Source organism: Kocuria sp. MNB10, assembly GCF_054073685.1.
Map to the genome: position 1 here is coordinate 2,294,472 of NZ_CM133411.1, position 56,329 is coordinate 2,350,800.

50 protein-coding genes and 1 tRNA gene (2 of these 51 only partly in view) are annotated in these 56,329 nt (G+C 69.6%); 37 read left to right on the forward strand and 14 right to left on the reverse strand.

Annotation, left to right across the window (positions count from 1 at the left end):
* On the forward strand, positions 1–659 hold the 3' portion of the coding sequence (locus ACW9PK_RS10450) for a LacI family DNA-binding transcriptional regulator (RefSeq protein WP_260850548.1). The gene continues 382 nt to the left of window position 1, outside the view; the window shows 659 of its 1,041 coding nt (coding positions 383–1,041); its start codon lies beyond the left edge, outside the window; the stop codon is at positions 657–659.
* A 38-nt stretch (positions 660–697) separates the two neighbouring features.
* Here ACW9PK_RS10450 and ACW9PK_RS10455 read toward each other — a convergent pair whose 3' ends face one another.
* The gene (locus tag ACW9PK_RS10455) at positions 698–1,576 is read right to left on the reverse strand and encodes a hypothetical protein (protein WP_457015799.1); all 879 of its coding nucleotides are present in this window, start codon (positions 1,574–1,576) and stop codon (positions 698–700) included.
* Between the two features lie 176 nt (positions 1,577–1,752).
* On the opposite strand from ACW9PK_RS10455, the gene ACW9PK_RS10460 reads away from it, so the two are divergent.
* Entirely contained in the window at positions 1,753–2,289 is a 537-nt protein-coding gene (locus tag ACW9PK_RS10460; RefSeq protein WP_457015801.1) for a M48 metallopeptidase family protein, read from the forward strand.
* A gap of 161 nt (positions 2,290–2,450) precedes the next feature.
* Here ACW9PK_RS10460 and ACW9PK_RS10465 read toward each other — a convergent pair whose 3' ends face one another.
* A complete protein-coding gene (locus ACW9PK_RS10465) occupies positions 2,451–3,950 on the reverse strand; it encodes a zinc-dependent metalloprotease (protein WP_457015802.1) in 1,500 nt (499 codons plus the stop codon).
* Between the two features lie 275 nt (positions 3,951–4,225).
* Between ACW9PK_RS10465 and ACW9PK_RS10470 the strand changes: the two genes are divergently transcribed.
* The 3 genes from ACW9PK_RS10470 to ACW9PK_RS10480 all read left to right on the forward strand — a co-directional run bounded on the left by ACW9PK_RS10470 (position 4,226) and on the right by ACW9PK_RS10480 (position 8,660).
* Entirely contained in the window at positions 4,226–5,308 is a 1,083-nt protein-coding gene (locus tag ACW9PK_RS10470) for a YlbL family protein (protein WP_457015804.1), read from the forward strand.
* 106 nt (positions 5,309–5,414) lie between these two features.
* The gene (locus ACW9PK_RS10475; protein ID WP_368844335.1) at positions 5,415–8,393 is read left to right on the forward strand and encodes a UPF0182 family membrane protein; all 2,979 of its coding nucleotides are present in this window, start codon (positions 5,415–5,417) and stop codon (positions 8,391–8,393) included.
* Positions 8,394–8,583: 190 nt separating this feature from the next.
* Positions 8,584–8,660 (forward strand) — tRNA-Met (locus ACW9PK_RS10480).
* Positions 8,661–8,861: 201 nt separating this feature from the next.
* Here the strand turns inward: ACW9PK_RS10480 and ACW9PK_RS10485 are convergent.
* Together ACW9PK_RS10485 and ACW9PK_RS10490 are read right to left on the reverse strand one after the other, a co-directional pair.
* Positions 8,862–9,617, reverse strand: coding sequence for a PspA/IM30 family protein (locus tag ACW9PK_RS10485; RefSeq protein WP_144930634.1), 756 nt, complete (start codon positions 9,615–9,617; stop codon positions 8,862–8,864).
* Positions 9,618–9,696: 79 nt separating this feature from the next.
* Complete coding sequence (locus ACW9PK_RS10490) at positions 9,697–11,712, reverse strand: TPM domain-containing protein (RefSeq protein WP_457015806.1); 2,016 nt, start codon at positions 11,710–11,712, stop codon at positions 9,697–9,699.
* A 285-nt stretch (positions 11,713–11,997) separates the two neighbouring features.
* Here ACW9PK_RS10490 and ACW9PK_RS10495 point away from each other — a divergent pair, with 285 nt between their 5' ends.
* Positions 11,998–13,467: a S1C family serine protease gene (locus ACW9PK_RS10495; protein ID WP_457015808.1), complete on the forward strand. Its 1,470-nt coding sequence runs from the start codon at positions 11,998–12,000 to the stop codon at positions 13,465–13,467.
* 96 nt (positions 13,468–13,563) lie between these two features.
* On the opposite strand, the gene ACW9PK_RS10500 is transcribed toward ACW9PK_RS10495, so the two are convergent.
* Entirely contained in the window at positions 13,564–14,028 is a 465-nt protein-coding gene (locus tag ACW9PK_RS10500) for a tRNA (cytidine(34)-2'-O)-methyltransferase (RefSeq protein WP_035965296.1), read from the reverse strand.
* A 186-nt stretch (positions 14,029–14,214) separates the two neighbouring features.
* On the opposite strand from ACW9PK_RS10500, the gene ACW9PK_RS10505 reads away from it, so the two are divergent.
* The 10 genes from ACW9PK_RS10505 to secA all read left to right on the forward strand — a co-directional run bounded on the left by ACW9PK_RS10505 (position 14,215) and on the right by secA (position 27,443).
* Positions 14,215–15,444: a cysteine desulfurase family protein gene (locus tag ACW9PK_RS10505; RefSeq protein ID WP_085107629.1), complete on the forward strand. Its 1,230-nt coding sequence runs from the start codon at positions 14,215–14,217 to the stop codon at positions 15,442–15,444.
* Between the two features lie 159 nt (positions 15,445–15,603).
* Positions 15,604–16,758 carry a tRNA 2-thiouridine(34) synthase MnmA gene (mnmA, locus tag ACW9PK_RS10510; protein ID WP_085107627.1) on the forward strand — a complete coding sequence of 385 codons (1,155 nt, stop codon included), beginning with the start codon at positions 15,604–15,606 and terminating at the stop codon, positions 16,756–16,758.
* 68 nt (positions 16,759–16,826) lie between these two features.
* Entirely contained in the window at positions 16,827–17,213 is a 387-nt protein-coding gene (locus ACW9PK_RS10515; protein WP_064845803.1) for a chorismate mutase, read from the forward strand.
* Entirely contained in the window at positions 17,210–18,220 is a 1,011-nt protein-coding gene (locus ACW9PK_RS10520) for a hypothetical protein (protein ID WP_144997998.1), read from the forward strand. Before ACW9PK_RS10515 ends, ACW9PK_RS10520 begins: the two co-directional genes overlap by 4 nt.
* Before the next feature lie 85 nt (positions 18,221–18,305).
* Complete coding sequence (mtrA, locus tag ACW9PK_RS10525) at positions 18,306–18,977, forward strand: MtrAB system response regulator MtrA (RefSeq protein ID WP_457015811.1); 672 nt, start codon at positions 18,306–18,308, stop codon at positions 18,975–18,977.
* Positions 18,974–20,839, forward strand: a complete 1,866-nt coding sequence (gene mtrB / locus ACW9PK_RS10530; RefSeq protein WP_368844340.1) for an MtrAB system histidine kinase MtrB — start codon at positions 18,974–18,976, stop codon at positions 20,837–20,839. The genes mtrA and mtrB overlap by 4 nt, the downstream gene beginning before the upstream one ends.
* Positions 20,836–22,626 carry an LpqB family beta-propeller domain-containing protein gene (locus tag ACW9PK_RS10535; RefSeq protein ID WP_368844341.1) on the forward strand — a complete coding sequence of 597 codons (1,791 nt, stop codon included), beginning with the start codon at positions 20,836–20,838 and terminating at the stop codon, positions 22,624–22,626. Before mtrB ends, ACW9PK_RS10535 begins: the two co-directional genes overlap by 4 nt.
* Before the next feature lie 94 nt (positions 22,627–22,720).
* Positions 22,721–23,608, forward strand: a complete 888-nt coding sequence (locus ACW9PK_RS10540) for a ComF family protein (protein WP_368844342.1) — start codon at positions 22,721–22,723, stop codon at positions 23,606–23,608.
* A gap of 82 nt (positions 23,609–23,690) precedes the next feature.
* Positions 23,691–24,395, forward strand: a complete 705-nt coding sequence (hpf, locus tag ACW9PK_RS10545; RefSeq protein ID WP_035965286.1) for a ribosome hibernation-promoting factor, HPF/YfiA family — start codon at positions 23,691–23,693, stop codon at positions 24,393–24,395.
* A 267-nt stretch (positions 24,396–24,662) separates the two neighbouring features.
* A complete protein-coding gene (secA, locus tag ACW9PK_RS10550) occupies positions 24,663–27,443 on the forward strand; it encodes a preprotein translocase subunit SecA (RefSeq protein ID WP_368844343.1) in 2,781 nt (926 codons plus the stop codon).
* 22 nt (positions 27,444–27,465) lie between these two features.
* Here secA and ACW9PK_RS10555 read toward each other — a convergent pair whose 3' ends face one another.
* A complete protein-coding gene (locus ACW9PK_RS10555; RefSeq protein WP_144998001.1) occupies positions 27,466–27,915 on the reverse strand; it encodes an Rv3235 family protein in 450 nt (149 codons plus the stop codon).
* A 179-nt stretch (positions 27,916–28,094) separates the two neighbouring features.
* Positions 28,095–28,922, reverse strand: coding sequence for a LysM peptidoglycan-binding domain-containing protein (locus tag ACW9PK_RS10560; protein WP_457015813.1), 828 nt, complete (start codon positions 28,920–28,922; stop codon positions 28,095–28,097).
* A gap of 178 nt (positions 28,923–29,100) precedes the next feature.
* Between ACW9PK_RS10560 and ACW9PK_RS10565 the strand changes: the two genes are divergently transcribed.
* The gene (locus tag ACW9PK_RS10565) at positions 29,101–29,667 is read left to right on the forward strand and encodes a hypothetical protein (RefSeq protein ID WP_085107607.1); all 567 of its coding nucleotides are present in this window, start codon (positions 29,101–29,103) and stop codon (positions 29,665–29,667) included.
* 24 nt (positions 29,668–29,691) lie between these two features.
* Here ACW9PK_RS10565 and ACW9PK_RS10570 read toward each other — a convergent pair whose 3' ends face one another.
* Positions 29,692–29,907 carry a helix-turn-helix domain-containing protein gene (locus ACW9PK_RS10570; RefSeq protein ID WP_085107605.1) on the reverse strand — a complete coding sequence of 72 codons (216 nt, stop codon included), beginning with the start codon at positions 29,905–29,907 and terminating at the stop codon, positions 29,692–29,694.
* A 227-nt stretch (positions 29,908–30,134) separates the two neighbouring features.
* Here ACW9PK_RS10570 and ACW9PK_RS10575 point away from each other — a divergent pair, with 227 nt between their 5' ends.
* From ACW9PK_RS10575 to ACW9PK_RS10585, 3 genes are read left to right on the forward strand one after another with little or no spacing between them, the layout of a single operon-like run.
* The gene (locus tag ACW9PK_RS10575) at positions 30,135–30,797 is read left to right on the forward strand and encodes an SAF domain-containing protein (protein WP_121544362.1); all 663 of its coding nucleotides are present in this window, start codon (positions 30,135–30,137) and stop codon (positions 30,795–30,797) included.
* On the forward strand, positions 30,794–32,383 hold the full coding sequence (locus ACW9PK_RS10580) for an AAA family ATPase (protein ID WP_368844345.1): 1,590 nt from the start codon (positions 30,794–30,796) through the stop codon (positions 32,381–32,383). The genes ACW9PK_RS10575 and ACW9PK_RS10580 overlap by 4 nt, the downstream gene beginning before the upstream one ends.
* A gap of 21 nt (positions 32,384–32,404) precedes the next feature.
* Positions 32,405–33,988, forward strand: coding sequence for a sensor histidine kinase (locus ACW9PK_RS10585; protein WP_457015815.1), 1,584 nt, complete (start codon positions 32,405–32,407; stop codon positions 33,986–33,988).
* A 79-nt stretch (positions 33,989–34,067) separates the two neighbouring features.
* On the opposite strand, the gene ACW9PK_RS10590 is transcribed toward ACW9PK_RS10585, so the two are convergent.
* Positions 34,068–34,316, reverse strand: a complete 249-nt coding sequence (locus ACW9PK_RS10590; RefSeq protein WP_019309413.1) for a WhiB family transcriptional regulator — start codon at positions 34,314–34,316, stop codon at positions 34,068–34,070.
* A gap of 510 nt (positions 34,317–34,826) precedes the next feature.
* Between ACW9PK_RS10590 and ACW9PK_RS10595 the strand changes: the two genes are divergently transcribed.
* Positions 34,827–35,258 (forward strand): hypothetical protein, encoded by a 432-nt coding sequence (locus ACW9PK_RS10595; protein ID WP_085107598.1) that lies wholly within the window; start codon positions 34,827–34,829, stop codon positions 35,256–35,258.
* A gap of 150 nt (positions 35,259–35,408) precedes the next feature.
* On the opposite strand, the gene ACW9PK_RS10600 is transcribed toward ACW9PK_RS10595, so the two are convergent.
* Positions 35,409–39,785 carry an FtsK/SpoIIIE domain-containing protein gene (locus ACW9PK_RS10600; RefSeq protein WP_368844347.1) on the reverse strand — a complete coding sequence of 1,459 codons (4,377 nt, stop codon included), beginning with the start codon at positions 39,783–39,785 and terminating at the stop codon, positions 35,409–35,411.
* On the opposite strand from ACW9PK_RS10600, the gene ACW9PK_RS10605 reads away from it, so the two are divergent.
* From ACW9PK_RS10605 to ACW9PK_RS10630, 6 genes are all read left to right on the forward strand, one after another.
* The gene (locus ACW9PK_RS10605) at positions 39,784–39,957 is read left to right on the forward strand and encodes a hypothetical protein (RefSeq protein ID WP_368844348.1); all 174 of its coding nucleotides are present in this window, start codon (positions 39,784–39,786) and stop codon (positions 39,955–39,957) included. The genes ACW9PK_RS10600 and ACW9PK_RS10605 overlap by 2 nt on opposite strands.
* Positions 39,958–39,977: 20 nt before the next feature.
* On the forward strand, positions 39,978–41,159 hold the full coding sequence (locus tag ACW9PK_RS10610; RefSeq protein WP_368844349.1) for a glycosyltransferase family 4 protein: 1,182 nt from the start codon (positions 39,978–39,980) through the stop codon (positions 41,157–41,159).
* Positions 41,160–41,273: 114 nt separating this feature from the next.
* A complete protein-coding gene (gene glf, locus ACW9PK_RS10615; RefSeq protein WP_131332640.1) occupies positions 41,274–42,461 on the forward strand; it encodes a UDP-galactopyranose mutase in 1,188 nt (395 codons plus the stop codon).
* On the forward strand, positions 42,458–44,488 hold the full coding sequence (locus ACW9PK_RS10620) for a glycosyltransferase (protein ID WP_457015818.1): 2,031 nt from the start codon (positions 42,458–42,460) through the stop codon (positions 44,486–44,488). The genes glf and ACW9PK_RS10620 overlap by 4 nt, the downstream gene beginning before the upstream one ends.
* Before the next feature lie 98 nt (positions 44,489–44,586).
* Complete coding sequence (locus ACW9PK_RS10625) at positions 44,587–45,459, forward strand: ABC transporter permease (RefSeq protein WP_085107590.1); 873 nt, start codon at positions 44,587–44,589, stop codon at positions 45,457–45,459.
* A 3-nt stretch (positions 45,460–45,462) separates the two neighbouring features.
* Positions 45,463–46,389, forward strand: a complete 927-nt coding sequence (locus ACW9PK_RS10630; protein ID WP_167318330.1) for an ABC transporter ATP-binding protein — start codon at positions 45,463–45,465, stop codon at positions 46,387–46,389.
* Positions 46,390–46,471: 82 nt separating this feature from the next.
* On the opposite strand, the gene ACW9PK_RS10635 is transcribed toward ACW9PK_RS10630, so the two are convergent.
* Positions 46,472–48,505: a DUF6541 family protein gene (locus tag ACW9PK_RS10635; RefSeq protein WP_457015820.1), complete on the reverse strand. Its 2,034-nt coding sequence runs from the start codon at positions 48,503–48,505 to the stop codon at positions 46,472–46,474.
* Between the two features lie 202 nt (positions 48,506–48,707).
* On the opposite strand from ACW9PK_RS10635, the gene ACW9PK_RS10640 reads away from it, so the two are divergent.
* Together ACW9PK_RS10640 and ACW9PK_RS10645 are read left to right on the forward strand one after the other, a co-directional pair.
* Positions 48,708–49,373, forward strand: coding sequence for a glycosyltransferase family 2 protein (locus tag ACW9PK_RS10640; RefSeq protein WP_183085827.1), 666 nt, complete (start codon positions 48,708–48,710; stop codon positions 49,371–49,373).
* Between the two features lie 13 nt (positions 49,374–49,386).
* Positions 49,387–49,878 (forward strand): DUF2304 domain-containing protein, encoded by a 492-nt coding sequence (locus tag ACW9PK_RS10645; protein ID WP_131332643.1) that lies wholly within the window; start codon positions 49,387–49,389, stop codon positions 49,876–49,878.
* 211 nt (positions 49,879–50,089) lie between these two features.
* Here ACW9PK_RS10645 and ACW9PK_RS10650 read toward each other — a convergent pair whose 3' ends face one another.
* Positions 50,090–50,467: a hypothetical protein gene (locus ACW9PK_RS10650; RefSeq protein ID WP_144930665.1), complete on the reverse strand. Its 378-nt coding sequence runs from the start codon at positions 50,465–50,467 to the stop codon at positions 50,090–50,092.
* Positions 50,468–50,828: 361 nt separating this feature from the next.
* On the opposite strand from ACW9PK_RS10650, the gene ACW9PK_RS10655 reads away from it, so the two are divergent.
* The 8 genes from ACW9PK_RS10655 to ACW9PK_RS10690 all read left to right on the forward strand — a co-directional run bounded on the left by ACW9PK_RS10655 (position 50,829) and on the right by ACW9PK_RS10690 (position 55,859).
* Complete coding sequence (locus ACW9PK_RS10655) at positions 50,829–52,154, forward strand: CpaF family protein (RefSeq protein WP_240919105.1); 1,326 nt, start codon at positions 50,829–50,831, stop codon at positions 52,152–52,154.
* Positions 52,151–53,008: a type II secretion system F family protein gene (locus tag ACW9PK_RS10660; protein WP_085107572.1), complete on the forward strand. Its 858-nt coding sequence runs from the start codon at positions 52,151–52,153 to the stop codon at positions 53,006–53,008. The genes ACW9PK_RS10655 and ACW9PK_RS10660 overlap by 4 nt, the downstream gene beginning before the upstream one ends.
* Complete coding sequence (locus tag ACW9PK_RS10665; protein ID WP_457015821.1) at positions 53,005–53,949, forward strand: type II secretion system F family protein; 945 nt, start codon at positions 53,005–53,007, stop codon at positions 53,947–53,949. The genes ACW9PK_RS10660 and ACW9PK_RS10665 overlap by 4 nt, the downstream gene beginning before the upstream one ends.
* A 42-nt stretch (positions 53,950–53,991) precedes the next feature.
* Complete coding sequence (locus ACW9PK_RS10670; RefSeq protein ID WP_131332647.1) at positions 53,992–54,216, forward strand: hypothetical protein; 225 nt, start codon at positions 53,992–53,994, stop codon at positions 54,214–54,216.
* Complete coding sequence (locus ACW9PK_RS10675; RefSeq protein WP_457015822.1) at positions 54,188–54,598, forward strand: TadE/TadG family type IV pilus assembly protein; 411 nt, start codon at positions 54,188–54,190, stop codon at positions 54,596–54,598. Before ACW9PK_RS10670 ends, ACW9PK_RS10675 begins: the two co-directional genes overlap by 29 nt.
* Positions 54,576–55,034, forward strand: a complete 459-nt coding sequence (locus ACW9PK_RS10680) for a hypothetical protein (protein ID WP_231885499.1) — start codon at positions 54,576–54,578, stop codon at positions 55,032–55,034. Before ACW9PK_RS10675 ends, ACW9PK_RS10680 begins: the two co-directional genes overlap by 23 nt.
* An 8-nt stretch (positions 55,035–55,042) precedes the next feature.
* Positions 55,043–55,615, forward strand: a complete 573-nt coding sequence (locus ACW9PK_RS10685) for a pilus assembly protein TadG-related protein (protein WP_457015824.1) — start codon at positions 55,043–55,045, stop codon at positions 55,613–55,615.
* Positions 55,616–55,721: 106 nt separating this feature from the next.
* Positions 55,722–55,859, forward strand: coding sequence for a hypothetical protein (locus tag ACW9PK_RS10690; RefSeq protein ID WP_206398948.1), 138 nt, complete (start codon positions 55,722–55,724; stop codon positions 55,857–55,859).
* Between the two features lie 192 nt (positions 55,860–56,051).
* On the opposite strand, the gene ACW9PK_RS10695 is transcribed toward ACW9PK_RS10690, so the two are convergent.
* Positions 56,052–56,213 carry a hypothetical protein gene (locus ACW9PK_RS10695; RefSeq protein ID WP_156523380.1) on the reverse strand — a complete coding sequence of 54 codons (162 nt, stop codon included), beginning with the start codon at positions 56,211–56,213 and terminating at the stop codon, positions 56,052–56,054.
* A 27-nt stretch (positions 56,214–56,240) separates the two neighbouring features.
* Positions 56,241–56,329, reverse strand: partial view of a glucose-1-phosphate adenylyltransferase family protein gene (locus tag ACW9PK_RS10700; protein ID WP_457015827.1) — the 3' end only. 1,084 nt of this gene lie beyond the right edge of the window; 89 of the gene's 1,173 nt are visible here — the last part of the coding sequence; its start codon lies beyond the right edge, outside the window; the stop codon is at positions 56,241–56,243.

Consider the following 56,329-nt stretch of genomic DNA (forward strand, 5'->3'; position numbering starts at 1 on the left):
AGGTCTGGTCCTCCGTGACGCCGGCCGCCGTGCTCGCGTGGGACCTCGCGGAGGACGACGCCGAGCGCATGCGTCGAAGTGGCGTGCGCGGCGTCCTCTCCTGGACCGGTTCGGACGACATGGGGCGGTGGATCACGGGTCTCCGTGAGCGGGACATCGCCAGGGTGCAGGTGCAGCGGCTCGTGGCCGCGGGCCATACGCACCTGGGCTATGCGATCACGGGCGGGGAGCACATGCACGGCGTCTCCCAGTGGCGCTTCGAGGTGCTGCAGCGCGAGTGCGCGGCCCGTGGCCTGCCTCGCCCGAGCGCTCTTCCCCTTCCTGCGGATCCCCGCGGGGCGGCCGATGTGCTGCTGCAGTGGCGCGAACGGCACCCGGGGGCGTCCGGGGTGTGCGCCCACGACACCACCGCCGCGCTCGCCGTGCTCTGCGGGATGCGGCGGCTCGGCTGGAAAGCGCCCGCGGACCTCGCGATCGTGGGGGTCAACGACTCCCCGGCGGCGGCGCTGGCCGACCCTCCGCTGACCATGGTGGCGCTGGACCCGGAGGTCACGGCCCGGCACATCGTGGCCGTGATCAACGCCCTGGTGCGGGACGAGCCCGCACCCTCGCCCCCGGACACGGCGGGGGCCTTCACGGTGGACCGCGACTCCGTCTGAGCGGGCACGGGTGGTACGGCGCACTCCGCACGCACGGTTCACAGCCCGGTGAACGCGAGGGAGCACAGGCACCTCGGATCCGGGGCCAACGGCAGAACCGTCAGCCCCCGGCGCAGCACGAGGCACGCGTCCGGACCGGCAGGTGACTGCGTTCCGGACGGGGGCCGGGCCGGCGGTGGGCCGGACGGTGCCGTTCCGGTGCCGGCAGGTGGCACGTCCGGGGGAGCGTCGTGTGGCGGGTCGGACGGTGCCGCCCGCGGAGCGGCGTCGTCCCGCAGCACGTGGGACAGCAGGCGACCCGCGATCTCCCCGGTGGCCACCGTGCGCGTCAGCACGGCCACCGTCCCGTCCTGACGCGGAAGCAGAGGCTCGCCGGGCGTGGGTGGGGACCCACGGAACGCGCGTCGCGCTTCACGGACCGCACTCGCCACACAGGCCCGGCACGGGCGATGCGCCCAGTCGGTGAGGGGCCAGACAACCACGGACCCGCCGTCGCGGACCACGCTCAGGGTGGGCAGCGCCGGGTCCAGCTCCGGGGAGGGAGCCGTGGCGAGGTCCGCCACGAGATCACCGGGCACGGACCACGTGTGGAGCACCACGGCGGTGGGCACCGCCGCCGACGGGAAGAGCTCGGGTGCGCTGAGCGGGGCGCAGCGCGGGGATCTGCGCCGCAGCAGGGTCCTCAGCACCAGTTCACGTGGCTGGCCCTGGAACTCCGCGGGATACGGGCCGTGGCGGACGTCCGCGGTCCCGACGGGTGCAGGATCCCGGACGTTGAGCAGGCAGACCCCGGCCTCCGCGAGCGCGAGGCACACGGCGGCGGTGAGGGGGTCGAGCCCGAGCGCGAGAACGCGCAGCTCGTCGAGCGCCGGGGGAGCGCAGGGTTCCTCGGGGGCGGTTGGGCAACGGTGGGTCATGGCACCAGGGTTGCCGAAGCGGGGCGCTCCCGCGGCTGGCGCGGGGCAATCCACAGGACGGGTGCCGCGGGCACCGTGCTCCCCTTCTGCGTCCCGGTTCGTGCCCCGCCCGGGCGGGGTGGTGAACTGGGGGCATGCCCCCACCACGAGCCAGAATCGTCGAACCACCGGAGGAGATGCCGGAGATCGTCGTCAAGCGCAGTGCCCGCCGCACCAAGACCGTCAACGCCCACTTCAGCGGGGATGCCGTGGTGCTCTCGGTGCCGCAACGGGCCACCCGTGCCCAGATCGCGCATTGGAGTGCAACTCTCGTTCCCAGGGTCGTGGCCAAGCGGCGCGCGGCGGAGGCGGCCTCGCGCACGCGGCACTCCGACACGGCGCTGGAGGAGATGGCGCAGCGGCTGTCCCGGACCTACCTGGAGGGTCGTGCCCGGCCCACGAGCATCACGTGGTCCGCCCGCCAGCACACACGGTGGGGCTCGGCGACCCCCGCCACGGGTGCCATTCGGATCTCACGGCGACTCGCGGACGCACCCGAGTGGGTTCTGGAGACCGTGGTGCTGCACGAGCTCGTGCACCTGCTCGAGGCTCACCACAACGAGCGGTTCTGGGAGATGGCACGGCGCCACCCCAGGGCGCACGACGCCGCCCAGTTCCTGGACGGCGCCGCGTGGGCGGAGCGGAACCCCGCGCAGGTCACGGGCCGGGAGTGAGGAACCCGAGGGGCCAGCCCGGCGAGCCGGGTCGGCGAGGGGCCGGTACGAGGTCCGCACGAGCCTTGGTGCGAGTGGCTCCGGGCCGTTCGCACGGGCCCGGCCGCGAACCCTGAAGTCCGTACGACGGGCCTACTACACGGAGGCCCAGCCGCCCACGATCAGTCCTCGTCCCGCGTGGTGTCGGGATCGTCCTGGTCGTCGTCGCCGGCAGTGCCCGTGCTCTCACCCGGCTCGCGTCCACGCGACGTCTCCCCGGACGCACCCTGCTTCGCGTCCGCGGAGGCCTGGCCGGTGGAACTCGCGCCCCCCGGGGCCTGCCGACCGTCCTCGTACCCGCCGGCCAGCAGCTTCTCCAGGGCGGCGTCCATCTCCTCGTCGCTGGCCGTGAGCAGCCCGCGGCGCTCCTCGAAGCCCTGGGGATCGTCGAGGTCCTCGTTGGTGGGCAGCAACTCGGGGGACTCCCAGAGGCTGTCGCGCTCGGTGATCCCGCGCTGTTCCTCCACGTAGCCCCAGAAGGTCGCTGCCTCACGCAATCGGCGGGGGCGCAGTTCGAGACCCACGAGGGAACCGAAGGTGCGCTCGGCGGGCCCGCCCTCGGCGCGGCGGCGGGCCATCATCTCGGTGAGGGCGGCGGCGGAGGGGATGTTGGCGGTGGAGGCCACGGTGACGCGGTTGACCCAACCCTCCACGAGCGCGAGGACCGTCTCGAGCTTGGCGAGTGTGGCCTCCTGGCGCGGGGTCATCTCGGGGCTGAACACGCCGGAGGCCAGCGCGTCCTGGATGCCCGAGGGGTCGGAGGGGTCGAGTTCCTGGGCGATGGACTCGATCCGGTCCATGTCGATGTGGATCTCGGACGCGAACGCCGTGATCAGGTCCAGCACGTACTGGCGCAACCACGGCACACCGTGGAACAAACGCGTGTGGGCGGCCTCGCGGATGGCCAGGTACAGCATCACGTCCGAGGCCGGCAGGTCCAGCCCCTCGCTGAACTCGGCCACGTTGGACGGCACGAGCGCGCAGCGGTCCTTGGCCAGGGGGATGCCCACGTCCGTGGAGGACAGCACCTCGCACGAGAGCGCACCCACGGCCTGTCCCAGCTGCATCCCGAACATCATGGAGCCCGCGCCGGAGAGCATCCCGGACAGGTCCGCCCCGCCCATGGCCTGGGAGAGCTCGGGGGGCAACTGCTGGGTCAGGGCGTCGGACATGGCCTTGGACACGGAGGTGGCCACCGGGGTGGTCATCTCCTTCCAGGTCTCCCACGTGGCCTCGATCCACTCGGTGCGCGCCCACGCGGACGGCAGCACGGGGGCTTCGCCGAACGCGGTGTTGTCCGTGAGCCACAGGTCCGCGAGCTTCATGGCGTCGTTCACGGCGCCCTTCTGCTTCGCCGAAACGGACGCGTCGCCCTTCTGCGCGGCCACCTGACGGGCGTGCTGGTTGGCGAGCTCCCAGTTGATGGGCTCCCCCGAGGAGGTCGAACTCATCATGGACTGGATCTGCTGGAACATCATGGACATGGCCTGCGGGTCCATGGGCATACCGGCCGGCATGTCACCGGGCTTCATGTTCCCGGAGCCCAGCAGACGCTCGAACATCTCCTGGAACGGGTCCTTGGGGTTCTCGCCGTTCTCGTCGTACGGAGGGTTCGAAGGCATGGGACCGCCAATCGTCGTGGAGGATCTAGGACTGCTCAAACCCTAGCCGTCCGCCCCGGGCCCGAACCACCGCGTGCGCCCCCAGTTCGCTGATGGCTCAGGTACCCTCCGGGCGCCCGTTCACCGGGAGCGGGCGACGCCGCCGTCCCCGGCCGTGCGGCGTCTTCGAACCTTCCACGAGGGCGTGCGACGTACGCCCCAGACGGTGCGCGGGACCTTCCCAGGGTGGGCCGAGTACGCTGGGACGGTCCTGGAGGCCGTGGAGAGGAAGCGACGTGACGGGTGAGCAGAAGGGGGCGCGGCGCGGATTCCTCCGCCGCCGGTCGTTGCCGTCGGTCGCGCTCGCGGGGACCACGGTGCTGCTGCTCGCGGGCGTGGTGCTGCCCGCGCCGTACGTCGTGGAATCCGCCGGACCCACGTTCAACACCGTGGGCAGTCACGACGACAAGCAGCTTGTCAAGATCACGGGCGCCCCGACCTTCCCGAGCGACGGCCGGTTGGACCTGACCACCGTGTACGTCACGGGCGGACCCTCCGGGCGGCTCAACTCCATCAACGCGCTGCTGGGCTGGATGGATCCCTCCGATGCCGTGATCCCGGAGGACACCCTTTACCCGCCGGACACCACGGGCCAGCAGGTGGACGAGTCCAACGCCGCGGCCATGGTCACCTCCCAGGAGGACTCCGTGGCGGCCGCGCTGAACCACCTGGGCAAGCCGTTCACGACCACCCTGACCGTGCACGCCGTGACCCCCGGCGGCGCCGCGGACGGTGTCCTGCGGGCCGGGGACCGGATCCTCTCCGTGAACGGCACGCAGGTCACCTCGCTCGAGCTGTTGCGCGAGCAACTCGACGCCGCGGGGGAGCGGGGAGCGGACGTCGTCGTGCGCCGGGACGGCAGGACGGTCACCGAACACGTGAAGCTGACCCGGGACGAGGACTCGCAGCGGTGGCAGCTCGGCGTGTACCTCGTACCGAAATACGAGTTCCCCGTGGACGTGGACTTCCAACTGGACCAGGTGGGTGGACCCAGCGCCGGGATGATGTTCGCGCTGGGGATCATCGAGGAACTGACCCCCGGATCGATGGCGGGCGACGAACACATCGCGGGTACCGGAACGATCTCGGCGGACGGGAAGGTCGGTCCCATCGGCGGGATCCGACAGAAATTGCAGGGCGCAGCGGAGTCCGGTGCCACGTACTTCCTGGCGCCCTCGGACAATTGCGGTGAGGTGGCCGGGCACGTCCCGGATGGTCTCACGGTGATCGAGGTGAAGACACTGGGAGATGCTGTGGAAGGGGTCGAAAAAGCGGCGTCCGGATCGGTCGTGGAGCTGCCTTCCTGCGGCACCCGGTGACATCCGAGGCGGTGAAATTGCATGCCGCCACGGGGTCCAGCACAATAGGGTGGACACTGATCATTGACAGATCATCATCCGTGCCCAGGAAATTCAGAGGTATTCAGTGACCGCCGGATCCACATCCCCACGTCCATCCAGCGGGTCCGCAGCGGGCCGCAAGAAACACGGGGCCCTGTTGCCCACGGTGATCGCGGTGGTGGTCCTCATCGCCCTGTTCGTGGGGTTCACCCAGGTCTACACGAACATCCTCTGGTTCGAGCAGCTCGGCTACCTGCGGGTGTTCGTCACCCGTAACCTCGCGATGATCGGTCTGTTCATCATCTCCGCCGTGATCGTGGCCACGCTCATGTTCCTGAGCCTGTGGCTCGCGTACCGCAACCGCCCCCGGGACACCGGCCAGGTCAGCGACAACATGCAGAAGTACCAGCAGGCGCTGGACCCCGTGCGCAAGATCGTCATGGTGGCCGTCCCGGTGATCTTCGGGCTGTTCGCCGCCTCCACGATCACGTCCCAGTGGCAGACCGTGCTGCTGTTCCTCAACCAGGAACCCTTCGGGCAGACCGACCCCCAGTTCGACCTGGACCTGGGCTTCTACGTGTTCACCCTCCCGTTCCTGCGGCTGCTGATCGGCTTCCTGGTCACCGCCCTGCTGCTCGCCGGTGTGGCCGGGCTGCTCATGCACTACGTCTACGGCGGGATCCGCATCCATGAACGCGGGATCGCCACGACCCGTTCCGCCCGCGTGCACCTGGGCTCCATCGTGGCCGCGTTCCTCGCGCTGCAGGCCGTGAACTTCTGGCTGGACCGCTACGCGACCCTGACCTCCAACTCGGGCAAGTGGACAGGTGCGCTGTACACCGACGTCAACGCCGTGATCCCCACCAAGGGCATCCTGGCGATCGCCGCCGTCCTGGTGGCCATCCTGTTCGTGGTGGCCGGGTTCATCGGCCGTTGGAAGCTGCCCCTGATCGGTGCCGCGATGCTCGTGGTCGTGGCCGTGGTGGCCGGTGGGCTCTACCCGTGGGCCATCCAGCGCTTCCAGGTGACCCCCACGGAGCAGGCGCTCGAGAACGAGTACATCCAGCGCAACATCACCATGACCCGGCAGGCCTACGGTCTGGACAACACCGAGGTCACCCCGTACGACGCCACGACCCAGACCGAACAGGGTGCACTGCGCCAGGACACGGAGACCACCTCCAACATCCGTCTGCTGGACCCCAACGTGGTCTCCTCCGCGTTCGCCCAGCTGCAGCAGTTCCGGCCGTACTACCAGTTCTCCGACATGCTCAACGTGGACCGCTACACGATCGACGGCCAGACCCAGGACACGGTCATCGCGACCCGTGAACTGAACCCGGACCAGATCCAGGGCTGGTACAACCAGTCGGTGGTCTACACCCACGGCTACGGCGTGGTGGCCGCGTACGGCTCCCGCGTGCAGTCGGACGGCAAGCCCCAATTCATGCAGGCCGGGATCCCGTCCCGCGGTGAGATCTCCAACGACTACGAGCCGCGGATCTACTTCGGGGAGAACTCGCCCGAGTACTCGATCGTGGGTGGCTCCCCGGAGGACCCGCCGCTTGAGCTGGACCGCCCCCAGACCAACGACGGGGACGCCCAGGACGCCAAGACCACGTTCGCCGGCAACGGCGGCCCCACCGTGGGCAACTGGTTTAACAAGCTGTCCTACTCCATCAAGTTCCAGTCCACGGACATGCTGCTCTCGGACGCGGTGCGCCCGGAGTCCCAGATCCTCTACGACCGCAACCCGCGTGAGCGGGTGGAGAAGGTGGCCCCCTACCTCACGGTGGACGGCAACCCGTACCCGGCGATCGTGGACAACAAGGTCGTGTGGATCGTGGACGCCTACACCACGGCGGCGTCCTACCCGTACTCCACGCCGTCCGTGCTCCAGGACGCCACCCAGGACACCCAGACCGCGCAGGGCACCGCCGCTGCGTTGCCGCCCGAGCGTGTGAACTACATCCGTAACTCGGTCAAGGCCACGGTCAACGCCTACGACGGTTCCGTGGATCTCTACGCGTGGGACGACCAGGACCCCGTCCTGAAGTCGTGGCAGAAGGTCTTCCCGAACACGCTCAAGCCGTACTCGGAGATGTCCGCGGACCTCATGGCCCACGTGCGCTACCCCGAAGACATGTTCAAGGTCCAGCGTGAGCTGCTCAACCGCTACCACGTCACGGACGCGAACAGCTTCTACGCGAGCGACGACGTGTGGTCCGTGCCCAACGACCCCACCCAGCAGAACCAGGACGTCCCGCAGCCGCCGTACTACCTCTCCATGCGCATGCCGGGTGAGGACAAGGCGAACTTCTCGCTCACCTCGTCCTTCATCCCGCAGCAGAACGAGTCCGGCAACACCCGTAACGTGATGTACGGGTACCTCTCCGCCAACGCGGACGCCGGGACCGGTGAGGACGGCGTCAAGAGCGAGGACTACGGCAAACTGAGGCTGCTCGAACTGCCGCGCTCCTCGGTGGTGCCCGGTCCGGGCCAGGCGCAGAACCTGTTCAACTCGGACACGGATGTGTCCCAGGAGCTGAACCTGCTGCGTCAGGGTGCGTCCGAGGTCATCAACGGCAACCTGCTGACACTGCCCGCGGGCGGGGGCATGCTCTACGTCCAGCCCGTGTACGTGCAGTCCTCCGGCGATGCCGCCTACCCCACCCTGCGCCGCGTCCTCGTGGGCTTCGGTGAGAAGGTCGGATTCGCCCCCACGCTCGACGGCGCTCTGGATGAGGTTTTCAGCGGTAACTCCGGTGCCACCACGGATACCGGGGCCGGCGTGAACGACCAGGCCGCGGAGGCCGCCCAGGGCGGCGACGGGCGCACCGGCGCGGTGGACGACGGCGCGTCGGCCAGCCCCTCGCCGCAGCCCTCCGGGACCCCGTCGCCGCGCTCCACGTCCCTGCAGCAGGCTCTGGACAACGCCAACCAGGCCATGCAGGAAGCGGATCGGGCACGCCGGGACGGTGACTGGACGCAGTACGGCGAGGCCCAGGACCGGCTGAAGCAGGCCATCGACGAGGCCATGCGTCAGGACGGTGCCACCCCGTAATCCAGGGGATACGCCCGAAGGGCGGTGATCGGGTTCTCCCGGTCACCGCCCTTCGCCATCACCGTCCCCCCTTGCCGCCGCCCCTGTCCTCACCGCCCCTCGCCATCGGGGCGCTGTCCCGTGCGGATCCGCGCCGGGGGATACCCGATTTGCACGATCCGTTCACCCTCCGTATAGTTGAGGACGTCGCCGCGGGGTGGAGCAGTTCGGTAGCTCGCTGGGCTCATAACCCAGAGGTCGCAAGTTCAAATCTTGCCCCCGCAACCACGAAGAAGCCCGGTTTCCCAGGAAACCGGGCTTCTGGCATGTCCGGACACATGTCCGGGGCTACGTCGCGACAAGCAGTGGAGCAAACGCAGCAGGCGATGCCGCGTTTGCTCCACGTCAGCTCACGCCGGGGGTGTCTGCTCAGCCGCGGGATGAGGCCCTGAATGCTGCGGCCACCGCACCGGCAGTCCCGGAAGTGACTCAGACTTCCTCGGAGGACACAATCTTCTCGCCGTCCGTGGTGGCGTTGCCGGCCTTGAGCGCCGCGAGCCGCGCCTCGATCTCGGTTTGCTGACCCATGTCCTCGAGCGCCTCGAACTGGCGGTCCAGGGAGGAATCGGCGAGCTCCTGCTGGCCGGCCACGCGAGCCTCCTCGCGGCGGATCTTGTCCTCGAACCGGGAGACCTCGCTCGTGGGGTCCATGACGTCGAACGCCTTGAGAGAGTCCTGCACCTGGGCCTGGGCCTGGACGGTCTTCTGGCGAGCGGCCAGCTCGTCACGCTTGGCGGAGAGCTCCTGGAGCTTGCCACGCATGGTGTTGAGCCCGTCCTTGAGCTTCTCCACGACCTCGGTCTGGGACGCGATCTGGGGTTCGACCCCGCGGGCCTCGCTCTCGGACTGGATCTGACGTTGCAGCGCGACCTTGGCGAGGTTGTCGAACTTCTGGGCCTCGCTCTCCTTGCCGGACGAACGGAACTCCTCCGCCTTGTTGGACGCGGCCAGTGCCTTGTTACCCCACTGGGCGGCCTCCTGGACGTCCTCGGCGTGGTCCTTCTCGAGCAAGCGGAGGTTACCGATGGTCTGGGCCACGGCGGACTCCGCCTCGCGGATGTTCTCGGTGTAGTCGCGGACCATCTGGTCCAGCATCTTCTGGGGGTCCTCCGCGGAATCGATCATCGCGTTGATGTTCGCCTTGGCCAGCTGAGCGATCCGCCCGAAAATGGACTGTTTGGACATGGTGTTCTCCTCTTCTCGTATCTCGGACAAAACTGAAATCTGTCACGGGGCGGCGGGTGCGTCGCTCACCCGGAGGGGGTCAGAAGTTCCCGCCCACACCGCCGTCGAAGCCACCGAAATCGCCGCCTCCGCCGCCGAAACCGCCGCCGAAGTCACCGCCTCCGCCGCCGTAGTGGCCCCCGCCGATGCCGCCGTTGAGGATCCCGCCCAGCAGGATCCCGCCGAGCATGGCACCACCGAGGCCGTTGCTGCGCCGGCCGTAACCCATGCCGCCGTAGCCCATGGGGGAGTTGTAGAACTCGTCCACGTCCGTCTGTGCGGAGCGCTGTGCGGAGTCCGCGAGGCGGATGGATTGGTTGGCCTCGTTGAGTGCCCGCTCGGGATCAGAGTTCTGCAGTTGCTGCGCGATCTCCAGGTGGCGTTCGGCCTCCGCGAGTTCCGTGCGCGCGCGGGCGCCCACACCGCCGCGGCGCGCCCACACGTAGTCGGACGCGGTGGTCAGGCTCGCCTGCGCGCTCACGAGCGCGTGGGACAGGGTCTCGCGCGCGGAGCGGGCGCGGTCGTTCGCGCTACGGACGTCGTCCAGGCCCTTGTCGAGCTCGGCCTTGGCCTGCGCGAGCCGGCGGGCGGAGCCCATGGGGTCGTAGCGCCCGGAACGCATGTTCTGGGTCACGGTCTGCAGCACGGAGCGCACCCCGGCGGCGGCACCCGCGAGCTCGGGACGGGAGCCCTGCTGGACCAGTCCCTCGGCCTCGGCGACGTCCCGTTGGGCGATGCTCACGGCGTCCTTGAGGGACTCCTCGGCCTTGGCCAGTTCCCGGCGGGCGTTCTCCACCGAGGTGATCAGACCCTTGGCCTGGCCCTGCGCCTCCTCGGCGGCTCGGATGTTGAGCACGGCCTGGGAAACCTGTCCCGCGTCCAGGTGCTGTTGGGCCTGGGCGATCGCGGATTCGGCGAACTCGAGGCGTTCGCGTGCCTGCTCGCCGTTGTCCCGCACGGGGGCCAGAGCGGCATCGTCGTACGTTGCGTGCAGCGAGACGAGCAAGGACTCGGCGTCCTGCAGGCGCGGCTGGACACCGGCCACGGCGTGGCGCACGTCCTCGAGGGCCTCGGGGGCGCGGGTCTCGAGTTGACGCAACTGCGAGAAGTTCTGTTCCTGTTCCGCAAGGGAGCCGCGCGCCTGGTTGGAGCGCTCGATGATTTCCCCGAGCCACGCGCGCTGGTCCGCCTCGGTGTCCGGGATGTGGTCCTCGAGCTTCTGCTGCAGCTCGAAGGACGCGCGCATGTGCTCCTTGGCCCGCGCGAGCGCGTGCTCGAACGGCTGGGTCTGCTCGCGGCCGTACTGCAGCTGCGCGAAGGTGAGTTCCTGCTCGGAGTGCTGGATCGCGTTGTCCGCCTCCACGAGCGCCGAACCCGCGCGCTTGTGCAGCTCGGGCAGGGGCACGAGCGGTCGCTGCGGCGCGCTGCTGCCGTTGTGCGGTTCCGGGGCCTGGGGTGCATTCGCACGACGACGCCGCCCGCGCATGAGCGACGCGACGCCCACGCCCGCGGCCGCGAGCCCGCCGAGCACCACGACCCCGCCGACCACACCGCCGGCCCCGTTCAGGCTCACCCCGCCGAGTTTCGAGTCGATCCCCTCCACGGCACCCTGGGCGGCGGCGTCCCAGTTGCCGTTGCGCAGGGCGGGGACGATGTTCTCGTTGTAGATCTCCTGGGTGTCGGAACGGGACAGGGGACCCGCCGAATTGGCCACGAACCGCGCCTGGCGGGTCTCGGTGGCCACGGCGAGCACGGCGTCATTGGTCCCGAAACCGTTGTTCCGGGCGAAGTCCTGGACCCACTGACCGGGATCGGTGGGGTTCGTGAACCGGTCCACGTACACCACGTAGAGCGTGATGTTGTGTTCGCTGGCGACCTTGTTGATCCCGTCCTGCAACTGCGACGTGTTGCCCAGGACGTTCGCCGAATCCACGATCCGCGTGCCCGGGTCCACCTGCTGAGGCGGCTCGGCCAGGGCGGCGGGTGCCGCGAACAAGCACACTCCCGAGAGTACGGTCGCGGAAACAGCGCGGCGCCAAACGGTGTGTGAACTCATGACCCTCGTTCCAATCGATCTCAGCCCGGAGGACGCCCGCCCGGGGGTCTCCCCGGGACGCGATGGTCGTCCGAGTCACAGACTACGCTGAACGGACAACGCGGTCACGAAATCAGCGAGCGTCCCGGAGATCGCCAGACAACGTGCAGGAATCGGCCAGTTCTCACAGCCGCGGCTCAGTACGCCCGGGCATACTGGGTCACCGGAAGCCGCCGGGCCGGTCCCGGCATCCGCGTCCAGACACACGATCCCTCGACGTCCTGTCACAGTCCTGAAGGAGACAACATGGCCGATTCCCATGACCCCCGTGCGGGCGGCGATCCCCAGCGTCCCGTGCCCCGGTACGGCCAGTACGGCTCCGGGACGGAGGGCGCTGGCCAGGGTTCGCCGTGGCACGCGCAGGACACCCAGCCCATCCCGCCCGCGGGCGAACACCCCGGCGCCACCGGGGGTTACCGGTACGGCACCTATTCCGGTGGTCCGGACGGCTACGCCGCGGCGTCGCAACCGGCCGGGGGTGCCGCGACCGCCACGACGCCCAAGCGGAAGTTCTCGGCGGGTGCGCTGGTCACCGGCATGGTGCTCGCGGGGCTGATCGGTGCGGGGACCGCGGTGGGGACCGGCGCCCTCGCCGAGAACAACGGCGTGTCCGCGGCGGGCAACAGCTCCCCGGTGATCGTGAACAACACGGAGTCGGTCAACCAGATCACGGGGGCCACCCACAAGGCCTCCCCGTCCGTGGTGACCATCTCCGCGTCCGCCGGGGGCCGGGCGGGCACGGGCTCCGGTGTGATCCTGGACGATCAGGGGCACATCCTCACCAACACCCACGTGGTCACGCTGGACGGCGCGAGCTCGGACGCCAACCTGGAGGTCCAGACCTCGGACGGGTCCGTGCGCAAGGCCAGCCTCGTGGGCACGGACCCCGAATCGGACCTCGCGGTGATCAAGGTGGACCCGAGCGGTCTCACGCCCGCGGAGTTCGGTGACTCGAGCAAGCTCAACGTGGGGGACACCGCGATCGCGATCGGCTCACCGCTCGGGCTGAGCGGAACCGTCACGGACGGCATCGTCTCCACACTCAACCGCACGATCGCCGTCGCGTCCTCGGCAGCACCGGAGACCCCGAGCGAATCCAGCCCGAGCCCGCGGGGTCCGCAGGACTTCTTCTTCAACTTCCCCGACAACGGGCAGTCCGGTTCGCGCAACGCGCAGTCCAGCGTGTACCTCAACGTGATCCAGACGGACGCAGCGATCAACCCCGGCAACTCCGGCGGTGCCTTGGTGAACGCGAACGGTCAGGTGATCGGGATCAACGTGGCGATCGCGTCCGCGGCGGGTTCGTCGTCGAACGGTTCGAGCACGGCCGGCAACATCGGCGTGGGGTTCTCGATCCCGTCCAACACCGCCAAGCGGGTCGCGGACGAGATCATCCAGCACGGCAAGGCCACGCACGGTTACCTGGGCGCCTCGGTCTCCGCGTACACACCGTCGGGCAGCAACACCGAGCAGTTCTCCGCGGGCGCCCTCGTGCGCAGCGTGCAGGACGGTTCCCCGGCCGCGGACGCCGGGTTGCGCGCGAACGACGTGATCACGCAGTTCAACGGCAAGCGCATCACGGACGCGGACGCCCTCACCGCCGGCGTGCGGGAACTCGCGGCCGGGACGGAGGCGGAGGTCACCTACCGGCGCGGCGGGGACGAGCACACGGCCAAGGTCACCGTGGGCAACGCCGCCGAGCAATCGGGCAAGTAGGCGCCCGCGGCTCCGGCCGCACCGATGGAGTTCGCGACGGCGCTCGCAGGGTGTGCATACGCACGGCACCCGGCGAGCGCCGTCGTCGTGGCGGGATCACACGCCGTCGGGGAAGCCCAACTGCCGCCAGGCCTCGTAGAGCGCGATGGACGCGGAGTTGGCGAGGTTGAGTGAGCGGCGCCCGGGCAGCATGGGAATCCGGACGTGCTCGGTGACGTGCTCGTCCTCGAGGACGTCGGCGGGCAGCCCCGTGGACTCGCGACCGAAGAGCAGGACGTCCCCGTCCTGGTAGGTCACGTCCGTGTGGCGGGTGCTCGAGTGGGACGTGAACGCGAGGACCCGGGCGTCCCCGAGTGCGTCCCACAGTGCTTCCACGCTGGGGTGCACGTCCATGACCGCGAGATCGTGATAGTCCAACCCCGCCCGGCGCAGGTGGGCGTCTCCGAACGTGAAGCCCAAGGGCTCCACGAGGTGCAGGCGGGCGCCCGTACAGGCCGCGAGGCGGATAGCGTTTCCCGTGTTGCCGGGGATCTCGGGGGTGTGGAAGACGAAATGCAGCATGGCTGCGAGTGTAGGCGCGTCCGCGCGCGGCACGGCACCGGCGGGGCGTGGGGCGTTGCATCGACGCAGCCGGGGGTCTCACCGGCGGTGCACTGGGGGAGGTCGCACCGGAGGTGCGCCGGGGAGGTCGCACCGGAGGTGCGCGGCCGAGGGAGGGCCGCGGTGGGCGCGCCTAGAATTGGACCCATGCCCACGCCGCGCGTCTACATGGATCACGCCGCCACGACCGACATGCTGCCCGAGGCCGTCGAGGCCTACGTGGCGCAGGCCCAACGCGGCGGCAACCCCGCGTCCCTGCACTCGGGTGGGCGCTCCGCGCGCATGGCCCTGGAGACCGGGCGGGACAGCGTGGCCGCCGCGTTGAACGCGGAACCGGTGGAGATCATCCTCACATCCGGGGGGACGGAAGCGGACAACATGGCCGTGCTCGGGCTGTTCCGGGCAGCCCGGGACGCGGATTCGCGTCGCACCGTGATCGCGCTGTCCACCGTGGAACACCACGCGGTATCCGAGGCCGCCGAGTGGCTCGCCGCGCACGAGGGCGCCGAGCTCGCGTGGCTCGAGGTCGATGCCGACGGCCGGGTGGACCCCGACGACCTGCGGGAGCTGCTCGCCCGCCGCGGCGACGAGCTGGCCCTGGTGACCGTGATGTGGGCCAACAACGAGGTCGGCACGGTGCAACCGATCGCGGAGCTCGCGGCCCTGTGCGACCGGGCGGGGGTGTCCTTCCACGTCGACGCCGTACAGGCGTTCTGCGCGGTGCCCGTGGACGCGCACTTGCCCGGGATCAGCACTCTTGCGGTGTCCGCACACAAGCTCGGCGGTCCGATGGGTGTGGGCGCGCTGTACGCCCCCCGCACGGTGACGTTGGCCGCCACGAGTTTCGGCGGGGGCCAGGAGCGCAGCGTGCGTTCCGGCACGGTCAACGCCGCGGGGGCGGCCGCGTTCGGTGCCGCAGTGCACGCCGCCCAGCGTGATACGCACGCCGAGTTCGTGCGTCGCGCACGATTGCGCGACACCCTCGTGGCGGGGATCCGCGAACGGGTCCCGCAGGCCGTGCTGCGCGGGCCCGAGCCCGGTGCACCCGAGGACGAGTGGGCGCATCCCACGCGGCTGCCGGGCAACGCGCACTTCACGTTCCCCGGGTGCGAGGGCGATTCCATGCTCTTCCTCTTCGACGCCGCGGGGGTCGCGCTGTCCACGGGCTCGGCGTGCAACGCGGGCGTCCCGCGCGCATCCCACGTGTTGCTGGCCATGGGGGTTCCCGAGGAGACCGCGCGCGGTGCCCAGCGCTTCTCCCTGGGACACTCGAGCACGCCGGACGACGTCACCGCGGTGCTGGCTGCCGTGGCGGAGGTCTACGACCGCGCCCACACCGCGGGGCTGTCCGGGCACGTCCCGGGCTTCGCGTCCTGAGCAGCGCCGTCAGGAACCGCGGAGTGGCCGGGAACGGCGGGGTCGGGGACGGCGTCGTCGGGAACTGCGGCGCCGTCGGGAATAGCCCCGGCGGCGCGCTGGTTGTTAAACCGGTTCGACCCACAATTTTCGACCCTCGACGGACCTGGAGGAATTGACGTGCGTGTTCTGGCAGCGATGAGCGGCGGTGTGGACTCGGCGGTGGCCGCGGCGCGCGCCGTGGACGCGGGGCACGACGTCACGGGCGTGCACCTGGCGCTGTCCCGCACCCCGGGCACGCTGCGCACGGGCGCGCGGGGGTGTTGCACGATCGAGGACTCCCGGGATGCGTGGCGCGCGGCCGAGAAGCTCGGGATCCCGTACTACGTGTGGGACTTCTCCGAACGGTTCCAGGCGGACGTCGTGGACGACTTCGTGGCCGAGTACGCTGCGGGGCGTACCCCCAACCCGTGCATGCGCTGCAACGAGAAGATCAAGTTCGCGGCCCTGCTCGAGAAAGCGCTCGCCCTGGGGTTCGACGCCGTGTGCACGGGCCACTACGCCAAGGTCGTGACGGATGCGGACGGGCACAAGGAACTGCACCGTGCGGCCGATTGGGCCAAGGACCAGTCCTACGTGCTGGGCGTGCTCACTGCCGAGCAGCTCGAGCACGCGGTTTTCCCCCTGGCCGAGACCCCGTCCAAGGCGCAGGTGCGCGCCGAGGCCGAGGAGCGCGGGCTGTCCGTGGCCAAGAAGCCCGATTCCCACGACATCTGCTTCATCCCGGACGGGGACACCCGCGGGTGGCTCGAGGACCACATGGAGCTCGCCCCCGGGAGGATCGTGGACACCCAGGGCACCGAACTCGGTGAGCACCGCGGCGCGCACGCCTACACGGTGGGTCAGCGCCGGGGTCTGCACATCGGCCGGCCCGCCCCGGACGGCAAGCCCCGCTTCGTCCTGGAGATCCGGCCCAAGACCAACGAGGTGGTCGTGGGGTCGGAGGCCCTGCTGTCGATCGACGTCATGGAGGGCATCCGCCCGTCGTGGGCCGGGCTCCCGCCCCGCGAGGTCGCGGCGATGGCCGAGGACGTAGACGGTCGCTCCGATGAGTTCCCCGTGACGGTCCAGGTGCGCGCCCACGGCGATCCCGCGCCGGCGCGCGCGTGGCTCACCCGGCAGGACGGGCGGCAGCGGTTGTGCGTGCGCCTCGACGAGCCCCAGCGCGGTGTGGCTCCCGGGCAGACCATGGTGCTCTACCAGGGCACCCGTGTGCTGGGCCAGGCCACCATCGACGCCGCCTTCGCCGATCGCGCGGCCGCGGCCGCGTCCTGAGCCCCACGTGGGGGCGGCATGACCGCCACACGACCGGGCGCCGGGCGCGCCACTATTACAGTGGACGCATGAGTGCAGTCACCGACCCCGCCGACCACGCGCCCGTCGACTCATCGGGAGCCGATTCACCGGGCACCGACCGTCCCGCGGACAGCGCGTTGACGCGCTTGGAAGCCATTCGCGGCACGATCGACAACATCGACGCCGCACTCGTGCACCTGCTCGCCGAACGCTTCAAGGCGACCCAACAGGTGGGCAAGCTCAAGGCGGAGAACGACCTCCCGCCCTCGGACCCCGAACGCGAGAAGACGCAAATCCACCGGTTGCGCCGACTTGCGGAGGCCGCACACCTGGATCCCGAGTTCGCGGAGAAGTTCCTGAACTTCATCATCAGCGAGGTCATCCGCCACCACGAGGCCATTTCCGAAAACCACCAGCGCAGCACCGACGCATGAGCGAAGCAGTCACCGCGACCCTCACCCGTTCCCTGCGGGGCACGGACCTCCTCGAGACGTTCACCGTGCTGCGCGGCGAGCTGGGCGCACCGCACCTGGCCACCGTGCCGCTGCTGCCGGAGCGGGGTCCGCACGCCGAGCTCGCGGCCCGCACGTGCGCCGTGCTCGATTCCCTCTACGCGGACCGGCAGCCCCACGGGTGGCGGATCAGCGGTGTCCCCGGCGACGACTCCCGCCGTGCACGCCGGCAACTGGAGAGCGACCTCAACGTGGTCGCGGACGTCCTGGGCGCCGAATCCGGCGCGGACACCGGACCGATCGCCTTCTCGCTGCTCGGCCCGGTCTCCCTCGCGGCGACCGTCCACGTGCACAACGGGGAGAAGCTGCAGTCGGATCCCGGCGCTCGCCGTGATCTCGCGCAGTCGTGGTGCTTGGGCGTCGCAGACCTCATGGCCGTGCTGCGGCGCAACACGGACGGGCGCGGTGTCGTGCTGGTGCTCGAGGAACCCGAGCTGGAACGCGTGGTGACCGGGCGCATCCCGACCGCGAGCGGCTACCGCACCCTGCGTGCGCTGCCGCGCCAGGAACTACGCGCCACACTCTCGGACGCCGTGGCCGCGTGCCGTGCGACGGGGGCGGAGACCGTGGTCCTGGACGCGGGCGCCGTCGGGATCGACTGGACCCCGCGGGTCGGCGCGGACGCCGCCGTGCTTGGTCTGCCGGACGGGCCCACCGAGCAGTGGGAGCCCCTCGCGGCCCTGCACGAGGCGGGGGTGCGGTTGTGTTTCGACACCGTCCCTGTGACCGGGCGCACCCCCGTGTCCGAGCTCGTGCGGCGCGTGCTGGGCCCGTGGCGTGAGCTGGGCATGGATCCGGCGGCGTTGCTGGGAACCGTGCTGGCGCCGTCGGCGCGGATCAGCGAGCTCACCCCGCCGGACCTGCCGGACGCCCTGCAGCGGGTGACGCACCTGGGCGGCGCGCTCACCGAGGCGTGCAACGAGGGTTGAGCCCGGCCAGGCCGTAGAATCGAGGGCGTACACGGACGCCGATCCCGGCCGCTCCGGGTGTCAGGGACGAGCGCGAAAGCGGGCCATGAAAGCAAGAATCCTGGTGGTGGACGACGACGCCGCGTTGTCCGAAATGATCAGCATCATCCTCGCGTCCGAGGACTTCGAGCCCGTCTACTGCTACGACGGCGCCCGCGCCCGGGACGTGTTCCGCGCCTCCGAACCGGACCTCATGCTCCCCGGCATGGACGGGATTCAGGTGTGCCAGCAGATCCGCGCCGAGTCGGACATCCCGATCGTGATGCTCACCGCCAAGTCCGACACCGCGGACGTGGTGCGCGGGCTCGAGGCCGGCGCGGACGACTACGTCCCCAAGCCCTTCAAACCCGCCGAGCTCGTGGCCCGCGTCAAGGCGCGTCTGCGCCCTATGGACCGCGGGGCCACCCAGGAGATCACGCTCGGGGACATCGTGATCGACGTGACCGGGCACAGCGTGACCCGGGCCGGGCAGGAGATTTTCCTGACCCCGCTGGAGTTCGACCTGCTCGCGACCCTGGCGCGCTCGCCGCACCAGGTCTTCAGCCGGGACGAGCTGCTGCGTGACGTGTGGGGCTACCCCCACGCCGCGGACAACCGCCTGGTCAACGTGCACGTGCAGCGGTTGCGCTCCAAGGTGGAACGCGATCCGGAGAACCCGGAGGTGGTCCTCACGGTGCGCGGGATCGGCTACAAAGCCGGGGGACACGCGCATAAATGACGTCCGCCCCGGCGCGACCCGTGGCGCACAGCCCCGCCGAGCGGCGTCGACCCAAACGCTTCCGCAGGATCCGGCTGGGTCGGCGCATGCTCATCCGCCGCTGGCGGCAGTCCCTGCAGTTTCGCGCGATCGCCGTGGCGCTCACGCTCACGTCCGTGGCGTTCCTCGCCACGGGTAGCTTTCTGTCCCACCAGATCGCGGACCGGTTGTTCACCGACCGCCTGGACCAGGTGCTCGAGGAGGCCCGCAGCGACATCCGCACCGCCCAGGCGAGCTTCGACGCCTCGGACGCCTCCGACCGCACCGAGGTCCAGGCGCTGATCAACTCCACGCTGGGCGGGCTGAGCCAGGACATGAGCACCACCGACCACCGCTGGATCCTGATCCCCCTGGACCAGGGCGCGGGGCAGTTGTTCGTGGGCGTGCAGACCGAGAGCGCGTGGATGACCTCCGCCACCGTGCCCCAACAACTGCAACGACGCGTGGCCAATGGGGACGGCACGTACTGGCAGCCGGCCTCGGTCCGCATGGCGGAGAACGAGCCGGAGAAACCGGTCATCGTGATCGGGGACGTAGTCCAGCTCAACCAGAACTCTCGCTACGGGTTGTACTTCGTCTACGATTTCTCGGACCCGCAGGCCACCCTGGACTCGATCCACGCGGTGCTGTTGCTGTCCATGGTCGCGCTGTTGCTGCTCGTGGGAACCATCGTGTGGTACGTGACCCGGGAAGTGGTGCGCCCGGTCTCGAGTACGGCGCGCGTGTCGCAGCGGTTGTCCGAGGGTGATCTGGACGTGCGCATGGAGGTCCACGGCAGCAACGAGGCCGCCCGGTTGAGCCGTTCGTTCAACCGCATGGCGGATTCCATCCAGGGGCAGATCACCCAGCTCGAACAACTCTCGTCCATGCAGCAGACCTTCGTCTCGGACGTCTCCCACGAGCTGCGCACGCCCTTGACCACTGTGAAGATGGCCGCGGAGGTGCTCTACAATGCACGCGAGGACTTCGATCCCGTCAACCGGCGCTCCGCCGAGCTGCTGCACAACCAGGTGGACCGCTTCGACTCGTTGCTCTCGGACCTGCTCGAGATTTCACGGTTCGACGCCGGCGCTGCCCGCCTGGACATGGCGTCCACGGACATCTTCACCGTCATCTACGACGTCGTGGAGGCGTGCGCGCCGCTCGTGCTCGAAAGCGGTTCGGAGCTCACGGTGCGGTCCACCCTGACCCGCTGCGTGGTGCAGATGGACCAGCGGCGGATCGACCGGATCCTGCGCAATCTCGTGACCAACGCGCTCGAGCACGGGGAGAGCAAGCCCGTGGACATCTACGTGGGCGCCAACGAGAACTGTGTGTCCGTGGCGGTGCGCGACCACGGCATCGGGATGACCGAGGAGCAGACGACCAAGGTCTTCAACCGGTTCTGGCGCGGGGATCCCGCGCGCGCTCGCACGGTGGGCGGTACGGGCCTGGGGCTCGCGATCGCCACGGAGGACACGCGGTTGCACGGGGGCGCGCTCACGGTGTGGGCCGAACCCGACAATGGCGCGTGCTTCCGGCTCACCCTGCCCCTGCTGCGGAACCAGGTGCTGGATCCAGAGCAGCCCAATCCGCTGCCCATGCCACCCGTGGAACAGCACAGCGAATCCACCGCTCGGGTCACCGACACCGGTTCGTTGCAGCTCACTGCCCCGGCCGTGCGCCCGAGCGAGGACCGGGACACGGGCCAGCTGCTCATGGACTTCCCAGACGCCGACGTGGCCGCCGGGGAGCCAGCCGCGACGACGGATGCGAACGCCTCGGCACAAGAGCGCACGGGCTCGAGCGCCTCGCGACACCGTGATCGGACGGAGGAGTCATGAATCCCGCAGACCACGATCGGACCCGTGATCGGGCGGATGCCATCCGGGCCGTCGGGGACACGCGCCGGGTGAGCGACGTCGTGTTCGGGACCACGCGGCGTCGGGCGCGGTACACGGGCCTGGCGTGCGCGATGGTTCTGGGCCTGACCCTCTCCGCGTGCGGTGCCATGCCGCGGTCCGGGCCCGTGCACAAGGTGATCGAGCCTACGGAGCAGACCCAGCAGTCCGCGATGCCCTTCAATCCCCAGGGGCCCCGGGTGGGGGCCACGGCCCAGGAGATTGTGGAGGGGTTCCTGGCCGCCGGGGTGGGCGCGCAGGACGACTACTCCGTGGCCCGCCAGTACCTCACACCGCAGCTCGCCGCGACCTGGAAGCCGGATACCCGCGTGCTCATCCACTCGGGGGAGCCCACCACGGTGCCGCGGCTCAACGACGGCGAATTCCGCACGAGCATGGAGGTCAGCGGGGAGCTCAGTGCCAGCGGCGTGCTCGCCAAGCAGCCCTCGGGCAGCACGCGCGTCCTGGATTTCGTGCTCACCTCGGTGGACGGGCAGTGGCGGATCTCCCGGGCGCCCGACGGCGTGGTGGTCCCGCAAGCGGACTTCGAGAAGATCTTTTCGCCCACCAACCTCTACTTCTACTCGGCTCAGGACAGCAAGTACCTCGTTCCGGATCCGCGGTGGTTCGCGACCCGCTCCACGACCTCCACGGCGGCGGTGCGCGCGCTCATGCGCGGGCCCGCCGCGTATCTGGGCAATGCCGTGACCAGTGCGATCCCGCAGGGTACCGCGCTGTCCCGTTCGGCCGTGCCGGTGTCCGGGGGGACCGCGGCGGTGGACCTCACGCTCGCGAGCTTCGACCCCGCGGAGGTGAACCAGGCACGCCGGATGGAACAACAGCTGCGGGCCACCCTGCGCACCATCCCGAACGTGGACGACGTCGAACTGCGGATCAACGACGCCCCGGTGGACACCTCCGGCGCCAGCGACAACGACCCGATCCAGGCCGTGACCGTCCCCAACCGGCAAATCGGGGTCTCCGACAACAAGCTCGCGTTCTACCAGGGCGGCCAGACCGAGCTGATCCCGGACCTCACGCTGCCAGAGGGCGTCACGCTCAGCAAACCGGGAATGGGCGTGGAGGCCGGGGCCTTCGGGTTTGTGGACAGCGCCGGTTCCACGGTCTACACCGTGTCCCCCGGACAGCAACCCCGGCAGCGGTGGTCCGGGTACAAGCCCACCCGGCCGAGTTTCGACAACCTGGGGTGGGTGTGGGGCGCGGACCGCTCCGGGACCGTCCGGGTCGTGCGGGCGTCGTCGGAGGGGCAGGGTGACACCGTGTCCGCCTCGTGGCTCGACGACCAGCACGTGGCGTCCCTGCGGATCTCCCGCGAGGGCAGCCGGGCGCTCGTGGTCACGACCGACGCCGCCGCGACGCGTTCCACCGTGTGGATCGCGGGCGTGGTGCGGGACGCCTCCGGCAAACCCACCGAGCTCGCCAAGGGCAATGCCGTGGCCACGGACGTGGACGTGGACACCGCCCAGTGGATCGGCCCGGACGAGTTCGTGACCAGCGCCCTGGACCAGGACACCAACGCGCAGCCCCGCCGGTACACGATCGCGGGCAAGGTGGACGAGCTGCCCGCCCTGACCGGGGTGACCTCCCTGGCCGGGGGCAACGGGCCCGCCGCGGTGTACGGCGCCTCGGACGGGCGGCTCTACATGCTCACGGGCAGTTCCTGGGCGCTGCAGAGCGAAGAGGTCACGGACACCGCGTTCGCGGGGTGAGCACTCGTTCCTGAGGGGGTGCGCCGTGCGGTGCGCGCTGCACATGTCTGCCGCACCGTGGGCGGACACCGTCCGCGCACCGTGAACTGGTGCCATGACCCGAGCCCGCCCCGTCGTTCCGTACCGCTCCTCGACGGTGTCTCGCCCTGCGGTGTACGACGTCGCTCCGGGCCGTGGCACCGCCGGCGCACCCTGGCGCCGCCAGCCGGTTCTCGCGCGGTGGGACCGTCGGGCCGCGGTCGTCAGCGGGTGGTGCGCGCAGGCCCTGGACCTCCTGCTACCGGTGTCGTGCGCGGTGTGTGCGGCCCCGGGCACCACACTGTGCCGGGCGTGTCGGATCGTGCTGCGACGCGCCACGGCCCGGCCGCACCCGGTGACACCACCGGCGGCACTCGCCGCATCCGGTGTGCGGGTCGTCGTCGCGGGGGAGTACGAGCACGAACTCGCCTCGTGCGTGCTGTCCTTCAAGAACGGCGGCCGCACCGATCTCGCTCCGGTGCTCTCCGCGGTGCTCTCGGCAGCCCTGGCGACCGTGGCGCGCGAGCTCGGCGACGACAGGCCCACCCTGTACTGGGTGCCCGTGCCCACGAGCGCCCGCGCGCGGCGTCGTCGATGGTTCGATCCGGTCGCCACGCTGCTGCGGGGCGCGGCACTGCCCCCGCGGTCGCGGATCGCACCCGCCCTCACGCACCGAGCGGTGGCCGGGCGCGGTACCCAGAAGGGTCGCGGGAGGATCCAGCGTACCCGGGCGCTGCGCGGGAGCCTGCGCGCCCGGGACATGTCGGGACTCACGTGCGTGGTCGTGGACGACGTGCTCACCACGGGCGCCACGGCCGCCGAGGCCGTCCGTGCCCTGACCGCGGCCGGGGCCAGGGTACCCGCGATCGTGACCCTCGCGGGGGTGCGCGTACGGCGTTCACCGGGGGAGAACGCAGGATCATCGGACGTCGTCATCCATGAATTTCCCCGTTGTTTCCTCTAGCGTTGGATCACGGGAAGCATTGAAGGTGTCCCGTGTGGGAAAGCAGCACATCCCGCGTCATCCTCAAGATGTGGAGGGTCTCATGGAACTGAACATCCTAGGCCGCAACGTCACCCTGCCGGACCGATTCAAGGAATACGTCGAGGAGAAGAGCGAGCGCTTCCAGCAGCTCGGCGACAAGGTCCAATCCATCGAGGTCAAGGTCACCAAGGATCACGCCGCCTCCGGCCACCAGGGCATGCGGGTGGAGATCACCGTCGTGGGGCGCGGGCCCCTGGTGCGCGCCGAATCGCGCAACGACGACAAGTTCGCGGCGTTCGACGAGGCCTACGCCAAGCTCGTGGAGCGGTTGCGTCGAGCGCGTGACCGCCGCAAGGTCCACCGCGCCGGGCACCAGAGGCCCATCGCCGTGCACGAGGCCACGGGATCGCTGCCCGCGGACCCCTCGGGACCGACCCCCACGTACGCCAGCCAGGAAGAACTCGCGGCGGCCGAGGACGAGGCCTTCAGCACCGAGTACCCCCTGAGCGACGCCCCCACCCCCGTGGAGATCCGGCGCAAGCGTTTCCCCGCCCACGAGATCACCGTGGACGAGGCCGTGGACCGGATGGAGCTCGTGGGTCACGACTTCTTCCTGTTCGTGGACAAGGAGACCCAGGAACCCTCCGCCGTCTACCGCCGCAAGGGATGGGAGTACGGGGTCATCAGCCTCAGCAACGACGGACGCTCCGGGGAGGAGAAGGCGCGGGCCTACCAGCCCGACACCGCGAACTCCGCGGCCTCCTGAGCATCCGCAGCACCGCACCGAGGACGGGCCCGCGACCACGTCGCGGGCCCTTCCCGTGCCCGGCGAGCGGGTATCGGGAACCCGGTCGCTGCCCGTCCCGTGCGTGCCGAGCGGGCAGCGGGGGTCCGGCGGCTACCCGTCCGGGCGCCACCCGGTGCCCGGCGCGGTGGCACGCGGCCGGCGTCCAGCCTGACTCACGTACACTGTTCGGCGGTGCACCCACTGTCCTGCCGGTGCCCACCATTGATCTCGGAGGAGCGAACACACGTGGCGTCATTCCTGGAAAAGGTTCTTCGCACTGGGGACAAGCGGGTCCTGAAGCGGCTGAGGACTTACGCCGACGCCGTCAACAGCCTCGAGGACAGTTTCAAGGAACTCTCCGACGCCGAGCTGCGCGCCGAGACCGACTCGTTCCGGGAGCGCATCGAGGGCGGCGAATCCCTGGACCGGCTTCTTCCCGAGGCGTTCGCGGCCGTGCGGGAAGCGGCGTCCCGCACCCTGGGCCAGCGTCACTTCGACGTCCAGATCATGGGCGGTGCCGCCCTGCACCTGGGTTACATCGCGGAGATGAAGACCGGTGAGGGCAAGACCCTGGTGGCCACGGCGCCGGCCTACCTCAACGCGCTCGCGGGCAACGGCGTGCACGTGGTCACGGTCAACGACTACCTCGCCGAGTACCAGGCCAACCTCATGGGCCGTGTCTACCGCTTCCTGGGGTTGGAGACCGGGGTGATCCTGAGCGGTCAGGACCCTGCGACCCGGCGTGAGCAGTACGCCGCGGACATCACCTACGGCACGAACAACGAGTTCGGCTTCGATTACCTCCGGGACAACATGGCCTGGTCCAAGGAGGAGCTCGTCCAGCGCGGGCACAACTTCGCGATCGTGGACGAGGTGGACTCCATCCTCATCGACGAGGCGCGGACCCCGCTCATCATCTCCGGACCGGCCTCCGGGGAGGCCAACCGGTGGTACCGCGAGTTCGCGACCGTCGTGGAGAAGCTCAACGGGGAGACCGATTACGAGGTCGACGAGAAGAAGCGCACCGTGGGCGTGCTCGAACCGGGGATCGAGAAGGTCGAGGACTGGCTCGGCATCGACAACCTCTACGAGTCCCAGAACACCCCGCTGATTGGGTTCCTCAACAACGCGATCAAGGCCAAGGAACTGTTCCGCGCGAACAAGGACTACATCGTCGCGGGTGGCGAGGTGAAGATCGTGGACGAGCACACCGGCCGAGTGCTGTCCGGGCGGCGCTACAACGAGGGCGTCCACCAGGCCATCGAGGCCAAAGAGGGCGTGGAGATCAAGCCCGAGAACCAGACGATGGCCACCATCACCCTGCAGAACTACTTCCGTCTGTACGACAAGCTCTCGGGCATGACCGGTACGGCCCAGACCGAGGCGGCCGAGTTCATGAACACGTACGAGATCGGCGTCGTGGCCATCCCGCCGCACCGCGGCATCGCCCGCGAGGACAAGCGAGACGTGGTCTACAAGAACGAGGCCACCAAGTACGCCGCCGTGGTGCGGGACATCGAGGACCGCCACGAGAAGGGTCAGCCCGTCCTCGTGGGTACGGCGTCCGTGGAGAAGTCCGAGTACCTCTCGCGCTTGCTGGCCAAGCGCGGTGTGCGTCACGAGGTGCTCAACGCCAAGAACCACGCGCGTGAGGCCGCGATCGTGGCCCAGGCCGGCCGCAAGGGTGCGGTCACCGTGGCCACCAACATGGCCGGTCGAGGCACCGACATCATGCTGGGTGGCAACGCCGAGTTCAACGCCGTGGAGAAAATGGCCGAACTCGGCCTGGACCCCGAACGCGATGCCGAGACGTACGAGGCGCGGTGGCCCGACGTCCTTGCGGAATGCGAGGCCTCGACCAAGACGGAACACGAGGAGGTCCTCGAATCCGGGGGGCTCTACGTCCTGGGCACGGAGCGTCACGAGTCCCGCCGGATCGACAACCAGTTGCGCGGGCGGTCCGGTCGTCAGGGGGATCCGGGGGAATCTCGGTTCTACCTGTCCCTGTCGGACGACCTCATGCGCCTGTTCAACCCCGGTGCGGCGCAGCGCCTCATGGCGATCGCCCCGGACGACGTCCCCGTGACGGGTCGTTTGATCACCTCCGGTATCGCCAACGCGCAGAACCAGGTGGAGGGGCGCAACGCCGAGCAGCGCAAGAACGTGCTCAAGTACGACGACGTCCTGAACCGCCAGCGCGCCGTGATCTACCGGGATCGCAAGCGGATCCTCATGGGCGACGACATCGAAGATCAGATCCGGCAGTTCACGGACGAGGTCATCACATCGGTGATCACGGAGCACACCGGGACGGGTCACCCTGAGGACTGGGACCTGGACGCGCTGTGGACCGCGCTGCGGGCCATCTACCCCGTCTCCCTGACCCGCGATGAGGTCCTCGAGGAAGCGGGCGGCCGCCCGCGGTTGACCTCGGACTTCCTCCAGGAGCAGATCCTCTCGGACGCCGCGGTCACCTACAAGGAACGCGAGGACGAACTCGGTTCCGAGGCCATGCGCAATCTCGAGCGCCGGGTCCTGCTCTCGGTGATCGGTCAGCGCTGGCCCGAGCACCTCTACGAGATGGACTACCTCAAGGAGGGGATCGGGCTGCGCGCCATGGCCCAGCGCGATCCGCTCGTGGAGTACCAGCGCGAGGGCCACGCCATGTTCCAGGAGATGATGGCCGCCATCCGCGAGCAGACCGTGGTGACGCTGTTCAACCTGGAGGTCCGCAAGCAGCGCACCGGCGCGGACGGTGGTGCCGTGGAGCTCACGACGCCCCAGCGTCCCGCGTTCCTGCAGTACACCGCCCCGGACGAGGACGGCACGCCGAGCGCGGCCGTGGAGCCCGAGCCCCTGGTGTCCTCCGACGACGACGAGCCTGCGGCGGACACCGAGCCGGCGACGACGAACGGGGCCTCGGATGCCAACGGTGCCACCTCCGCTGGCGAGGGGGCCAACCGCGCCCAGCGTCGGGGGAAGTCCGCCAAGGCCGGCGGCAAGGCGAAGCGGGGCAAGCGGCGCTGAGGCCCGACTGGACTCGGCGAGGTCACCCGACCTCCAGATGGGTGACCCGCCACTGCCGCGCGATCCGCTCGATCCGTAACGCCACGGCGCGCGCCCGGGTGGATTCCTCCACCACGAGGGATGCCTCGTAGCACCCGGGGGCTGGGCTGCACACCCGGATCCGCCGGATCCGGGCGGCGCGGTGCACCTCGAACACGGCGGGCCGGTCCGGGCATTGTTCCTGCACGAGCTTGAGCATGGCCGCGCGCTGGGTGAAGCGTTCCACGACCTCAGGCTCCGTCCACCGGGACAGTTGGCTCGCCGGGCGGGTGCCCGCGAGGATCTCCACCGCGGCTTGCCCGATGCTGCGGGCGATCGCGCCGACCCGCTCCATCTCGTTCTTGCCCGTGAGGGCCGCCACCGTGCGGTCCTGGCGCCACGTGTAACCGCCCGCGGGAGTGCGGGGTGCTGATTCGGGGACGGCGATGCTCATGGTGTGCTCCTCGGTGACGAAGGGTGGGCCGGACGGCCCGGGGACGATGGAGAGAGGTTGTGACCCCGCCGCGAGGCGAGTTCCCGACGGTGTTCCGGGGCCCGCGTGGGTCGCGGGCGGGTCCTGAAGTGGCCGTGTTTGGAGTAATGGATCCCAGGGCGGACCCGCCTCGGGCAGACCTATCCGGTGCAGCGCTCCTCGTGCGGTGTGCCCGCCGCATCGAGCAGGTGGGGCGGAACGCGTAACTGGTCCCCGGGGCGGATCAGATCCCCCTGGTGCGCCACGGCGTTCAGCTCGAGCCACGCCGGGAGGTTGTGGCACACGGTGGCGTCCGTGGCCCCCGGCCCCAGCAATTGTTCGGTGAGGTCCCACAGAGTGTCCCCGGCCATCACGGTGAGGACGCCGTTGGAGACGCGCTGCCCAGCGGGCGGGTTGGCCGGCTCGAGCATCGAGGTCGGGGCCTCCGGGGCCCGTACAGGAGCGGCCGTGGATTCGGGGGTCGCTTCCGGGCCGCGCGTCTGCGCTCCGGGTGCGGTGTCGGGAACAGCTTCCTGAACGGATTCCGGCGCGGGGGCGGAGGGCTCCGCGAGCTGCTCGGTACCGGCGGTGGCCGGGGCCCAGAAGGGGTCGAGGGCGGCGTCGTCGGCGTGGGCGGGCGCCACGACCACGAGCTGCACGCCCACGAGGGCGACCGCGGTGCGCGCGACCAGGGTGGGCGTGAGGCGCGTGGCCCACCGCTCCAGGCTGTGCCAGCGCAGTCGCCGGGCCGCCCGGGCGAGGGCGAGCATCACCAGTCCACCGACCCACCACCCGGCCACGGCGAGGCACGCACCCGCCGCGACCACCGCGACCAACAGGTCGGGGTCTTGACCGGATCCTGTGGCGCGCAGAGTCTGCGCATATCCGAGGCCCAGAACCCCCAGCGCCCCGGCCAGCACGGGGACGCCGAGCCACGCGACGGCCAAGCGGGTGCCGGTGGGAGGTGCCGATCGATGGATCGCAGACATCTTTGCCTCCGAATAGTGCTGTTTGATGTCGTTTGACATTTTTAGATCATTCAGCGGTCTCACTCGGCTGTCAATCATCGTTGCAATTGCATTCATGTCGGCATGACATCCGACGCGGAGCCGGCCCCTGCACGCCGTAGCGTGACCTCAGGACCACGAGACCCAAGGACGGTGGCGGATGCGCTGGGACGACCTCTTCGAGGACATGGAGGCCCAACTCGAGCAGGCCAGGGTGCGGCTCGTGGAGCAGGAGGCCGTGGAGACCGCGCGGGCGGAGCTGTCACGGCTCACGCTGCTCGAGCGGCTCGCGGCACACCGCGGCGGTCCCGTGCGGTTGCGCCCAGCGCGCGGTGACACCCTGGAGGGAGAGCTCGCGGACGTGGGCTCCGGCTGGGTCGTGGTGCGCGAGCGGCACCTCCAGCACCTGGTCCCACTGCACAGCGTGGTGTGGTGGGAGGGACTACCGCGTCGCTTCGAAGTGCTCCCGGAACGTTCGACCATCCGCAGGCTCGGCATGGGCCACGTCCTGCGCGCCCTCAGCACCGCGCGCGTGCACGTGCGGGTCGTGCTGCAGGACGAATCCCGTCACGGGGAGATCGAGGGCACGGTGGACGCCGTGGGTCAGGACTTCTTCGACGTCGCGGTGCACCCGCAGGACCAGTTCCGCCGACGCAGCTCGGTCACCGCGGTGCGCACGGTGGGGTTCCATGCCGTGGCGCTGGTCTCGTCCCTCGATGCGGGGTGAGTCGCCCGGCGTCCCAAGGGTGTGTCAGTGCAGGGTGCCCTCACGCACCGCTTGCTCGGTGCGCTCGTAGCCCTGTTGGATGTACTCCTCCAGCTTGACCGTCTCTACGCGCCACTGCCCCCGGCCGCCCACCTGGATCGCGGGAAGCTCCCCCGAACGCACCATGGCACGCGCTTGCGGGACGGAGATCGAGAGGATCTCGGCGACGTCCGCGAGTGTGAGGAATCGCTGCTGGGACATTCCGGACCATCACTTTCTTAGGTGCCGTTGCATGCTGTTTCATCGGGGTTCGCTCGTCATTGTCCCACGTGAGGGGGTAGGTGGCGGGTTATCAACAGGTCCTGGGCGGAATGAACACGTGGCCACCTCCGTCCACAGGTCGTTCGTCACACTTCCCAGCGCGGTGTGCGACGCGGCACACTCGGGTGCAGCCGGCGGGGGCCGGCGCATCACGAAAGGATGTCAGCATGGGGAGCACCGCGGCGCTCGAGCGCTCGGGACGGTCCACGGCCGCACGATTCCGCAAACCGTCCTGGCGGGATCCGCGGCTGCTCGTGGGGCTGCTGCTGGTCCTGCTCTCCGTGCTGGGGGTGACCCTGCTGGTCGCCACGGCCAACCGTACCCAGCCGTACTACGTCGCGGCCAACGACCTCTCCGTGGGGCAACGGATCACGCGGGAGGACCTGGGCACGGTGGACGCACACCTGCAGGATTCCTCCGCGCAGTACGTCCCGGACGGGCAACTGCGGGAGAACGCGGTGGTGACCCAGCGCGTGGCGCGCGGGCAACTCGTGCCGGCTGCGGCGGTGGGCACCGCGGACGAGCTCGACCGCACACCCGTGGGGGTCGCCCTGACCACCCCCATGCCGGCCCAGGCGGAGGCGGGGTCCCACGTGGACGTATGGGTGGCCGAGCCCAAACCCACGGGGCGCGGGTACGGGGCGCCCGAGAAACTCGTCACGGGCGCGGAAATCGCGCGCGTGGACACCAAGGACACGGCGCTTGGCGGTAACGCCTCGGCCACGGTCTACGTGCTCGTCACGCAGGCCCAGGTGGGTCCGCTCGTGGACGCGCTCGGCAACGACGCCAAGGTGACCCTGGTGCTCAACACGGCGGGTTCCGGCTCGTGAGTATCTCAGTCGTGACGCTCGGGACGAGCACGTGGCCGCTCGTGGACCGGCTCGAACGGTTGCACGGGGACGTCACGGTGGTGCGGCGCTGTCTGGACCTCGCCGAACTGCTCGCGTGCGCCCACACCCGCATGGCCCACGTGGCGCTCGTCGCGGAGGGCGCCGAGGAGCTCACCGCGAGCCTGCTCGATCAACTCGAGACCGACGACCTGCGGGTCCTGGTGGTCGAGGGACACGACGAGTCCCGCGTGCAGCGTCTGGGTGTCGGCAGCGTGCCCCCGGACGCCACCGGGGAGGAACTCGCCCGGATCATCACCCGCGCGATGCTCGGTCCCGCGCGCTCGCCGTCGTCGGTGCGTGACGACGGCGCTGCGGCGCCCGGCGAACGCCCGGCACCCGGGCGCGGGGCGGCATCGAAGGGAGCGACGTCGAACGGCGCGGCGGCGACTGATGCGCCCTCGGACGGGCCGGCATCGCACGAAGACGCAGCCGGGCGAGCCTTGGACCGAGCAATCACGGATTCCGAAGCCTCCCCGGACAGCGCCCCCGGGGAAGGGCGCATCGGCCCCGACGGCGCCGGACTCGGCTCGGGATCCGCCGTATCCGCTGGGTCATCGGGCGATCCCGCGACGGCGCATGACCCCGACGAGTCGGACGCCCTCGACGATGCCGAAGCCTGCCGGTTGATCGCCGTGTGGGGACCGGCCGGAGCGCCCGGCCGCACGGTCACCTCGCTCAATCTCGCGGCGGAACTCGCCCTGCTCGGGCGGCGTGTGCTGCTCGTGGACGCGGACACCTATGCCGCCTCGGTCGCGGCGAGCCTCGGGATGCTGGACGAAGCCGCGGGGCTGGCGCAGGCCTGCCGGCTCGCCGACCAGGCGCGGCTGGACCGGGAGGGACTGCGACGCTGCGCGAGCACGGTGTCCGTCGCGGGCGCCTCGCTGGACGTGCTGACCGGGATCACCCGCTACGACCGCTGGCCCGAGATCCGGGGTTCTGCCCTGGACCTCGTGCTCGACCGCGCCCGGGAGGACTACGACGCCGTGGTCGTGGACACCGCCTCCGGCCTCGAGTCCGACGAGGAGATCAGCTCCGATTTCATGGCCCCGCGGCGCAACGCCGGGACGTTGACCGCGGTCGCGGCCGCGGACGTCGTGATCGCACTCGGGGCAGCGGATACCCTCGGCGTCCCGCGGCTCGTCAAGGCTCTGCCGGACCTGCTGGACGCGGCGCCGGACGCGCGCATCGTCGTCGTCATGAACAAACTGCGCGCCGCCGCCACCGGTCGCTCCGCGGCCGAGTCCGTGCGGGAGGCCTGGGAGCGTTTCTCGCCCGGGTACCCCGTGGCCCACACCCTCTCGTGGGACGCCAAGACGTGCGACGACGCCCTGCTCGCCGGCGCCGTACTCGCGGAGACCGCGCCGCGCAGCGCGCTACGCCACGAGATGAGTGCGCTCGCGGAGCTCGTGCGGCGGATGCGCGAGCCCGACGCACACGGAGGCGCGGCGGAACCCGTGGGCGCGGGAGCGGGTCCGGCGGGGACTAGGCTGGGGCGTCGGATGGGCGCGTGGTTGCGCCGCGGTTGAGCATTGGAAAGCGAGCGTTCCATGGCCTTCACGGATCCGTTGCGATCTGTCCCGGACTTCGACGCCGGGGACGCCGAGTGGCTGCACCTGCTCGTGGGGGACTGGCAGATGGTCGCGGACCTGGGCTTCGGGGACCTGCTGTTGTGCTTCCCCGCGGACGTGATCCCCGCCGCCGAGAGCCCCACGGGGGATCCGATTCCGGGCGAGGGCAGCGAGTTCCTCGTGCTGGCGCATGCCCGGCCCACCACGGGCCCCACCGCTTACCAGAAGGACATGGTGGGGGAGGTCGTGGGTGGCGAGGCCGCGTTCACACTGCGCAGGGCGTGGGTGGACCGGCGGATCGAACGGGCCGGTCCATCGGAATGGTCGAGCCTCGCGTCGCGGTCGGTCACCCTCGTGCCGCTCGTGCGCAACAACCGCACGATCGCCGTCGTCAGTCTCACCGCGGACCCCCAGCACGACCGCTTGCCGTCCCGCATGGAACTCGTATACCACGAGCTGGCCTCTGCCCTGCTGCGCATGGCGAACCAGGGGACGTGGCCGGATTTCGCGGTGCGCACCGATTCCCGCCGCGGCGCCCCGCGCGTGGGGGACGGCATCATGCGGCTCAACGCCGAGGGAACCGTGGAGTTCTGTTCCCCCAACGGTCTGTCCACGTTCCGGCGGCTGGGTCTGGCGGGGGACATCACGGGGCAGAACCTGTTGCACGTGGCACGTCAGTTGCCCCTGACCGCCCCTGGCGTGGACGAGACCCTGGCGCCCGTGCTCGCGGGGACCATGCCGTGGCGCGCAGAACTCGCCACCGGCAAGGCCTCGGCCACGCTGCGTGCGATCCCGCTGCGGGAGGGCCCGGAACGCACCGGGGCGCTGTTGCTGTGCCGGGACGTCACGGAACTGCGGCGCCGAGACCTGCAGCTCGTCTCCAAGGACGCGACGATCCGGGAGATCCACCACCGGGTCAAGAACAACCTGCAGACGGTCTCCGCCCTCCTGCGTCTGCAGTCCCGGCGTATGCATTCCGACGAGGGACGCAACGGCCTGCAGCAGGCCATGCGGCGCGTGAGTGCGATCGCGCGCGTGCACGAGTCCCTGTCCCACGAGATCTCGGAGGACGTGGACTTCGACGACCTCATCCGCCACCAGGTCAAACTCGCGGTGGAAACCGCCTCCGCGGGCCAGCACGTGCGCACCCGGGTCAGCGGCCGGTTCGGTCGGTTGCCGTCCAAGAGTGCGACGTCCGTGGCCCTCGTGGTCAACGAGATCGTGGCCAACGCCGTGGGGCACGGGCTCAAGGACCGGGACGGCACCGTGGAACTCGCGGTGACGCACCGGCAGGACGAGGTCACGGACGCGGGAGAGAGGTACCGCGTCGTCGAGATCGCGATCAACGACGACGGGCGCGGCATGGGGGACGCCGTGATCGAGGAATCCGGTGTGGACGCCTACCGCCCACCCGCGGAGGGCGAGGGACTCGGGATGCAGATCGTGCGCACGCTCGTGGCCGGTGAGCTGCAGGGCGGCATCCGGTGGCAACCCGCTGACGGGGGTGGGACGAGCGTGATCATCACCGCCCGGTTCCCGCAGGCGACGTCCGGGCGCTCCTGACACGCCCAGCCGGCCGCGGACGACGGCGGCCCGTGACCCGCTCGTGGGAGCAGGTCACGGGCCGCCGTGGGGAACGGACTCAGGAGGCGCGGCGGGCGCGGGCGGCGCGGCGCTTCAACGCACGCCGTTCGTCCTCGCTCATACCGCCCCACACACCGGCGTCCTGACCGGATTCGAGGGCCCACTGCAGGCACGTGTCCATGACCTCGCACGTGCGGCACACGGCCTTGGCTTCTTCGATCTGCAACAGGGCGGGGCCGGTGTTGCCCACCGGGAAGAACAGTTCGGGATCCTTTTCGAGGCAAGCTGCGCGACTACGCCAATCCATGACGGCACGGCTCCTTTCGGGTTCGTGGGTGCGGGCCCGTGCGCATCCCAAGCAGTGCGGCAGCGAGCCGCATCGCGGATTTTCGGGGGGAATGACACACAGAAAAGGCCCGTGAATGTCGGGCCCTGGGGATTCTGCCCATTATTTTCCCACGTAAACACACAGTAAACAAGAGTGTGAGCGCTATATCACATCCCAAGGCGCCCCTCGCAACGATTGCCGCCGGATGTCCGTGCGCGAGGCCGGCCCCTGTACCGGCGACTGGGACCCACCGATGAGACGGACCCGTGGGACCGGTTGCTCGGGCCGCTGCCCGCGCGGCCGACGGCCGGCATCGGTGGCCGGGACCGAGTGTTAGGACCGGTCTCCCGAATGAGCCGTCGGCACCGACCGGTGGCATCGGCCGCCGGCATCAGCGGACGGGACAGGTTCCCGGCAGCCGTCACCGACCGCGGGCCGATGCGGTCACTACAGTGGGAGTGCTCCCGTTCCCGCCGAAAGGTTTTCCGCATGGCCGCCCCGGATCGTCGTACCGCCCCCGGAGCCGCGAGCTCCCGGCCCTGGACCGCATCCGTGATCACCGTGCTGGTGGCGTTGGAGGGTGCGGCATTGCTCGCGGTTGCCGTGGGCCTGGTCGTCTCCCTGTTCTCCGTGCATGTCCTACCCATGGCGGGGATCATCTTCGCGACCGTGGTGCTCGCCGCGGGTGCGTTGTGGCTCGGCGCGGCGGCCCGCGGGACCTGGCGAGGTTTACGCTGGCCGCGCGCCGCGGTCCTGGTGTCTCAAGCGTTCTTGTTGATCGTCGGACTGTCCTTCCTGCAGCTCACCATGGGCTTCTGGGGGATCGTGGTCGCGGCGATCGCGGTGGTCACCGTCCTGTGCTTGTTCGCACCGCGCACCGTCGCCTGGATGCATCGCACCCACGACGACGTCGCTCGCTGACCTCGCGGGACCTCCCGCGGAGCACGCCGGGACCTCAGGCACCGATGCTCGCGCGAGCCGGCAGTGATGGCGTCCACCGCAACGGCCCCCGGGTGACCGAACGGTTGCGGGGCGTGGCCCGCCGAACGGGGCCGAGCGTCGTCGTACCTCTCACCCTGTGACCGCCTGCGCGGGCGCGGGCAGCTGCACCGGTTCCGCGAGGCCGCGGTGCACCCAGACCGCGCGGCCGGGCGGCCCGCCCAGCGCAAGGCCCGTGAGGGACACGCCGAACACGTCACCGTCGAACACCCGCCGTGGACGCACCAGGAGCGTGTCCGCGTGCTGTCGCCACGCGAGTAGCGGGGGAAAGGTCCCCGCGAGCGCATCCGTGAGGCGCACGCCCACGATCATTCGTGCCCCGGGCTGGGCCGAGGCGGTGGCTGAGCTGTCCGCCGCCTGGTGGGACTCGACCGGGGAAGCATGCGCGGACCACGCGGTGGCCAGTGCCCGGAGGACATCGGAGGTGAGGTGGTCCGCGTCGTCGATCACGATCGTGGCCGACCGATCAGCTGACCTGGCGGCGTGCAGGAGCTCCTCGGCCTCGGCTGCGGTGCTGGGGGAGCCGGCGAATACGAGATGTCCAGGCCCGCCGTCTCCGGATGCGCGTGCAGCCAACCCGGAACGGGCGGCGTCGAGGAACGTGGATCGCCCCGACCGCGCCGGGCCGGCGACGATCAGGGTCGAACCGGGACCCCACGGGTGAACGGCGCATTGCCCGTCCCGCGTGACACCCAGCACCAAGCCGGCCACGGGCCGATCGGGGACATGCCACACGGTGGGCAAGGGGAAGGACGTGGGCCACGGGTTCGCCGTCTGGTGCGTCGGGCCGTCGGTGCGCCGTGCGTCCGGGGAATCCTGGGACGCGGCGGCGAGTGCACCCGCAGGTTCATCGGGCCGTGGCGGGACGAGCCGGGCATCCCGGAGGTCCGTGGGCACGGTGGGCCCGGGCGGGGCACTGTGGGCGACCGCGGGCGCATCGGGTCCGAGCCCCCCGGCGAGCTGGACGACCGCGAGGTGCCCCGAAGAATCTTCCGCGCCCCACGGCGTGCAGCGGGCGGCCATCGGGCCCGCGAGGGCGGCTCGCTCGGGATGCGGCGTGAACGGGGGCAGGCGGGGCCACTGCGCGAGGGCGTCGTTGCTCTGTCCTTGTGGGAAGTACAAGCGGTTGGAGCCGAGGTGGGACGCGCGTCCCGCAACCAGTGCGCGATCCCCCGCGACCACGCAGGACAACCCTCGGGACGCACCCGTGGCCATGAGGGACACCAGCTCGTCCTCCAGGTACGCCCACGTGCTCGCACGCAGGACCTGGCAACAGCGATCCCAGTCGTCGACGGCGAGGACGGCGCGTGACGGGGGGTCCCTGGGAACGGTGGACGCGTGCTCGAGACCCTCGTGGAGTTGTCGCACCAGGTGGGCCACGTCCCCGGGCTGGTCCGCACGGGCGCAGCCGCGGACGGCGGGGTGCAGGGGCCGACCGTCCGCCGTGGTGAGCCCCTCCACGGCCTGGCCCGAGGCGGTAAGGACGTACACCGCCACCCCCGTGTGTGCCTGGTCCGTGGCGGTCGGGATCCGGATGTGGGCGCAGCGCCGCAGCACGTCGCGCAGCCCCTTGCGCGTGGCCTCGGGGTGTCCGATCAGCAACAGTGGCCCGTCCTGCCACGGGTGCCACGAGACCCGCCCGCACCAGTGGGCCGCCGGATTCTCCCCGGCACCCAGATCCACCTCGTCACCGTCGGTGCGCACCGCGGGCACGTGGCGGGGCAGGGGCGGTGGGACAGCGGCGTCGGCGGGAACGCGAGACGATGCCATATCAGCGGAGGTGGGCGGCGGATACCCGTGCCAGGCGCGGGAGACGTCGCGCACCGCGGCGGTGACCCCGGCTTCCCGCTCCGAGGACGCGGTGAGGCGGACGCGCCCGGTTCCCGCAGCGGGCGGGCTCGGAAGGGGTCCGGGATCGAAATGAAGCACCAGGGGCTCGGGCCGCGGTGGGATCATGCGGGTCAGGACCGCCGCCTGCACCTCCACGGGCGGGCCGTCCCCGCGGTCCAGGAACCCGCGGCCCGGGATGCCCGGGGCGATGCGGGCCGCCGCGGCGGTTCCGAGTACGTCCATCGACTCCTGATCACTGCGCACCCGCAGACACAGTGCCTGGGTGATGTTGGCGCGCACGTCCGCGCTCAATGCACCCTGGGGACGCTGGGTCGCGAGCACGAGGTGCACACCGAGGGAACGGCCCACCGCGGCAATCACCGCGAGCTGTTGCCCCGCATCCGGGAAGGCATCCGTGAGCATCCTGGCCTCGTCCACCACGACCACGAGCTCCCGTAGGGGAAGTGCACCGCTCGCGGCGCACCGTAGCTGCGCCATATCACTGAGCCCGAGGGAGCACAGGACCCGCTCGCGGCGCTGCACCTCGGAGCGTAGGAAGGCCAGGGCGCGGCGGACCTCGTCGGGTCCCAGGTCCGTGAGCAGGGTCGTAACGTGCGGTAGCCCCGTCAGTGGGGCCAGGGCCGCCCCGCCCTTGAAGTCGATGAACACGAATTCCAGGCGCTCGGGTGGGAATGCGTGTGCGAGCCCCGTGACGAGGGTGCGCAGCACTTCCGACTTCCCGCATCCCGTGGTGCCCGCGACGAGCAGGTGCGGGTTCTCGTCGTCGAGCCGGACGACCTCCGGCCCCGCGGATGACACGCCGAACACCGCGGCCAGCGCTACGTTCGACGTCGCGGGTTGGGGACGAGCGGCGGACCCGCCACGGCACGTGCCGACGAGCGAGGTGGAGGTCGGACCGAGGTGCGCGGCCACCAGCTCGTGCGAGCCGACGCGGCGAGGCAGTGGCCCACCGTGAGCGCCTCCCGCGGCTCGTCGCCACGCGCGGATCGCCGCCTCTGCGGTGTCGAAGGTCACGGTGTCCGGCGTGAACGCGAGGTGCGTCCCGCGCCCGGTCTCCGCAAGCCCCGGAACGGCATGGACCACTCGGCTGCTGAGCCGCAGGCCGTCCGGTCCCGCGGTGACGACGGTGTCCCCGGGGGCACCCTCCGGGTCTGCCGTCACGATGATGCGAAGCGTCCCGGGCGTGGCCGGCGCGGTGGCGGCCCACGCCGGTGTCACGACCTCCAGCGCGACGTCCCGGTCCGGTGAAGAGGCCGTGGGATTCTCGCGGGGTGCTGCGAGCAGATCGTGGGCCACGGGCGGGCGCCACGTGATGCCCGGGGAGACGCGCAATGCGGCGAGCGCCGCGGGCCCCGTGAACAACTGCACGGCCAGGGCATGGAGAACACCCTCCGCGCGTTCCCGGTCGAGAACCAGGGTCAGGCTGCCGATCTCCGCCAGATCCAGTAACACGGGAGCGTGGGAATGGAATGCCGCGCGAGGCGCCGTCGCACGGTCACCGACGATGTGCGCGGACCGTGCCGCGTGACCCAGCCGGACCCACCGACGTGTCCGCTCAGCAGGGGCGCCGATCCGTCCGGGCGTTGTGGCGTCATGGGACAGTGCGGTGGCCGGGCGGGGTCCGCCGCCGTCACTCTGGGACGGGCTGCGCACCGCCCGGCCGCGCGCCACGATCTCCGCGGCCGACGGCGCCGCCTTCTCACAGCGGCGCAGGTCCCGTTGGAGTGCCGCGGCCAGGCGACGTCGATGATCGCGCCGAGCGCCGCGCTCGCCGAACCAACCCACCGCGGACGTGACCGCACCAAGGGCACTGAAGACCAGGAAGAACCACCAGTGGGTGACCACCGCGATACCGATCCCGGCCAGGAGGGGGAGCAGACCCGCGATCAGGGCGATCCGGGACTTCCCGACCGCGGGGGAGTCCACACGCAAGGGGTGGGCCGGATCCGCCTCTTGGGCGGTGAATCCTGCCGGGGGCACCGCCGGATCCGGCCAGGCCAGGTCCTCGGTGTGCGCCGGGGGGAACGAGACCCGCAGGGTGCACGCGCGACCGTCCGCCCGCACGCGGACCCGGTCGCCGTGCCGCAGTGCTGCGCCTCCCGGGAGCACCCGCAGGCCCACGTCATCCATGATCAGGGTCGGGTGGGCGGGGTCTTTCCGTAGCTGCGACGCGGGGAGTGATCGTGGCTCGTGGGGCGTGAGGGCGAGCTGATGCGTTCCGCGGGCCAGCGGGAGGCGCGTTCCCACCCCGACGCCCTCCACGGCCACGAGATACGCGGTCTCCTGTGAATCCGCGAGCGGCACGACCGGGGATGGGGGACCCGGCGTCGAGGCCCGATCGGGCCCGGCCGGCACGTCCGCGTCGTCGTGACTCCGTGCCTCCGGGGTCAGGACCACCGTGGCACCATCCGTCAGGGGCGGGGTGCCCACGCGCGCGGCCGCGAGATCGACGCCCGAGACCATGGCGGTGCACGGCGTCCCCAGGAGTCGGGCGAGTTCGGCGTGCAGGTCCGCCCCGCGCGCACCTGATGCGGCGGTGAGGTGCGCGGTGTGGACCACGCCGGAACCGGCCCACGTGATCCGGAGACTCAACTGCATGACAGCACTTCACCCGCTGGTGACCGCCCGCGGCGAGGACACGTGCCGCCGTGTGGATCCGCGCGGCGCGGGGGAGTACAAGGGCTCGCTCGTGCAGTGGGCTCACCGCGGGCCGATCTTCCCACCGAACGCCCATGCACGCGCCGTGGACGCGGTCCGGAGTGGGGCGTGAATCATGAGACAGTAAAGGCCATGAGACCCCGCAAGGTTGTCATCGTCAGCCGAATCTTCCTCCCCGAACCGGCGGCCGCGTCCTTCCGTCTGGCCGCCCTGGCCAGGGGCTTCGCCGCAGAGGGGGCCGACGTCACGGTCCTGACCACGAACCCGCCCCGCGCCATGGCTGCGGCCACCGTGGACGAGCCGTACCGCATCGTGCGGGTCCCCGTTCTGCGGGACAGCGAGGACTACGTCCGCGGCGTGGCCCAGTACCTGAGTTTCGACGTCCAGGCCTTCGCCCGCCTCCTCACCATGAACGCGGACATCGTGGTGAGCGAACCACCCCCCACCACGGGACTCGCGGTGTGGCTGTCGAGTGCACTGCGGCGTCGTCCGTACATCTGGTACAACCCGGACGTGTGGACCTCCGCGACCCTGAACATGGACGTCCCCTCGGTGGTGACGCAGCTGATGCGCGTTGCGGAGACCGTGTCCGCCCGGCGCGCCGGCGGTGTGATCACGGTGTCCGAGTCGATGGGCGAGGAACTGCGCCGCGTGACCGGGGTCGGGCGGGACAAGATGTTCCTCGCCGAGAACGGGATCGACACCGACACCTTCACCGCGGACGGCCCCGCCGAACCGTGGCACGGACCGTATTTCGTGTACGCGGGGTCCGTGTCCGAATGGCAGGGTATGGACATCTTCATCGAGGCGCTCGCCCGGATCCTGCCGCGCCACCCCGGGGTGACCCTGCACGTCCTGGGGCGCGGGTCGGACCTCACCCGCGTCCAGGGGGTCGCCGCGCGGCTGGCCCCGGACAACGTCGTGTTCCACGGCGTGCAGCCCCCGGCGCGCACCGCGGCGTTCCTGCGGGGTGCCGTGGCCGCCCTCGCCTCCGTCATCCCGCACACCGGGTACGACTTCTCCAAGCCCACCAAGCTCTATGCGGCCGCCGCGTGCGGCACACCGTCCATCTACGCCGGGGTGGGCGCGGGTGCCCGCCTCGTGTCCGAGAACCGGTTGGGAACGCCCGTGGAGTTCACCCCCGAGGCGGTCGCGGACGCCATGGAACGCGCGCTCGACGACGCCCGCTCGGGTGAGCGCGAGGGCGCGCGTGAGCGCCGTCGGACGTGGGCCCGGGAGAACGCATCGCTCGCGGCGTCGGGGCGAGCCGCCGCCGCGTGGGTGCTCAGCGGCTTCACCCGGGACGCCCGCTGAACGCGGAGCGCGCGCCGCGCTGTGCGGGTCACACAGGGCGCACGGGGTGGTGTCCGGTATTTTTAGGCCAGACGATGTCCGTGCATGAATCGCGGAAGATGCTAGGAGAAACACATGAACACTGATCTGGTGGTCGTGGGCTCGGGTCTGTTCGGTTTGACCGTAGCGGAACGAGCGGCGCGAGAAATGGGTCTGAAGGTCACCATGATCGACCGGCGTTCCCACCTGGGCGGCAACGCCTACAGCGAGAACGAGGAGCGGACCGGGATCGAGGTGCACCGCTACGGGGCCCACCTGTTCCACACCTCGAACGAGCGCGTGTGGGAGTACGTGAACCGCTTCACCGCGTTCACGAACTACGTGCACCGGGTGTACACCCGGCACAAGGGGGAGGTGTTTCCCATGCCCATCAACCTGGGCACGATCAACCAGTTCTTCCGCGCGGCGTACTCCCCGGGGGAGGCACGCGATCTGATCCGCGAGCAAGCCGGTGAACTGGCGGGCACGGATCCGCAGAATCTCAACGACAAGGGCATCCAGCTGATCGGGCGCCCGCTGTACGAGGCGTTCATCAAGCACTACACCGGCAAGCAGTGGCAGACCGATCCGAAGGACCTGCCCGCGTCCATCATCTCCCGGCTGCCCGTGCGCTACACGTACGACAACCGCTACTTCAACGACACCCACGAGGGCCTGCCCGTGGACGGGTACACCGCGTGGCTTGAGCGCATGGCGGACCATCCGAACATCGACGTGCGCCTGGACACCGACTTCTTCGACGACTCCCAGGAGTTCTCCAAGTCGAACGTGGTGGGCCAGGTCCCCGTGGTCTACACGGGCCCGGTGGACCGGTACTTCGACTACGCCCAGGGCGACCTCTCGTGGCGCACGATCGATCTGGAGGAGGAGGTCCTGGACATCGAGGACTTCCAGGGCACCTCGGTGATGAACTACCCGGACGAGGACGTCCCGTTCACGCGCATCCACGAGTTCCGCCACTTCCACCCGGAGCGTGACTACACCAAGGACGCGACCGTGATCATGCGGGAGTTCTCGCGTTTCGCCGAGAAGGGTGACGAGCCCTACTACCCCGTGAACACGCAGGCGGACCGCGAGAAGCTGCTCGCGTACCGGGATCTGGCCAAGGGGGAGTCGTCGGTATTGTTCGGCGGCCGCTTAGGCACGTACAAGTACCTGGACATGCACATGGCCATCGGCTCGGCATTGTCCATGGTGGACAACAAGATCGCACCGCATTTCACCTCCGGTGCGCCCCTGAGCAGCGGAGGAGTGGACGAGTGAGCAGCGAACGCGTGGAACAGGCCAGCCAGCCCGAACCGCAGACCACGGATGACCAGGAGTACCTGGCCAAGATCAACACGGAGCCCAGCACAGCGGAGGACCTGCGGGAGGTGGCCCGGGTCGTGTTCCCCGCGAACAAGGACTTGGACGCCCTGCCGCTGTACATCGACGGTCCCATCAACCGGGACGGCCCGTCCTCGGCCGGCGCCGACACCGCCAACCAGCACCCGGACGACATCCTCTCGCGCCGTTCGGTGCGGATCCGGGCTGGGCGACGCGTCTCGTTCGGCTCCTACTTCAACGCGTTCCCGGCGTCCTACTGGCGCCGCTGGACCGTGGCCGAGTCCGTGGTGCTGCGTGTGCGCACTACGGGTGCCGGATCGCTCATCGTGTACCGCACGAATGCTCGCGGGGTCGCGCAGCGCGTCGAGGACCGCCGGGTCAGCGGGAGCGCCACGTGCGAGTTCGAACTCACGCTGGCCCCGTTCGGTGACGGTGGCTGGTACTGGTTCGACCTGATCGCGGACGAGGAGGGCATGGTCCTGGACGCGGCGTCCTGGCTCGTGCCGTCCCATGGCCGCCCGGTGGGTCGCGTGACCCTGGGCGTGACCACGTTCAACCGCCCGGACTACTGCGTCAACACGATCAAGACCATTGCCGAGGCGGACGGCCTGGACGAGGTCCTCGACGAGCTGATCATCGTGGACCAGGGCAACAAGCTGGTCCAGGACGAACCCGATTTCCCGCAGGCCGAGCAGGCCATGCGCGGGAAGCTGCGGATGATCCGGCAGGGGAACATGGGCGGGTCCGGTGGTTTCGCCCGGAACATGTACGAGGTCGTGCGCGGCCGGGACACCCCGAACGGCGTGGAGAAGTCCGACTACGTCCTGATCCTGGACGACGACATCCTGCTCGAGTCCGAGGGCGTGCTACGGGCCACCGCGTTCGCGGACATGTGCCACACCCCGTCCATCGTGGGCGGGCACATGTTCGACATGTACAACAAGCCCCTGCTCAACGCGTACGCGGAGGTCGTGAACCCCTACCGGTTCTTGTGGGGTCCCATCGACGGCCTGGGTGGCGTGGACTTCGCCGAGCGCGGTCTGCGTTCGCGCCCCCAGCTGCACCGGCGCTGGGACGCCGACTACAACGGCTGGTGGATGTGCCTGATCCCGCGCGTGGTCCTCGAGGACATCGGGCTGTCCCTGCCGGTGTTCATCAAGTGGGACGACTCCGAGTACTCGCTGCGAGCCAAGGCCGCCGGCTACCCGACCATCTCCCTGCCGGGTGCGGCCGTGTGGCACGTGTCGTGGGCGGACAAGGACGACGCCGTGGACTGGCAGGCGTACTTCCACGAGCGCAACCGCCTGATCGCGGCCCTGCTGCACTCGCCGTTCGCCAAGGGCGGGCGGATGCTGCGCGAGTCCCTGACCACGGACACCAAGCACGTGGTGTCCATGCAGTACTACCCGGCCAAGTCCGTGTTGCTCGCGATCCAGGACGTCCTGGACGGCCCGGACGGGCTGCACGCCATGCTGCCCACCCGCATGCCCGAGATCCGATCCATGAAGGACGAGTACTCGGACGCGCGCGTGGTCAAGGACCCGGCCACTCTGCCGCCGGTCCGGCGCAAGAAGCCCCCGCGCACCATGGGGGCTCCCAAGTCTCCGACCAAGGCGCAGCTGATCCCGTGGGCGGTGCGCACCGTGCTCAAGCAGACGCTGCGCCCCGTGCGGGACATGGCCAAGGAGTACCCGGAGGCCAGCGTGGCGCACATGGACAGCCACTGGTCCTACCTGGCGTCCCTGGACTCGGCGATCGTCTCCAACGCGGACGGCACCGGGGCGTCCTGGTACCGCCGGGATCCCGCTCAGGTCCGTGAGCTCATGGTGGAGAGCGTCAAGATCCACGCCGAGTTGCTCTCCCGTTGGGACGCGCTGAGCGAGCAGTACCGCGCCGCCCTCCCGGAGATCACCTCGGTGGACGCGTGGGCGCGGACTTTTGCGGAGAACGGCCCCGCGCAGTAATTTGGCCCCTGCACGACGCCGCACGCAGACTTCCGCGTGCGGCGTCGGCGTGTATCCGGTCACGGCGCACAACGGCCCGTGCGAGGAAAGGACGGCAGATGGAAATGCAAGCCCCCGCGACGCAGTTGCGGCCTCCGGGGCAGGACCGCGGCCTGCGGGACGTGTTCGCCAACAGGTTCCTGCTCAAGCTGATCGTGGACAAGGAGATCCAGATCAGGTACCGCGGCACGGTGCTGGGTCTGTTGTGGTCCTACCTCAAGCCGGGCGTGCAGTTCCTGGTGTTCTACATCGCCATGGGCGTGTTCCTGGACCTGAACCGGGGGATCGAGAACTTCGCGGTCTACTTGTTCTCCGGGATCGTGGTGATGAACCTGTTCGGTGAGGTCTTCGGCAACGCATCGCGTTCGGTGGTGGCCAACGGCGGTCTGCTCAAGAAGATCTACCTGCCACGGCAGTTGTTCCCGGTGTCCAACCTGCTGGTCGCGTTCATCCACTTCGTCCCGCAATTGGCCATCCTGCTGCTCGCGTGTCTCGTGACCGGGTGGCGCCCGGACCTCAAACAATTGCTGGCCGTGGTCGTGGGGACGCTGATCATCGCCCTGTTCTCCCTGGCCCTGGGCATGTTGTTCACCACGTTCAACGTCTTCTTCCGGGACGCGGAGAACATCGTGGACCTGATCGTCATGGTCTCCACGTGGGCCTCGCCCGTGCTCTACATGTGGACCATGGTGCGGGAGAAGCTGTGGGACTGGGTGTATTACGTCTACATGGTCAACCCCCTCACGGTGGCCGTGGAACTGTTCCACTACGGGTTCTGGTTCCCCACCACGGATAACCCGCAGATCTGGCACGTCCCGCCCCACCTGATGACGGGCTGGACCCCGTTGGCCATCGTCACCAGCCTGATCCTCTTCGTGATCGCGGACCGGCTCTTCCGGTCCCAAGAGGGCAACTTCGCGCAGGAGCTGTGAATCATGTCTAGTTCAGTCACCCCGCACACCCCCGGGCGCACCGAGGCGGACGTCGCCATCCGGGTCAGGCACATGACCAAGGAGTTCGTGCTGCGCCACACCCGCTCCATGAAGGAGGCCTTCGTGTGGCTCGTGAAGGGCCGCAAGGGGGACCTCACGGCCAAGTTCACGGCACTCAACGACGTCTCGTTCGATGTCTACGACGGTGAGACCGTGGCCCTGCTGGGCTTCAACGGTTCGGGCAAGTCCACGACCCTCAAGATGATCTCCGGGGTCATGAACCCGGACTCGGGGGAGGTGCTCACGCGGGAGCGCGTGGCGGGGCTCATCGAGGTGGGCGCGGGGTTCCACCCGGATCTCACGGGCCGCGACAACGTCTACCTCAACGGCGCCATCCTGGGGATGGACAAGGCGGAGATCGACGAGAAGTTCGACGACATCGTGGCCTTTTCCGAGATCGCCGAGTTCATCGACACCGAGGTCAAGTTCTACAGCTCCGGCATGTACTTGCGCCTCGCGTTCTCCGTGGCCATCCACACGGACCCCGAGGTCTTCCTGGTGGACGAGATCCTCTCCGTGGGGGACGAGCCGTTCCAGAAGAAATGCATCGGTCGGATCAAGGACCTCGTGCGCCGGGGCAAGACCCTCGTGGTGGTCAGCCACGACCTCAACCTCGTGATGGACATCTGCGAGCGCGGCATCGTGATGGACCACGGCAACAAGGTCTTCGACGGCAACGTCTACGGCGCCGTCGCCCACATGCGCAACCAGCCCGAGGAGGAGGTGCGCCGCGAGCACGCGGAAGGCCTCGCGCGCGCCCTCGAGGACAAGCGCCGCAAGCGCGAGTGGCAGGCACGCGAGGCCGCCGAGCGTGGCGAGGAGTTCGTGCCCCAGTACGACCCGGACCTGGACGGGCCCCTGGCCGGCTGAGCCCGCCCCCGCTTCCCGACCTTCGGACGACGCCGCCAGATTTCCTGTCTCGCGGCGGCGTCGTCGTGTGCCGGAGGGCCGCTCAGTCGCAACCGGTGATCTCGTACAGCTTGGCCTCGGGACCGGTCTGGGCGATCAACTCGAACCCGTTCTCGGGTGTGAGCTCGGAGTAGCCGCTCGTGTCGAAGTACGCGAACGGGTTGACCTGTTGCGTGCCGAAGTCCAGGACGAACTGTACGTGGTGGCGGCGCAGCGCGGGGCACACCGCGGGATCGGTCGTGAGCTCGTCCAGGTGGTGGACGATCGTGGAGACGTCCTTGTCCGCGATCAGGCCGTTGTGCGGGATCAGCACGTCCACGTCCGCGACCGAGTAGGCCTGGGAGGTCCCGGTCAGGGGATTGCCGTACACCGTGGCTCCCGGGGGAACGTACTCGGGCAGCTCGTTCAGTAGCTGCAGCTCCTCCGGGGTCAGCAACTGGTAGTCGACCCCGCTCGCGTACTCCGTCTTGCCGTACTCCACGATGTCGGTCATGGGTTGCGTCTGGATCAGCATCCACCCGACGACTACGGCGAGCACCTCGCCCACCACGGCCGCGCAGCGGGAACGCACCACGGGCCTGATCCGGGCGGCGGTGTCCCGCACAGCGGGGGAGGCCTGGCGGCTGCGCGCGGCCCGACCGAGGGCCTGGCGCACGTGGGAGACGATCCAGCGCAGGATCGCCACGGCACCCGCGGTGGCGAGCGGCACCGCGACCACGGGGATCAACGCCAGGATCCGGTGGGAGTCGTTGTACCAGACACCGGTCCAGTCGTAGCGGAAGGAGTAGTCCCGCGAGGCGGCCACCAGGACGTAGAGCCACACGAGGAACAACCATGCTCCCACCACCCAGCGGGAGGTGTGGCGCAGCAGGCTCCCCGCGCCCACGAGGACGAGCAGGACCAGGACCCACGGCAGGTGGGGGGCGTCCGGGTGCACGGTCGCGAGGGCCTCACCCAGGGCCTGCGCCTCGGTGACGTGGGGCCGCCACGAGGACGCGGTCTGGGAGGCGCGCGCGGCGAACCAGATCTGCTGCAGCACCGCGGGCATCGCCACGAGACCCACGGCCCCGAGGACCTTGATCCACCACGGGCGGGTCCGGCGCACCGTGCGCCACCACGCGGTCACGAGCATGATCCACAGCAGCGCGAGACCCACCACCACGGTGGAGGGGTGGGCGAGACCCATGGCGCCGGTGACCGCGAGCAGGGTCAGCCACAGGGCGAGTTTCGAGCGCAGGTAGGGCTCCCGGGACAGCCCCAGGGCATCCGCGAGCAGACCCAGCCACAGGGGCAGCATGGCGATGGAGAGCGTGTTGGGGTACAGGTTGCCGTAGAAGCTCAGCAGATACGGGAACGCGGGGAAACTGGATGCCATCAGCCCCGTGGCCACCGCCACGGCGGGACGCGAACCCAGCAGCCGGGTGGTGAAGTACAGGCTCCCCAGCACCCACACCATGCCGCACACGATCATGGTCATGGCATTCGCCGTGAGCGCCACGGGCAGGTCGGCGACCTGGGCCACGAACGCCACTGTGTTGTGCCACGCCGCCGGGTAGAAGCTTGGTTCCACGACGCCCAACCCACCCAGGGTCAGGGAGGACGCGGACCCGGTGTCCTCGATGTAGCGCACCGCGTTGTAGTGGAAGTTCGCGTCGTAGGTCTGAGAGATGGCATCGGGGCGCTGCATGATCAGGTGCAGTCGCTGCACCACAATCCCGATCCCCAGCACCGCACCGCACACCACGGCCACGGCGGGGCTAGTGATCCGTTCCCGCAGCGGGACGGTCCCGGCCCACGGACCGGTGCGGCGGCGTCGTGAGGGCCACAGCACGAGCCACAGGATAACGGCCGCGACCGCGAACGCCGCGGACGCCGTGAGTGGGTTCCACGGCACGCCCGCGAAACCGAAGATGACGGCGGAGACGGAGAAGCCGGCCACGGACAGCGGCACCACCGACGCCCATCGGGCGAGCCCCCGCAACCCCAGGGCCACGCTGAGCAGCGTGCCGGGGAGGATCACGAGGAGTGCTACGAGAGCGTACGGGGGAAGTGCTTCTGGCCAGCTCAAGGGATCCATGACTCCAGATGTCAACGGGGCGGGGTACGTGGGAAGTTTAGTGGACGGGGCTGGCGGGGGCTCGTGCACACCCCACAGGGTGCAATCGGGCGGTGCCCGCCCGCCGGGGAAGTCGGAGACGCCAGCGACGATCCCCGCAGACGCACTGCTGGGACGGCGCAGGCACGCCGGTGGCTCGGTCGCGCTATGGAACAATGGTCGGGTGAGTCGAGCGTGGATTGTGATGCCCGTGTACAACGAGGCCCAGGTGGTGGGGGAGGTCCTGGAGAACCTCCGCCGGACGTTCCCGCACGTGGTGTGCGTGGACGACGGCTCCCGTGACGACTCCGCGCGGATCTGCCGCGAGGCCGGCGCCGTGGTGGTCCAGCACCCCATCAACCTCGGTCAGGGTGCCGCCCTGCAGACGGGTTTCGAGTACGCCTTGCAAGACCCGGAGATGGACTGCGTGGTCACGTTCGACTCCGACGGCCAGCACCGGGTGATCGACGCGTACGACATGGTTCAGCGCATCCGCTCCGGTGAGGCCGAGGTGGTCCTGGGCTCCCGGTTCCTGGACGACCGCACGCAGGTCTCACCGCTAAAACGCTTCGTATTGCGCACCGCGGCGTTCGTGTCCAAGTTCACGAGCGGGATGGACCTCTCCGACGCCCACAACGGGTTGCGGGCCATCGACCGGGGGACCCTGGGCAAGATCCACCTCAAGCAGAACCGCATGGCCCACGCCTCCGAGATCGTCAACCAGTTCGCGCAGATCCAGCCCCGGTGGGTTGAGCACCCGGTGGAGATCATTTACACGGAGTACTCCAAGGGCAAGGGCCAGTCTCTGCTCAACGGTGTGAACATCCTGACCGAACTGTTCGTGAAGTAGCGGGAGCCCCCACATGACCATCGTGGTCCAGATCGTCCTCATCCTCGCCGTGGCGTACGGTGCGCTCACGCTCGTGCGCGGCGGGGCCAACGCCAAGCACCAGGCGATCCGCCGGCTCGCGGCCGTCGCGTTCTTCGTCTTCGCGGCCATCTCGATCCTGGTCCCGGACCTCGTCACGAGCGTCGCGCGGTTCCTGGGCATCGGCCGTGGTACGGACCTGGTGCTCTACGCGCTCGTGGTGCTGTTCATGGTCACGCAGTACACCACAGCGCAGCACCGCCGTGCGGAGGAGGTCAAGCTCACCCGCATCGCCCGGCACATCGCCATCTCGGAGACCGAGAAGCCCTGGGAGCCCGACGCCGCCCACGGCGAGCGTCGCTCGGTGCGCGCCTTCCGCCACACCTCGCCGCTGGGTCGGCCGGTGGAGGCGCCATCGTCGGGGTACTCGTCCGGGCACAACGCTGCTGGGCCGGGTTCCGCACAGCAAGAAAATACCGGGCTATAGGCCAGAGGCCACACCCGGTACATAGTCATTTTACTCCCCGGAATCGGGCCCAGCGATGCCGGGCTGGGAGGCATGGTCATACATCCTCAAGCCGAGGCACGCAGTCTTCCTCTCGGTCAGGAAATCGGGCACACCACATCGTTTGGCGACATGGTCTGCGAGTAGGGCCTTGGGCGACCGGGAACCGTCGAGTCCCGCTGTGAGACGTTATTTATCCCGGTCGGATCGCCCCTATGAGTAACCGTTCGAACAACTTCAGGTAGGCCGTCCACGGATCTGCGAACCCTGCCACCGGGTCGGCAGGATCTCGAGCAGCGACGCAACAGAAGAAACGGAAGTCTCTGTCGGCCAAGACGGTGTCCACGAAGCCCTTGTAAGTATTGAGGGCGCCCTGGGTGAGCTCCGTGAGGTGGAACGTGCCGTAGTCATGGGTTCGGTCTCGGTACTTCTGCATGCTGCGCAGTACCCGGGGAGGCTCAGGGTGAAGGAGAAGGCCGACAGCGAAGAATCTGTCTCGGGAGATCGAGCCTGTTTCGTCGAGAAAAGCGGGAGGGGGGTGGGTCTTAGGCAGAAACAGGTGCTTGGCCACTCTTCCCTCCTTCCATCGGTGGCGTCATCGTAAGGCGGCCGGGTCGCACGCTCATTCTCGACTTGCGCCGTTGGCCCCGCATGGAGCTTGTGCTGCCGAGGTCCAGGTCTCTCAGTGACGTCGCGGCGACCAGCTCGGCCGGACTAGCGCGTCCTGCCCCATTGGTCGTGATGCCCATCACGCTCGATGCAGTTGCATAGTGGGTCGGAACATGACGCCCATGGCCGGGTTCATCGGTGCACGTCAGCGGGATTATCCACAGACCGGGTGCCGTGTCGTGTCGATCAGCTGCGATTTCCCCTAGCGTTCCCTGCAGAGTTGACCAGCCGGTAACGGGTTCGGGGGAATCCCAGGGGGAGTCATGGCCGTAGGGGTCGCCGAGGACGCGATCGGGTTGATCGAGGCGGATGTGCGTGAGCAGATCCGGCGCAGCGGGTTGGATCCGTTGCATGAGGTGGAGCCCACCCGCCAGATCGTGGCCGCTGTGGTGGCGGAGTACGACGTGCGTTCGGCGCGTGCGGGGTTGCCGCGGGTGCAGGACCTTGAGGCTGCCCGTAAGACGGTGCTGGACCTGGTGGCCGGGTACGGTCCGTTGCAGCCGTTCCTGGATGATCCCGAGGTCGAGGAGATCTGGATCAACGGCCCGACCGAAATCTACATCGCCCGCGACGGCGAATCCGAGCTGACGAGTCTCGTGCTGAGCGAGTCACACGTGCGCACCCTCGTGGAGCGCATGCTCAAGTCCTCGGGGCGCCGCCTGGATCTGAGTTCCCCGTTCGTGGACGCCTCCCTGCCGGACGGTTCCCGGTTGCACGTGGTGATCCCGGACGTCACCCGGGCGCATTGGGCGGTGAACATCCGCAAGTTCGTGGCACGGGCCCGCCGCCTGGAGGATCTGGTGGGGTTGGGTTCGCTCACCACCCAGGCCGCGCAGTTCCTGCATGCGGCGGTGGATGCCGGGTTGAACATCCTGGTGTCGGGGGCCACCCAGGCCGGGAAGACCACCCTGCTCAACTGCTTGTGCGCGGCGATCGGCCCGCGGGAGAGGGTGATCACGGTCGAGGAGGTCTTCGAGCTGAAGGTGGCGCTGCGCGACGTCGTCGGCATGCAGTGCCGCCAAGCGAACCTCGAGGGCACGGGCGAGATCCCGCTGCGCCGGCTCGTGAAGGAGGCGCTGCGCATGCGCCCGGACCGGTTGGTCGTGGGGGAGGTGCGCGAGGCCGAGAGCCTGGACATGCTCATCGCGCTGAATGCCGGGCTGCCAGGGATGTGCTCGCTGCACGCCAATTCTGCCCGTGATGCCGTGACCAAGATCTGCACCCTGCCGCTGCTCGCGGGCGAGAACATCAGTAGCGCGTTCGTGGTACCCACCGTGGCCTCGTGCTTCGACCTGGTCGTCCATTGCCACCGCGCGCCCTCGGGTCACCGGTACGTCGCCGAGATCCTGGGCATCGGTAACCGGGTGGAGAACGGCGTCATCGAGACGTACCCGATCTTCCGCTTACAGGACGGTGCCCTGCGCGCGGTGGCCTCGGAGCTGCCCTCGGCCCACAAGTTCACGCGCGCGGGCTATTCTCCGGCGTCGCTGATTCACGACGACGCTCCGGCGAGTACCGCGTCCGACGACGCCGGCCGCATCGCTACGCCCGAGGACAACGCGTCGCGAACGGGGCGGCGAGACCCATGAGTGCGTTGTTCGGAGTACTGCTGGGAACCGGGGTGTTCCTCGTGTGGTGGTCGTGCTGGACCCGGCCACCCGCCGCGCGGACCAAACACACGCGGGCAGGCTACCTCCGCACCCTGTTGTTACGGGCGGATCTCCCGGGCCTGTCACCCGCGGCGTTCATCGGGCTGAGCCTGCTCCTCGCTCTGGTGGCGGGGGTGTTGATCCTGGCGCTGACGTCCGCCGCGGTGTTCGGCCTGTGCGTCTTCCTCGTGACACTGTGCCTCCCGCTGTGGCTCGTCAAACGGCGCGCACGACGCCGCACGGCCGTCCTGCGCGAGGTCTGGCCCGACGTCGTGGACCATTTGCGCTCCGCGATCCGCGCGGGGATGGGCCTGCCCGAAGCCCTGATGCAACTGCAATACCGGGGACCGGAACCCCTGCGACCCGCGTTCGCCCAGTTCGCGGCCGACTACCGTGCTAGCGGTCAGCTCCACGGGTCGCTGACCATGCTCAAGCAGCGGCTCGCCGATCCCGTGGCGGACAACATCGTGGAGGCGCTGCGCGTGACCCGCGAGGTGGGCGGCACCGATCTGGGGAAGTTGCTGGGCACCCTGTCCGAGTTCCTGCGGGAGAACGAACGAACCCGCAGTGAACTGGAAGCCCGGCAGTCCTGGACCGTGAACGCCGCTCGGCTGTCCGTGGCGGCACCGTGGCTCATCCTCGCGCTCATGGCCACCCAACCCGCAGCGGTCCGCGCCTACAACACGGCCACCGGCGCCGCCGTGCTCCTGGGAGGGCTCGCGATCTCGGTGCTGGCGTACCAGCTCATGCTGCGCCTGGGCGCCTTACCCACCGAGCGGAGGGTGCTGCGATGAACCTCACCGTGCTGTCCGGGGTGCTCGGACTCGTCCTCGCACTGGGATTGTGGCTCATCCTTGCGGCGGCCAGGGCCGTGGGAGCGCCCAGCTTCGCGGACCGGATCGCCCCGCAACTGCGTGCCGCGGAGCTCTCCGCCGGACTCGGGGACAACCCCTGGCGCTCACGGCGCTCCCGCGGCCAGTCCCTGGCGGGTGCGGCGGGCAACGCCCTCATGCACTGGATCCTTCAGCGCGCAGCGCCCCTGTTCTCCAACGCGGACGTCCTCGCCCGACGACTCGTGCGGGACGGTTCCCGTAAGGACGTCATGGACTACCGCGCCGAACAGGTGCTCTTCGGTGTGGCCGGAGCGGTCGTGGGCAGCGTGATCGGAACGGCCCTGGTGCTGCGGGCGGACGTGAACATCGCGATCCTCGCCGTGGGTGCCGTCCTCGGCGCGGGGACCGGGGTATGGCTGCGTAACTACCTCTTGAGCCGCAGTATCCAGCGCCGGGAGAAGCGCATGCTCGCCGAGTTCCCCGCTGTGGCAGAGCTCATGGCGCTCGCGGTAGGCGCCGGGGAAAGCACCGTGGGCGCGCTCGAACGGGTGTGCCGGGTCGCGGAGGGCGAGTTGGTCGGGGAATTCCGAGCGGTGCTCGCCCAGACGCGCGCCGGGTCCGGATTGACGACGGCGCTGCAGGACTTCTCGGCGCGCACCGACGTCGTGGCGCTGGGCAGGTTCGTGGACGGCATCGTCGTCGCCATCGAACGGGGCACCCCGCTCGCTGACGTGCTGCGAGCCCAAGCTCAGGACGTGCGGGACCACGACAAACGGGTCCTGATGGAGATCGCCGGCAAGAAAGAGATCGCGATGCTCGTCCCGGTCGTGTTCTTCATCCTGCCGTTGAGCGTGATGTTCGCGGTGTTCCCCGGACTTGCGGTCCTGGACCTGGGGTTCTGACGGATCGGCTCCCGAACCCACTGACTACACAAGGAGAAAATCATGAAGCACCTGATGCGCTGTCATGCGGCCACCGTGTGGCTGCTGACCGTCTCCCTGCCCGCCCGGCTCGCACCGAGTAATGACCACCCGGATCGGGGGGACGTACCCGGCTGGGTCATGCTTACGCTCATGTCCGCGGTGCTGGTGGCGGGGCTGTTGTTGATCGCCCGGCCCGCCTTGGAGGGGTTGTTCCAGGATGCCATCAACCGCGTCTCGGGCCTCTGACCCCGCGCTCGACCTGGACGCCGGCAACGCGGTGGCCGAATACGTCATGGTCCTCGCGCTCGCGATCGTGCTGTTCGGCCTCATTCTGCAGGTGGGATTCGCGCTGCACGTGCGCAACACCCTGATCGACGCCGCCGCGGCCGGGGCTCGGTACGCGAGCCTCGCGGACCGCACCGACGAGGACGGCATCGCCCGCACGCGCGGGATCATCGCCGACACCGTGGGCGCGAGTTATGCGCGGGACATCTCCGTGTCCCGTACCAGCGTGGGGTCACTGCCGGCGGTCGAGATCCGTGTGGTCTCGCCCCTACCGGTCGTGGCCACGCTGGGCCCGCCGCGCGCGCTGGAGGTGAGTGGGCATGCGGTCAACATGGATTCGTGAGGTCCTCGCGCGGCGCGGTTCCGGGGACGATCCGGACCGGGGGAGCGCGATCGTGGAGTTCATCGGACTGGGCCTGCTATTGCTCGTGCCCGTGATGTACCTGGTGGTCACGGTGGCCCGGGTCCAGGCGGGTTCCCTCGCCGTGGTCGCGGCGGCGGACCAGGCGGCTCAGGCCGTGTCCGTTCTCGAGGCCAAGGACCTCAATCGCGTAAGGGTGCACGACGTCGCCGCCGTCGCGGCCCAGGATCACGGTTTCGACCCGCGGGACCTCGCTGTCACGGTGAGCTGTTCGGACGGGACGTGTGAGACACCCGGTTCGGTGGCGCGGGTCCACGCCACCGTCACCGTGGAGCTCCCCTTGATGCCGGGGTTCGTCACGGCCAGGATCGCCACGCTGTCCTCGGACGTCACCGTGATCGCGGGGCGGTACTCATGATGCGCGCGATGCTATCCGGCCGCAACGTGATGCGGCCCCTCATCGGTATCACGACTGCGCAGATCGACGACCTCGACGGGCCGCGGCCACACGAATGCCCGGCGCAGGGGACGAGTCAGGACCGCGATGAACCGCATCGTGCGAACCCCGAGGATCCTGACTCCGGTCAGACCACGATCGTGCTGATCGGTTTCGCCCTGGTGACTCTGCTCCTGGTGGTCACAGTCATGGCGATCACCAGCGTGTACGTGGGGGAGCGGCAACTTCAATCGCTCGCCGATCGGGCGGCGGGGGCCGCCGCGGACACGTTCACGAACGTGGACCGCTCCGGTTCGGGTCCGCCCACACCCATCCTCACGAACGGGGCGGTGGCCGCCTCGGCCACGAGTTACCTGGGGACCGTGGGGGCTTTCCACGATGTCAGCGGGCTGTCCCTCGCGGCGCCCACGGGATCGGCGGACGGGACGACCGCCCAGGTCACGCTCTCGGCCGTGGTGCATCCGCCGGTGGTCAACGTGTTCATCCCAGCGGGTGTCCCGATCAGCGCCACGGGGGACGCGCGAGCCGTCATGCAGCGGTGATTCACCTCACCCGGTTTGCCGTCTGAACAGAGGTTTCACAGGTGACGTGTTGTGTACCGTTGACGCGTCACTGGCGGAGTGACTTTCCGTGATAAGTGGGACTGCCATGACCGATGCTCCGACCACCACAACCGACACCGCACGCGCAACCTCCTGGGCCGTCGTCCAGCACGACGGCGCTCCCTCGGTGTCCGTGGGCCTCCTGATCCTGCGCCTGGCCCCGATGCCCCAAACGGCCCGATGACGGGTGCCGTCACGAGTGACGCTCCGCCATTAGCGAGGCCCCGCTACAAGCGAGGTGTCGCTATGAACCACGCACCGCTAGGAGCACGGCCACGCTACGCGTGATGCACCGCACTGAACGAAGCACCGATATGACGAAGGCACGGCCGGGAGATTCCCGGCCGTGCCTTCGCCACATTGCAGTGGGCGTGACTCAGCGGCGCAGCATACGCAGCAAGCGACGGGCGGTGGCCACCCGGCGGTATGCGGCCACGGGAGGCACCACGCCGATGAGGCGGCGGGTGGCTTGGCGGCGCACGGTGGAGCGCAGCACCTGACGCAGCACGGGGCCCAGGGTGGATCGGGAACGGCTCATGACAAGACGACCTTTCGAAGGAGGGGATCAGTACTGTTCATGGTTCCGTGGCAGGACCGCGGAGGTGTCGAACGCTTCTCGCTGGCTCACGGTACCGGTGCGGTCGATCACCGTGA

What these genes read in the sequence shown, in the direction of transcription:
- ACW9PK_RS10560 (WP_457015813.1), bottom strand. Translation starts at nt 28,922, where the DNA reads ATGTCTGCGATCCATCGATCGGCACCTCCCACCGGCACCCGCTTGGCC.
- ACW9PK_RS10520 (WP_144997998.1), top strand. Translation starts at nt 17,210, where the DNA reads ATGAGCGAAGCAGTCACCGCGACCCTCACCCGTTCCCTGCGGGGCACG.
- ACW9PK_RS10695 (WP_156523380.1), bottom strand. Translation starts at nt 56,213, where the DNA reads ATGAGCCGTTCCCGATCCACCCTGGGCCCCGTGCTGCGTCAGGTGCTG.
- ACW9PK_RS10665 (WP_457015821.1), top strand. Translation starts at nt 53,005, where the DNA reads ATGAACCTCACCGTGCTGTCCGGGGTGCTCGGACTCGTCCTCGCACTG.
- ACW9PK_RS10575 (WP_121544362.1), top strand. Translation starts at nt 30,135, where the DNA reads ATGGGGAGCACCGCGGCGCTCGAGCGCTCGGGACGGTCCACGGCCGCA.
- ACW9PK_RS10635 (WP_457015820.1), bottom strand. Translation starts at nt 48,505, where the DNA reads ATGGATCCCTTGAGCTGGCCAGAAGCACTTCCCCCGTACGCTCTCGTA.
- ACW9PK_RS10485 (WP_144930634.1), bottom strand. Translation starts at nt 9,617, where the DNA reads ATGTCCAAACAGTCCATTTTCGGGCGGATCGCTCAGCTGGCCAAGGCG.
- ACW9PK_RS10630 (WP_167318330.1), top strand. Translation starts at nt 45,463, where the DNA reads ATGTCTAGTTCAGTCACCCCGCACACCCCCGGGCGCACCGAGGCGGAC.
- ACW9PK_RS10670 (WP_131332647.1), top strand. Translation starts at nt 53,992, where the DNA reads ATGAAGCACCTGATGCGCTGTCATGCGGCCACCGTGTGGCTGCTGACC.
- hpf (WP_035965286.1), top strand. Translation starts at nt 23,691, where the DNA reads ATGGAACTGAACATCCTAGGCCGCAACGTCACCCTGCCGGACCGATTC.
- ACW9PK_RS10515 (WP_064845803.1), top strand. Translation starts at nt 16,827, where the DNA reads ATGAGTGCAGTCACCGACCCCGCCGACCACGCGCCCGTCGACTCATCG.
- ACW9PK_RS10610 (WP_368844349.1), top strand. Translation starts at nt 39,978, where the DNA reads ATGAGACCCCGCAAGGTTGTCATCGTCAGCCGAATCTTCCTCCCCGAA.
- ACW9PK_RS10455 (WP_457015799.1), bottom strand. Translation starts at nt 1,576, where the DNA reads ATGACCCACCGTTGCCCAACCGCCCCCGAGGAACCCTGCGCTCCCCCG.
- ACW9PK_RS10680 (WP_231885499.1), top strand. Translation starts at nt 54,576, where the DNA reads ATGCGGTCAACATGGATTCGTGAGGTCCTCGCGCGGCGCGGTTCCGGG.
- ACW9PK_RS10585 (WP_457015815.1), top strand. Translation starts at nt 32,405, where the DNA reads ATGGCCTTCACGGATCCGTTGCGATCTGTCCCGGACTTCGACGCCGGG.
- ACW9PK_RS10595 (WP_085107598.1), top strand. Translation starts at nt 34,827, where the DNA reads ATGGCCGCCCCGGATCGTCGTACCGCCCCCGGAGCCGCGAGCTCCCGG.
- ACW9PK_RS10645 (WP_131332643.1), top strand. Translation starts at nt 49,387, where the DNA reads ATGACCATCGTGGTCCAGATCGTCCTCATCCTCGCCGTGGCGTACGGT.
- ACW9PK_RS10605 (WP_368844348.1), top strand. Translation starts at nt 39,784, where the DNA reads ATGACAGCACTTCACCCGCTGGTGACCGCCCGCGGCGAGGACACGTGC.
- mtrB (WP_368844340.1), top strand. Translation starts at nt 18,974, where the DNA reads ATGACGTCCGCCCCGGCGCGACCCGTGGCGCACAGCCCCGCCGAGCGG.
- glf (WP_131332640.1), top strand. Translation starts at nt 41,274, where the DNA reads ATGAACACTGATCTGGTGGTCGTGGGCTCGGGTCTGTTCGGTTTGACC.
- ACW9PK_RS10625 (WP_085107590.1), top strand. Translation starts at nt 44,587, where the DNA reads ATGGAAATGCAAGCCCCCGCGACGCAGTTGCGGCCTCCGGGGCAGGAC.
- ACW9PK_RS10660 (WP_085107572.1), top strand. Translation starts at nt 52,151, where the DNA reads ATGAGTGCGTTGTTCGGAGTACTGCTGGGAACCGGGGTGTTCCTCGTG.
- ACW9PK_RS10565 (WP_085107607.1), top strand. Translation starts at nt 29,101, where the DNA reads ATGCGCTGGGACGACCTCTTCGAGGACATGGAGGCCCAACTCGAGCAG.
- ACW9PK_RS10675 (WP_457015822.1), top strand. Translation starts at nt 54,188, where the DNA reads ATGCCATCAACCGCGTCTCGGGCCTCTGACCCCGCGCTCGACCTGGAC.
- ACW9PK_RS10655 (WP_240919105.1), top strand. Translation starts at nt 50,829, where the DNA reads ATGGCCGTAGGGGTCGCCGAGGACGCGATCGGGTTGATCGAGGCGGAT.
- ACW9PK_RS10690 (WP_206398948.1), top strand. Translation starts at nt 55,722, where the DNA reads ATGACCGATGCTCCGACCACCACAACCGACACCGCACGCGCAACCTCC.
- ACW9PK_RS10505 (WP_085107629.1), top strand. Translation starts at nt 14,215, where the DNA reads ATGCCCACGCCGCGCGTCTACATGGATCACGCCGCCACGACCGACATG.
- ACW9PK_RS10460 (WP_457015801.1), top strand. Translation starts at nt 1,753, where the DNA reads ATGCCGGAGATCGTCGTCAAGCGCAGTGCCCGCCGCACCAAGACCGTC.
- ACW9PK_RS10590 (WP_019309413.1), bottom strand. Translation starts at nt 34,316, where the DNA reads ATGGATTGGCGTAGTCGCGCAGCTTGCCTCGAAAAGGATCCCGAACTG.
- ACW9PK_RS10535 (WP_368844341.1), top strand. Translation starts at nt 20,836, where the DNA reads ATGAATCCCGCAGACCACGATCGGACCCGTGATCGGGCGGATGCCATC.
- ACW9PK_RS10540 (WP_368844342.1), top strand. Translation starts at nt 22,721, where the DNA reads ATGACCCGAGCCCGCCCCGTCGTTCCGTACCGCTCCTCGACGGTGTCT.
- ACW9PK_RS10465 (WP_457015802.1), bottom strand. Translation starts at nt 3,950, where the DNA reads ATGCCTTCGAACCCTCCGTACGACGAGAACGGCGAGAACCCCAAGGAC.
- ACW9PK_RS10600 (WP_368844347.1), bottom strand. Translation starts at nt 39,785, where the DNA reads ATGCAGTTGAGTCTCCGGATCACGTGGGCCGGTTCCGGCGTGGTCCAC.
- mtrA (WP_457015811.1), top strand. Translation starts at nt 18,306, where the DNA reads ATGAAAGCAAGAATCCTGGTGGTGGACGACGACGCCGCGTTGTCCGAA.
- ACW9PK_RS10555 (WP_144998001.1), bottom strand. Translation starts at nt 27,915, where the DNA reads ATGAGCATCGCCGTCCCCGAATCAGCACCCCGCACTCCCGCGGGCGGT.
- ACW9PK_RS10685 (WP_457015824.1), top strand. Translation starts at nt 55,043, where the DNA reads ATGCTATCCGGCCGCAACGTGATGCGGCCCCTCATCGGTATCACGACT.
- ACW9PK_RS10500 (WP_035965296.1), bottom strand. Translation starts at nt 14,028, where the DNA reads ATGCTGCATTTCGTCTTCCACACCCCCGAGATCCCCGGCAACACGGGA.
- ACW9PK_RS10495 (WP_457015808.1), top strand. Translation starts at nt 11,998, where the DNA reads ATGGCCGATTCCCATGACCCCCGTGCGGGCGGCGATCCCCAGCGTCCC.
- ACW9PK_RS10490 (WP_457015806.1), bottom strand. Translation starts at nt 11,712, where the DNA reads ATGAGTTCACACACCGTTTGGCGCCGCGCTGTTTCCGCGACCGTACTC.
- ACW9PK_RS10570 (WP_085107605.1), bottom strand. Translation starts at nt 29,907, where the DNA reads ATGTCCCAGCAGCGATTCCTCACACTCGCGGACGTCGCCGAGATCCTC.